The sequence below is a fragment of the Facklamia hominis CCUG 36813 genome, assembly GCF_000301035.1.
GTDB lineage: Bacteria > Bacillota > Bacilli > Lactobacillales > Aerococcaceae > Facklamia > Facklamia hominis.
Genome location: NZ_JH932292.1, coordinates 962,024 through 1,019,694, shown reverse-complemented (window position 1 = coordinate 1,019,694; position 57,671 = coordinate 962,024). Strand labels below are relative to the sequence as shown.

Here is a 57,671-nt window from a genome sequence, read left to right as displayed (position 1 = left end):
AATTAGTCCACTTAATTAAAGAAGTGGGTCAAACTAAGAAAACTACCCAAGGGGAGATTGAATTTTATGTACCCAAGACTATTTATTTGGAAGTAACGGTTTTACCCTATCATGACAGTTTTCAAAGGCCTTTCATACTTGTTTTACTATATGATATTTCAAAAATTAAACGTCTGGAAGCAATACGTTCTGAGTTTGTAGCGAATGCATCCCATGAATTAAGAACGCCGATTACTGCAATTAAGGGGTTTTCAGAAACGCTAAAAGATGGAGCGCTTCGGGATCCTCTTTTTGCAAAAGAGTTTGTGGATATTATTTATAAAGAAAGTAATCGTTTGGAAACTATTGTTGAAGACATCTTAGCTCTATCTCGTATTGAAAAAAATACTGACAACCAGGAAGAGACCGTCATGGATTTGGTTGAACTAGCGACCAATATTATTCAGAGTTTAAAGGCGAAGTTGGATAAAAAAGAGATTGATCTTGTTTTAAAAGGAGACTCTGAATTAGCTTATTATGGAAGCTACCATCGTATTGAACAAGTTTTAACAAACTTAATTGATAATGCCATCAATTACTCAGATAGAGGCGGGCAAATTACGGTTTCGATTGTTTCAAAAGGGAAGTATATTCAATTAACCGTATCGGATAATGGAATAGGAATTCCAGCAGAGGATTTGGAACGGATTTTTGAGCGGTTTTATCGTGTAGATAAGGCTCGTAGCCGCAATTCTGGCGGAACAGGCTTGGGCTTATCCATTGTAAAGAATTTAGTTCACAATATGGAAGGAACAATTTCTGTCAAGAGTCAAGTGGGTAAAGGGAGTAGTTTTATTGTCTCTTTACCAGCTAAAAACTAAAATAATAAGAGTGCCTTTAAGTGATTTTTGTTTAGTGTGGATATTACTTTAAAGTATATTTTAAATAAACATAGAACAATATATATACCAATTATTCGTATAATATAATGTATTCAAATAGTTTCTTTTCAAAGATTTGTATCATACTTTTTACAAATTTTTTATTTGAATTGTACTATACGAATATATAATTATTTATAATTATCTTACATAAATAGTCAGAGCTTTTGTGCTCATAAGCATCTAAAATTCTTAAATATTCTATATCATAGTTTGTATATAGTTTTATATCAAAGGAAAATAGCCTTAATACAGTATAATTTTTTGAATTGTTAAAAATATTTTGCTAAAATCAATTAGCAAAAACTAAATGAAGTTTACCTTGAGAAATATGCACATATAAGTTATAGAATGAGGTATTATATTAAGGGTAAATTGAATAAAGTGGAAGATTGAATTGAGGTAGATTAGAGGATTTTCCTAGAGTCAATTTTACTTACCAAGCACCATAGATGTAACTCCCCATATAAATGTAAAATGCGACGAGATGAGAATGTGAGCATGGAGATACTTGGTAGGATTTTAAGTATGATATATCGGAAGTATCGGAAGTATCGGAAGTATTGGAATATAGAATATTAGATAATGAAGTGGTAAATGAGATATGGGAAACCATTAAGAGGAGATAGAATAGAAGATTATGGAAAATAAAAATAAAATAAAGAATATTTTCAAAATCATCTTAAAGATTTTTGTTTTGCTACTGGCAATCGCCATCTTCACTGGTGGGATTATGCTTGCCCTGTCACTAATTTTTTATGGAAAGACCTATTTTAACAGCGACTATAAAAATGCGAACCTAGTGATGTTAATGGGAACGACAGGTCAACTATTGGCAGCCATCTTTTTTGTAAAATTTATTTTGAAAAAGAAAAGTGACTACATCTTCTTTAAGAAAGAAAGTTTTGCCAAGACCATTGGCATTGGACTCTTCCTTGGATTCTTGCAAATTTCAATTTATGTCTTATTAGACATAGGAAGGGGAACCCTTGGATACAGTGGAAACAGTTTTAGCAATTTTAATTTGATTTTCCTTGCCTATTTTATAGCATTTTTTATCCAATCAACATCAGAAGAAGTCTTGGTAAGAGGAATCTTAACGAGAGTTCTATCTGATAGATTTGGAAGAAACGTTGCAATCCTACTTCCTTCGATTTTTTTTGGACTTTTGCACCTGGGCAATGAGGGAGTTACAATTTTATCCACCCTTAACACAATCCTAGTGGGCATATTTTTTGCAAAATTACTATTTTACAAAGAAAATATTATGTTGACGTCTGGAGTTCATGCAGGTTGGAATTTTTCCATGGCTATGATTTATGGCTTAAACGTAAGTGGCTTTAGTGGATTCAATAGCTTACTTAACTTTAAAATATTAAATTACAACTTGTACGATGAAATATATGGACCTGAGGGCAGCATAGTGGTAACATTTATTGAAATTATAAGCATCCTTACTATACTTTACTTAGAAAGAAGAAAGGAAGTAAGAAGTAGAAGATAAAAAATAGTTTGTTCAGAAATTCAGTCTTTAGATTCTCTAACTACTGGAAGTTATATTGGATCCATTAAAAATCTTATTGGACTTTGGGAGAAGTACAACTAAAGATGGATTTGGTAATTCTACTTCATGGAAACGGATATCCTCCTCAATGGAGTGAAGAAGTATTTTATATGGTTTTAGATCAGTCGGAAAAGTATAAAAATTAGAGAAAAGGCTATGAGTTTGAATACTCATGGCCTTTTCTCTTGTTACCTAAAGACTTTTCAAACTACTTTTACAAAATCCCAAATTTAATGAGTCATTTCGGGGGCTCTTTTTTGTAATCTTTTTGTAATATATAAGGGAGGATCTTTACAATGAATTTACAATGATCGAGTAGAATGGATTTGTTGAGTGATGAATCATTCAAAATTTGTGTAAGGAGTAGTGACGATGCAAGGTAAAGCTGTTGAGAAAATTATGAAATATCTTTTTATGTTTTGTGCACTTTTATCAGTAGTATCCATACTATTAATTTTTTATTTTATTTTTATTGGAGGAGTAAAAACGAATACTGGGTGGAAGTTCGATGGGGGGCTCCCCTTTTTTGCTGAACATGGTTTTATAGAAACTCTATTCGGTTTGAAATGGCAACCGAATTGGAAAGAGCCTCTCTATGGAATATTGCCCTTTGTTTTAGGGTCGATTTATGTCACTTTAGGATCAATTATTGTCGGGGTGCCGATTGGTATTTTGACGGCAATTTTTATGGCTTATTTTTGCCCTGATCCTCTTTACCGTGTATTAAAGCCAGCGATAAATTTAATGGCTGCGATTCCTTCGATTGTTTATGGTTTTTTTGCACTACAAATATTTGTTCCTTTTTTTAGGGGACTGAGCTTTTTACCAAAAAATAATGGGATGCATATCGTAACAGCCTCCATTTTATTAGGGATTATGATTTTGCCAACAGTCATTAGTTTGTCAGAAGCAGCGATTCGTGCGGTCCCAAAACATTACTACGATGCATCAATGGCCTTAGGAGCGACCCATGAACGATCAGTTATGAATGTCATGCTACCAGCGGCTCGTTCAGGAATTTTTTCAGCCGTCATTTTAGGTGTTGGACGTGCAATTGGGGAAACGATGGCGGTAGTCTTAGTCGCTGGCAATCAACCCCGCTTAGCCACGAGCATTTTTGATGGGACACGGACCTTAACCACGAATGTGGTTCTCGAAATGGGGTATGCTTCAGGGGATCATCGTCATGCTCTGATTATGACGGCTTCCGTACTTTTTGTTTTTATTTTGATGATTAACTCAACCTTTATGTGGGTCAAATCGAAAGGAGCATCAAAAAAATAATGGCGTCAAGATTAATTAAATTTTTTGTATGGTTGGCCGCGATTTTCACAATGGGCATCTTGTTTTTTATCGTTGGCTTTATTCTTTGGAAAGGAATTCCAGCGATGAATTGGGACTTGTTCGCTTGGGAATACACGACTAAGAATGTTTCAATGATGCCAGCGATCATTTCGACATTAATTATGATTGCGGCTTCCTTAGTAATCTCTGTTCCAATCGGTGTATTTACTGCTTTTTATTTGGTGGAATATGCAGATCGAGGCAATCGATTAGTATATTGGATTCGATTAGCGACAGATACACTATCAGCGGTTCCCTCGATTGTTTATGGACTGTTTGGGATGTTATTTTTTGTAAATGCGATCTTTAAAACTTATTCCCATATTGCAGGTGCTTTAACGTTGACCATCATGATTTTACCAATTATTATTTCTTCGACGGAAGAAGCTTTGCTGTCGGTAAATAATTCATTAAGGATGGGATCTTTGGCCTTGGGGGCAGGAAAATTAAGAACAATATTTACGGTAGTTCTACCTGTAGCAATGCCAGGAATTCTCTCAGGAGTTATTTTAGCCACTGGGCGGATAGTCGGGGAGTCGGCGGCTTTACTTTATACGATGGGTACGTCTTCGGGGATGATTCAGTCCATGTTAAGTTCAGGTCGAACTTTAGCGACTCACATGTACGTCTTATCTTCAGAGGGGTTGCATGTGGAAGAAGCTTATGCGACCGGTTCAGTGTTGATTGTACTTGTTTTATTGATTAATGGTCTGTCAACGCGCATTGGCAATAGATTAGGTTCAGGAGGGAAATAACCATGACCAGAAAAGTTAAGTTTGAAATAAAGGATTTAGATTTTTATTATAGTGATTTTCATGCCTTAAAGGATATTAATATGGATATCGAAGAGAATTTAGTGACAGCTTTTATTGGCCCATCGGGTTGTGGGAAATCTACTTTCTTAAAGATATTAAATCGTATGCAGGATTTAACACCAGGCACGCGTGTTGAAGGTTCTGTTAAATTGGATGGACTTGATATTTATGACCGCCGTATGGATATTAACACATTACGTAAAAAAGTCGGTATGGTATTCCAGCAACCCAATCCTTTTCCTAAATCGATTTATGACAATATAGCATATGGTCCTCGGACACATGGGATAAAAGATAAGACGAGGCTTGATCAAATTGTAGAGAATTCTTTGCGTGGCGCTGCAATCTGGGATGAGGTTAAGGATAAGCTTTATCAAGATGCGACAGCTGTTTCTGGTGGACAACAGCAGAGAATCTGTATCGCCCGAGCCATTGCTAATGAACCTGAAGTGATCTTGATGGATGAACCTACCTCTGCCTTGGACCCTATTTCGACGAATAAAATTGAAGACTTGGTTCATGAATTAAAAGAGAAGTATACCGTTATTATTGTGACACATAATATGCAGCAAGCCGCACGTATATCAGACAAAACAGCGTTCTTTTATCAAGGGGTTGTTGTAGAATATGATAATACAGAGACGATCTTTTCAAATCCAAACAAACAACAAACTCAAGACTATATTTCTGGTCGTTTTGGATAAGCCTTAATATGTAGGAGGATTATTATGAGAGAAACATATGTTCACGACTTACAAACATTTCAAAATATGTTATCCGAGCAGTCAATTCTTGTCATCGAACAGGTATACCAAGCCATGGATGCCTTCAATAAAATCGATAGTCAGATCGTTAATAAATTAAAAGAGGAAGACAGCTATGTTAATCAATTAACGAATGCGATTGAAAGAGAAGCCTATCGCTTGATAGCTCTTCAACAGCCGGTAGCCGAAGACCTACGTTTAATTTTTTCTGTAATGAATGTGAGTCTGGATTTAGAGCGGATTGGGGATCATGCAGTCTTAATTGCAAAAAATATTCTTCGTAGTGCGGAGGAAGGTACGGAAAAAATTGAACCATTAGCAGAAATTATTAATGGTATGGCGGTAATTACACAAGAGATGTTAACCAAAACGATGGATGCATTTAACGAGCGAAATACAGATCGAGCGCGCGCTATTGCTGCAGAAGATGAAAAGGTGGATGCAAAGTTAAAAGAGCTTTATCATGAGACATCGCGTATTATGGAGAAAGATCGCGACAATATTCATTTTGGAATAAATTATATTGCGATTGGCAATTCATTAGAGCGGATTGGGGACTATATTACCAATATTTGTGAGCGGATTATTTACTTAGAATCGGCAATTATTGTGGACTTAAATCGTTAATTTACACCATCTTTACATTGGATTTACCTTAAATTTACAATGGGTCGTTATACTATAAATAGATCAAGTTGATGTGTTTGAAACTTGATCAGATTTTAAAGAGATATAAAAAGGAGCGTTTTTTGTGAAAAAATCATTGAAAGTTTTACCGATGTTAGCAGCTGTTGGTTTAGGATTATCTGCTGTGGTTCCTGCTTTTGCCCAAGAAGGCCCTATTAACGTTATCACTCGTGAAGATGGTTCTGGAACTCGTGGAGCTTTTGTTGAGATTGTCGGTGTGACAGATGAAGATGGTAATGACTTAACCTCTCCAGAAGCAGTTACTCAAAATCAAACTTCAGGTGTATTAACAACGGTAGCTGGCGATCCTTCGGCAATTGGCTACATTTCCTTAGGATCATTAAATGATACCGTAAAAGCTTTGAAAGTCGATGATGTAGAAGCAACTCCAGAAAATGTAGCTAATGGTAAATACTCAATTGCTCGACCTTTCAATGTGGCTTGGTCGAATGAAAATGACTTGTCAGAAGTTGCCAAGGACTTCCTAGCTTTTATCCAATCAAAAGAAGGCCAAACAATTGCTGAAGAAGAAGGGTTTATTGCCGTAACAGATATGATGGCTGATTCGAATGAGGCTAAGGAAGAATCTGAACCTTCAGAAGAAACGGAAGAAGCGAATGAAGAAACACAAGATGAAGCTTCGACAGACGAAGAGTCTGTTGAATCGGAAGAATCTAGTGAAGAAACAGCTAAAGAAGGCGGGCTTCACGGGGCTGCTTCATTACCATCCTATGAGCCAGCAGGAGAATTAGAAGGAACCATTGAATGTATTGGTTCAACTTCTGTGTCGCCATTAATGGAAAAATTAGCCGAAGCATATAAAGAATTGCAACCAAAAGTTGAAATTAATATTACCGCGAATGGCTCATCTGCTGGTATGGAAGCAGCGATTAATGGAACTGCAGATTTAGGAATGGCATCTCGTGAATTAAAAGATGAAGAAAAAGAAGTTTTAAGTTCAACAGAAATTGCCTTAGATGGTATTGCTGTGGTAGTTAATAATGATAATCCAGCAGAAGGATTAAGCTTAGAAGCAATTCGCTCAATTTTCTTAGGAGAATTGTCTCAATGGGAAGAAGCTGTTAAATAAGTTTAGCCTATAATAAAAATTTATTTTGAAGAACCGGTTCATTTTGGTAATGAGCCGGTTTTTTGAACGACAAAGGAAACGCTATGAGCAAGAAGCTTTAACTTAAATGAACAACGTGTTATACTGAAAAGGATTACAGAAAGAGGGACTGATCATGAATTTAGAAGATGAAATGAATGAATTGATGGATGAAGTGATTGAAAGATATCGCTCAAAAGTTGAGGCTGGTGATCTTTTTGTTCTGGGGTGCTCTACGTCAGAAATTGCGGGAGGGCATATTGGTAAAGACTCAGTACCAGAATACGGGCAGATTATTATTAAAGTTTTAAGAGAACGGTTGAAAGAGTTAGAACTTAATCTAGCTGTTCAAGGATGCGAACATATAAATCGTTCGCTAGTTGTTGAAAAGGAAGTAGCTAAGAATTATGGCTTAGAGATTGTTTCAGTGGTTCCAGCAATTCATGCAGGAGGAGGTTGTGCTGTAGCGGCTTATGAGCAATTCGCTAATCCGGTAATGGTAGAACATATAGTGGCAAGCTCTGGGATTGATATTGGTGATACCAATATTGGGATGCACATCAAGCACGTTCAGATTCCGGTTCGTTTTAAGAAGAATCAGCTTGGTGGTGCACGAGTAAATGGGCTGACCTCTCGACCTAAGTTAATTGGGGGCGTGAGGGCACGTTATAGTCTTTAATCGTCTTTTAAACACCTTTGGCAGCTGACCAAAGGTGTTTTTTGTGTTCAAGTGTGTTAACTTGATAGAAATTCACATCATTTTTACTAAGTTACGGTATAATAGCCATAATGGTTGATAAAGCTTCAAGAGGGGGTTTATATGAATATATCCAATAAAAAGGTTGGTGTAATTATTACAGGCGGTATTGCTGCTTATAAAATAACTGAACTGGTTCGCTCTTTGGTTAAAAGTGGTGCTCAAGTTCGTGTGATGATGTCTCGAGCAGCATGCCAATTTATCGCGCCACTGACCCTACAAATCCTGAGTAAACAAGAGGTTCTCGTTGATTTATTTGAGGAATCAGATGCTGAGCACGTTAAGCATATTGCCTATGCTGATTGGTGTGACTATGTTGTGCTTGCTCCAGCAACTGCGAATATCCTTGGTAAACTGGCTAATGGCATTGCTGATGATCTAGTTTCAACGACTTTATTGGCTGTTCATTGTCCAGTGTTGATTGTTCCTGCTATGAATCATCATATGTACAATCATCCTGCGGTCAAACAGAATATTCACTGTTTACATTCCTATGGCTATCGGGTGATGCCGGCAGCCTATGGATATTTAGCGGAAGGTTACGAAGGTCAAGGTCGTATGCCTGAAGTGTCTGCTATTTTAGCTGAGTTAAAGTTGTTGATCGCTCAAACTGAGTGCCCTCAACTACTAAAGGGGAAAAAAGTTCTGGTTACAGCTGGAGGAACAGTGGAACGAATAGATCCTGTGCGTTTTATTTCGAATGATTCCTCTGGAAAAATGGGTTATGCTATGGCTATAATCGCTTGTTATCTAGGGGCTGAAGTTCAATTTATCACAAGCAAGGAAGGCTTTTTCATGTTGCCCGGGATGACAGAAATTCGGGTTTATTCAGCTCAAGACATGTATGAAGCGGTTGAACAAGCCTTTGAAGGGTGTGATTATTTAGTAATGGCAGCGGCGGTGAGCGACTATCGGGTGAAAGAGCCTGCATTAAATAAGATAAAAAAGACAGCTACTAATCAAGAATTAACAATCGAATTAACAACGAATCCGGATATTGTGGCGATTATGTCTGCTAAAAAAACAAGTCAGTGTGTGATTGGATTTGCCGCGGAATCCGAACATTTGATGGCTTATGCTAAGGATAAATTAGCTCGTAAAAACTTAGATTGGATCATTGCCAATGATATCTCACAGGCGAATTTAGGTTTCAATGTGGATGAGAACCAGGCTGTTTTAATTGGATCGAACGGTAGTGAGCAAGTCTTTGAACGGATGGCAAAGTCAAATTTAGCTTTTGAATTGTGGCAAGCCATCTTAACAAATCAGGTGAGAGGAGAGGGAGTCCATGGGCTTAGTGGTAAATAAAGTTAGTAGTGGTTATCGTCAAATCACAGTTATAAAAGAGGTTAGCTTTGAAATTGAGTCGGGTCAAATCGCTGGTTTGATAGGGTTAAATGGGGCAGGAAAGTCCACTCTTTTAAAGACAATTCTCGGTTTATTACCGATTCAATCGGGAAGCATTGGGATTGATGGATTGGATAGTCGTGATAACCAAGCTGCTTATGCCGCAAATATTGCTTATGTACCAGAAACACCTGTTTTATATGAAGAACTTACCTTAAAAGAACATTTAGAAATGACAGCCTTGGGTTATGGCATTGATCGGGATACGGTTATGAAGCGAGCTCAACCAATGTTAAAGGCCTTTCGATTAGACCAACACTTGAATTGGTTTCCTACGCATTTTTCTAAAGGAATGAAGCAAAAAGTTATGATCATGTGTGCTTTAGTGACCCAAGCTAAATTGTTGATTATTGATGAACCGTTTCTCGGCTTAGATCCATTGGCGATGAATTATTTTAGTCAATTATTATTGGAACATGCAAAAAGGGGCGGGATGGTTCTATTTACTACCCACGTTTTATCGATCGCTGAAGATCTTTGTCAATCCTTTGTTTTATTGAAAAGGGGTCAAGTGGTGGGCCAGGGAGACCTGCAAGAATTAAGACAACAATTTGATCGAGAAGGAGCTAATTTGATGGAGATTTATCTGACGATGACTCAAGAGGATGGGCATCAATCGGGGGAGTATCATGGATGATTTAACACATTTATTTAACCACCGTCTTAATAAAAAATTAAAAGAGATTGGAAAATATAGTCGTTTAATTGTGAATGACCATTTTTCAGTGATTATGTTGGTGATTTTAGGCTTTGTGGCACTGTCTTACCGAGAGTTTTTGAACTATCTGAGTCAACCCTTGACAGAAATAATTAAGCTGGCCATATTATCGATAATTATGCTGTTCTTTGCATTGAGCCTTTCTTTAGGAAAACCTTATTGGTTTAACCATTTGGCAGATCCGTCTTATTTATTTGCAAAGGGGGATGGTTGGCATTCTTATTGGAAGAAAGCTTTGACGGTAACTGCAGTATTGCCGCTGATAGGTCAGTTACTGGCTTTCTCGATGATCTTACCTATTTTAGTAACTGCCTTTAATTGGTCCGTTAATCAGTGTGTGGGATTCCTTGTACTTGTGCTCATCTTTAAAGTTGGTCAATTTATTAATCTCTATCTAAATTCTTTCAATAGTTTTAAAGCAAAATATGGTTTTTTAAAGTTGATAAGAGATGCCTCTTTCTTCTCAATAGTATGGATGCTAGGGACTTTAATTTCTTATCCGATCATGTTGCTAAGTATTTTTAATATTGTTTATTTATTTTTTGCTTATTTACGATTAAAAAAAGTCAGGTCATCTCCGATAGACTTAAGTTATGCGGTGGAGTCATCCGTTCGTTCAAATGAGGCCTTTTATCGCTTTGTTGGAATTTTTGCTCAGGTTCCTCAGATTAAATCGTCTGTAAAAAAGAATCCGGTTTGTGAAGTCTTTCTTCCTTTCTTAGCTGGTTCTAAGACTAATTTATATAGTTATTATTTAACTAGAGCATTATTACGCAATGAAAATTATGTTGGGATCATTATTAGAACAACGTGCTTTTTTGTGATGACGCTAATGATTTTACCATCGAATGGTTGGGTTTTGGCAATATTTGGAGCTTTAGCTTTCTGGGTAACGATAAGTCAACTCGTAGGACTTTACTCATATCCAGATTATCAAGTGCTCTTTAGTTTATACCCAGGGATAGATAATGAAGTAAAACTTCAAACTTTGATGGGGATACTCGGTCGCCTTTTGGGAGTTCAATCCTTATTTTATTTTATAATTCTTATCTTTAAAACGAATAATGTATTAGAAGGGATTATGGTAGGCATGGCCTGGGCAATTTCTCAATTAGCCCTCATTAAAATCTATATTCCTTATCGATTGAAGAAAAAGAAGGCAAAGAAAGGGGTTTCTTTTGCTAAAATTGACTGAAATTGTTAGAATGAAACTAGTAAATCATAGAAAGAAGGATCTGAATGTCAGTAAATAAAGATTTATTGATTCGTTTAACAGAAGCGAATGGGATTGCGGCTAATGAAGGTCAATTGAGACAAATTTTTCGTGAAGAGACCAAAGAAGCAGCTCAAGAATACCTTCAAGATGGCTTGGGTTCTATTTTTGCTAGACATACGGGGGATGAAGAAGGCCCACGAGTGATGTTAGCAGCCCATATGGATGAAGTTGGTTTTATGGTTAAGGAAATCACAGATGAAGGATTTATTAAATTTGTGACCATTGGTGGTTGGTGGAGTCAAGTGGTTCTTGCTCAACAAGTAACCATTACTACTAGAGAAGGAAAGACTTTCCACGGGGTTACTGGTTCTAAACCACCTCATGTTTTAACAGCAGAAGCACGTAAGAAGCCAATTGCTATGAAAGATATTTTTATTGACCTAGGAGCTTCATCAAAAGAAGAGGTATTATCATGGGGTATTCGCCCAGGAGATATGATTACCCCTTACATTAAAACTCAACGACTCAACGGAACACCATTCTTATTGGGCAAGGCTTGGGATAATCGTATTGGAATGGCTGTGGCAATTGATGTGATTAATCGCTTAGCTAAAGAAGGGCACCACACGGTTCTATTTTCTGGAGCTAATGTTCAAGAAGAAGTAGGTCTAAGAGGGGCGAAGTCCAGTGCACATCTCTTGAATCCAGACATTTCCTTTGCCTTAGATACGGGAACAGCTGGTGATACACCAGGAATGACCAAAGATGAGTCCTTGAGTACCTTAGGTAAAGGACCTCAAATAATTGTTTACGATGCCTCGATGGTTGCTCATACGGGATTAAGAAACTTTGTGATTGATATTGCTGAAAAGAATCATATTCCTTATCAATTGGAATTTATTCCAGGAGGCGGAACCGATGCAGGTTCACAACATACTAGTCTGAATGGTATTCCTTCCCTAGCAATTACAGTTCCGGTACGTTATCTACATAGTCACACTTCAGTGATTCATGAAGATGATTATCTAAATATGGTGGAACTTTTAGTTGCTGTGGTGAAAGAATTGGATAATCATAGTTTAGAAAAGATTTTAAATGCATAATCAATTTTGAGTTTGCTAACAAACTTTTATATATCTAAGAACAAAGTGGGTTAAAATAAAAGGCTACGACTTGAATGAGGGGTCACTACAGGTCCTCATTCAAGTCGTAGCCTTTTTATTAAGCTTTTAATTCAGGGAATAAGAAATAGAGGGTGTGAAGGGAAAGATCATGGCTTTTTCCCTTTCCAGGGAATAGGTGAAGGCTTGCCATTGGGTTATAATTGGCTTCGATGATTGCATAATCCCCCTCTTGTTTCGGTTGATGGTGATAATCGCGAATAATCATGTCAACTCCACAAAAGTTAGCTTCTAATGCACGACTAGCTTGAATGGCATAATCAATATAGGATTGGTGAATAGCATCTGTTCGATCAATGGCAATGCCACCAGATGAGACATTGGAGTTGCGTCTTAAATAAACTTTTTGTCCGCTTTGGGGAATGCTTGAAAAATCTAAACCTTGTTCTTTTAAGGTGATTTTTTCAAGTTTGCCTTTTTCTAAAAGAGTCATCGGAGCGCGGTGGTCTTTTCCTCTTAATGGATTTTGGTTTTCTAAATCAATCAGTTCATCGATGGTATGTATACCATCTCCATATATCTGAGCGGGTTGACGCTCACAAGCAGCTAAAAATTTGTGATTTAATAAGTAGAAACGGATTTCGGTTCCTTCAATATAATTTTCGACTAAAATTTCTTGATCATACTTAAAAGCTTCCGAAATTGCCTCGCGATAATCTGCTTCAGAATAAGCCTGATTAAAAATCGTAATACCAATACCATAGTTGGTGTTTTTAGGTTTAATAACGATCGGTTTTGATTTGACTTGTGGATAATAGGCTTTAGCTTGAGCTTGTTGATCAAAGATTTGACCTTCCGGAACAAAAATTCCCTGTTCTTTCAAAACTTTCTTAGTTGCTAATTTATTATCCATAATAAAATAAGAAACTTGGCTATCAAAACGAGTCATGTTAGCATTACGAACGAATTCGTGGTGGTCTTGATAAGTGAGACGAAGTAACTGATCCTTTGGATCGATCCAGTCTACATTTAACCCAAGTTGAATTGCCTTTTTACATAGGTCCTGAGTCGATAGTTCCAAATCTTCAAACCCATGTAATAGATATGGGCTATGGAGAAATTCTTTCTGATTAAGTTGGGCAATGTCACTCATAAACTGTTGATAAGAAGTATAATCAGGAGTCTTATTGTATAAAAATCCAGCTCGTGTTCTTTCAGGATGATTTATTTGAATGAGTTTGTCTTGAACGAGCTCAGAATAATAGCTAGTCGCATTTAATCGGTCTAATTCTAATCCAATGCTTGACAATGTTTCGAGTAGAGACTGTAATAGATCTGCATGTCGTAAATTAGATAAGGGATGATCTTCGGCGGTGGACTGATTTCTTTGATCGGCAAGTTCAAGATCTTGATCGGAAAAATCTTTATCGATCATTAAAAGAGCGATAATCCATATTTTAATAAAATCTAAATCTTCTTGACTAATTCCGCAAGGAGCAAAAGGATTTAAATCAAAATTTCTAAATTCCAAATAGGAGATACCCTCTTTTAATAGATCTCTTACTGAATGGCTACCGCGCATTCTTACATCACGATATAGTTCTTTTTCTAATAATAAACGACCAGATTTGACATGGCTTTCTAAGGATTTAATGTAAGCTTCAAGGCTTTGATAACTAATCGTTACGGCATCGTCATTCTTATAACCGTACCGACTTTGCCGAACTGAACGCATCACTGTTTGGTGTGGTTTACCATGTAATTTGGTTTGGTAACGGGAATCCACATAAGGGCTAGCAGCTAATAAGTAGGTTAATCCCCAACGATAGTAAAGATATTTGCGCATAAAGGCCATGTATAGCTCATTCTTACTTTTAATATAATCAGATTCGGAATTCGTTGTTATAGATTCCTTTAACTTTTGTTCCATTAATTGAGGATTAATTTGAAAGTTGTAATGAATTCCAGAAAGCAGTTGGACATCTTTGCCGTATTTATCAGTCAGATATTCACGGTAATGTCTTTCTTGTGAATTTAAGAGCTGAGCAGGCCTTACTTTATTTAAATGATCTAAGCTAGGTGGCATGGAGTTGGGCCATAAACGTTCTACATAATCCGATTCGTTTAAACGTAAGTAAGTGATTTGATGTAATGCTTGAAGCCAATTTAAAATATCCTTAGAATTTGATTCAGGAGGAGTAATTAATTCGATTTGGCTTTCAGAAAAATCAGTCTGTAAGTAGGGATGAAAGGAGCGGTCTCCCCAATCACGCGGATGATCTGTTAATGCAATTTGGTTGTTTTCAGTTACTCTTAGGCTTTCCTTTTCAATCCCTACGGTCGATTGCCAAAGTAAAGCCAGGTCTTTAATTGAAAAAACAAGCTTGTTCTGATTCATAAAAACACCTCAATCCAATAATACCTTCATTATATCAGAATGAAAATCTACAATAAAAAAATAAGTCTTAAAAATAATTTAAAAAAGTGTTGACAAGCAGAGTGGATCCATGCTATATTATCACTTGTCCGATAAAGGACATCCGATCGAAAGAAAAAAACATTAAAAAAGTTATAAAAAATGTTTGACAAAGAATCGATCGCGTGGTAATATATAGAAGTTGTCACTTGAGAGAGGCAACGAAAGCTCATTGAAAACTGAATAAAGACAAACACCAAAATGTGTAAGGGTTCTGATTGAGAAATCAGATCAATTCAATCGAAATAAATTCGAGACACTGCAGACAAGCAGGATAAAAAACAGTCAGCAAAAAATCAAGAGTCAAGAGACTCATGAACTTTCATGAGAGTTTGATCCTGGCTCAGGACGAACGCTGGCGGCGTGCCTAATACATGCAAGTCGAACGAACGGAGCTAGGAACTTGTTCCCGGCAAAGTTAGTGGCGCACGGGTGAGTAACACGTGGAGAACCTACCCTTTTGCGGGGGATAACCATTGGAAACGATGACTAATACCGCATAGAATCGCAGATCGCATGATCAACGAAGGAAAGACGGCTTCGGCTGTCGCAAAAGGATGGCTCCGCGGTGCATTAGCTAGATGGTGGGGTAACGGCCTACCATGGCAATGATGCATAGCCGACCTGAGAGGGTGATCGGCCACATTGGGACTGAGACACGGCCCAAACTCCTACGGGAGGCAGCAGTAGGGAATCTTCCGCAATGGGCGCAAGCCTGACGGAGCAACGCCGCGTGTGTGAAGAAGGTCTTCGGATCGTAAAGCACTGTTGTTAGAGAAGAACGACCGCTAGAGTAACTGTTAGCGGAGTGACGGTATCTAACCAGAAAGCCACGGCTAACTACGTGCCAGCAGCCGCGGTAATACGTAGGTGGCAAGCGTTGTCCGGATTTATTGGGCGTAAAGGGAGCGCAGGCGGTGACTTAAGTCTGATGTGAAAGCCCACGGCTCAACCGTGGAGGGTCATTGGAAACTGGGTCACTTGAGTGCAGAAGAGGAAAGTGGAATTCCATGTGTAGCGGTGAAATGCGTAGATATATGGAGGAACACCAGTGGCGAAGGCGACTTTCTGGTCTGTAACTGACGCTGAGGCTCGAAAGCGTGGGGAGCAAACAGGATTAGATACCCTGGTAGTCCACGCCGTAAACGATGAGTGCTAAGTGTTGGAGGGTTTCCACCCTTCAGTGCTGGAGTTAACGCAATAAGCACTCCGCCTGGGGAGTACGGCCGCAAGGCTGAAACTCAAAGGAATTGACGGGGACCCGCACAAGCGGTGGAGCATGTGGTTTAATTCGAAGCAACGCGAAGAACCTTACCAGGTCTTGACATCTCTTGCATAGCCTAGAGATAGGTGAAGCCCTTCGGGGCAAGAAGACAGGTGGTGCATGGTTGTCGTCAGCTCGTGTCGTGAGATGTTGGGTTAAGTCCCGCAACGAGCGCAACCCTTATCACTAGTTGCCAGCATTCAGATGGGGACTCTAGTGAGACTGCCGGTGACAAACCGGAGGAAGGTGGGGATGACGTCAAATCATCATGCCCCTTATGACCTGGGCTACACACGTGCTACAATGGATGGTACAACGAGCAGCGAACTCGCAAGGGCAAGCGAATCTCTTAAAGCCATTCTCAGTTCGGATTGTTCTCTGCAACTCGAGAACATGAAGCCGGAATCGCTAGTAATCGCGGATCAGCACGCCGCGGTGAATACGTTCCCGGGTCTTGTACACACCGCCCGTCACACCACGAGAGTTTGTAACACCCGAAGCCGGTGGCCTAACTTTATGAGGGAGCCGTCGAAGGTGGGACAGATGATTGGGGTGAAGTCGTAACAAGGTAGCCGTATCGGAAGGTGCGGCTGGATCACCTCCTTTCTAAGGAGTAATGGAAGATAAGGAAGAGGCAACTCTGACCTTATCGGGAAAAATCCCAAAAGAACTTACACGGATTTGTCTTTATTTAGTTTTGAGTGAGCTTTCACTCAGGGTTTGAGTAAGAAGCCTGGGCCTGTAGCTCAGCTGGTTAGAGCGCACCCCTGATAAGGGTGAGGTCGGTGGTTCGAGTCCACTCAGGCCCATACAAAATCTTGCCTAAATAAGTAAAATTTTGTATAATAACGATAATTGCTAGTTGGGGGATTAGCTCAGCTGGGAGAGCGCCTGCTTTGCACGCAGGAGGTCAGCGGTTCGATCCCGCTATTCTCCATTGTTGGCAAAAGCCAGCAACTTGATCATTGAAAACTGAATAACACCAAACAAGATTGATCATTGACTCGGATGCGAGCAATGACAATCCATTATTTCTAAAAAGATATAATGAACCGAGAAATTGACCGAGTCTATAACGAAAGTTATAGAGTAAAAAATAAGCGAAAATATTGTGGTTAAGCAATGAAGGGCGCACGGTGAATGCCTTGGCACTAGGAGCCGATGAAGGACGCGACGAACAGCGATATGCTTCGGGGAGCGGTAAGTACGCTAAGAACCGGAGATTTCCGAATGGGGGAACCCGATACGGATAGACCCGTATCACTCGAAAGAGAGGTAGACGCAGAGAACTGAAACATCTAAGTACCTGCAGGAAAAGAAAATAAGAATGATTCCCTAAGTAGCGGCGAGCGAACGGGGAAGAGCCCAAACCAGCGTGCATGCACGTTGGGGTTGAAGGACTCCAGGAAAGACTGAAACACTTAGTCGAAGCCCATGGGAAGGGGCGGCGAAGCGGGTGAGACCCCCTTAGACGAAAAGTGAGACAGCTTAGGAGTATCCTGAGTACGGCGGGACACGAGAAATCCCGTCGGAATCCACCAGGACCATCTGGTAAGGCTAAATACTCCCTAGTGACCGATAGTGAACCAGTACCGTGAGGGAAAGGTGAAAAGCACCCCGGGAGGGGAGTGAAAGAGTACCTGAAACCGTGTGCTTACAAGTAGTCAGAGCCCGTTAAGGGGTGATGGCGTGCCTTTTGTAGAATGAACCGGCGAGTGACGATTTGTGGCGAGGTTAAGTTGAAGAAACGGAGCCGAAGCGAAAGCGAGTCTGAATAGGGCGAGAGTCAAAGGTCGTCGACCCGAAACCAGGTGACCTACCCATGTGCAGGTTGAAGGTGTGGTAAGACACACTGGAGGACCGAACTAGGACATGTTGAAAAATGTTTAGATGACGTGTGGGTAGCGGAGAAATTCCAATCGAACTTGGAGATAGCTGGTTCTCTCCGAAATATATTTAGGTATAGCCTCAGAGGATGAGAGATGGAGGTAGAGCACTGTTTGGACTAGGGGCCCACACGGGTTACTGAATCTAGATAAACTCCGAATGCCAACTTGTTAACTCTGGGAGTCAGACGGCGAGTGATAAGATCCGTCGTCGAAAGGGAAACAGCCCAGCCCACCAGCTAAGGTCCCAAAGTACTTGTTAAGTGGAAAAGGATGTGGGGTTGCATAGACAGCTAGGATGTTGGCTTAGAAGCAGCCATCATTGAAAGAGTGCGTAATAGCTCACTAGTCGAGTGACCCTGCGCCGAAAATGTACCGGGGCTAAACAAGACACCGAAGCTGTGGATTTACTTTAGAGTAAGTGGTAGGAGAGCGTTCTATGTGCGGCGAAGGGGTACCGTAAGGAGCCTTGGAGCGCATAGAAGTGAGAATGCCGGTATGAGTAGCGAAAGATGGGTGAGAATCCCATCCACCGATAGACTAAGGTTTCCAGGGGAAGGCTCGTCCGTCCTGGGTTAGTCGGGACCTAAGCAAAAGCCGAACGGCGTATGCGATGGATAACAGGTAGAGATTCCTGTACTTGGGAAGACGTTTGAGCAATGGAGGGACACAGGAGGTAAGTCCACGCAGGCGGATGGAAGAGCCTGTAGAAGCAGTGAGTGTGCGAGTGAGTCAAATGCTTAGTCGCAGAAAGCATGAGCTGTGACCTGGAGCGAAGTAAAAGTAGCGAAGGTGGATCATCAAACTGTCGAGAAAAGCTTCTAGCGAGTCGAACCAACCCGTACCGCAAACCGACACAGGTAGTCAAGTAGAGAATACTGAGGTGAGCGAGAGAACTCTCGTTAAGGAACTCGGCAAAATGACCCCGTAACTTCGGGAGAAGGGGTGCACACGCAAGTGTGCCGCAGTGAATAGGCCCAGGCGACTGTTTATCAAAAACACAGGTTTCTGCTAAATCGAAAGATGATGTATAGGAGCTGACGCCTGCCCGGTGCTGGAAGGTTAAGAGGAGTGCTTAGCTTCGGCGAAGGTACGAATTGAAGCCCCAGTAAACGGCGGCCGTAACTATAACGGTCCTAAGGTAGCGAAATTCCTTGTCGGGTAAGTTCCGACCCGCACGAAAGGCGTAACGATCTGGGCACTGTCTCAACGAGAGACTCGGTGAAATTATAGTACCGGTGAAGATGCCGGTTACCCGCGACAGGACGGAAAGACCCCATGGAGCTTGACTGTAGCTTGATATTGAGTGTTTGTGTGACATGTACAGGATAGGTAGGAGCTTAAGAATTGTGTACGCCAGTATGCAAGGAGGCGTTGGTGGGATACTACCCTTGTGATATGAACCCTCTAACTCGCGTGAAGAACACGGAAGACAGTGTCAGGTGGGCAGTTTGACTGGGGCGGTCGCCTCCTAAAGAGTAACGGAGGCGCCCAAAGGTTCCCTCAGAATGGTTGGAAATCATTCAAAGAGTGCAAAGGCAGAAGGGAGCTTGACTGCGAGACCAACAAGTCGAGCAGGGACGAAAGTCGGGCTTAGTGATCCGGTGGTACCGCATGGAAGGGCCATCGCTCAACGGATAAAAGCTACCCTGGGGATAACAGGCTTATCTCCCCCAAGAGTTCACATCGACGGGGAGGTTTGGCACCTCGATGTCGGCTCATCGCATCCTGGGGCTGAAGTCGGTCCCAAGGGTTGGGCTGTTCGCCCATTAAAGCGGTACGCGAGCTGGGTTCAGAACGTCGTGAGACAGTTCGGTCCCTATCCGTCGCGGGCGTAGGAAATTTGAGAAGAGCTGTCCTTAGTACGAGAGGACCGGGATGGACACACCGCTGGTGTACCAGTTGTTCCGCCAGGAGCATCGCTGGGTAGCTATGTGTGGGATGGATAACCGCTGAAAGCATCTAAGCGGGAAGCCAGCTTCGAGATGAGATTTCCCAATCGCAAGATTTAAGACCCCTGAGAGACGATCAGGTAGATAGGCTAGGAGTGGAAGTTCAGTGATGAATGGAGCGGACTAGTACTAATCGGTCGAGGACTTAACCAAGACAATTTCAAGGGAAGTAGGGTGTTATTTAGTTTTGAGTGATGAAGAATCGCTCAAGGTGAAAGAGGGCACAGTGTGGTGATGAGGGCAAGAAGGATACACCTGTAACCATGCCGAACACAGAAGTTAAGCTTCTTAGCGCCGATGGTAGTGGGGACTTTGTTCCTGTGAGAGTAGGTCGTTGCCACGCGTGCTCGTTCATCTAATTCCGCCATAGCTCAGCTGGCAGAGCGCATGACTGTTAATCATGATGTCGTAGGTTCGAGCCCTACTGGCGGAGTTATGAATGATGGTTAGCTTAGCATGGAGAGTTGTCCGAGCTGGCCGAAGGAGCACGGTTGGAAACCGTGTAGACGGATAATATTCGTCTCAAGGGTTCGAATCCCTTACTCTCCGTTTTATATAGTTTTTAGTAATATTATTATGGCCCGTTGGTCAAGCGGTTAAGACACCGCCCTTTCACGGCGGTAACATGGGTTCGAATCCCGTACGGGTCATTAAAAATTAAATATGGGGGATTAGCTCAGCTGGGAGAGCGTCTGCCTTACAAGCAGGATGTCAGCGGTTCGAACCCGTTATCCCCCATTTTGGTCCGGTGGTGTAGGGGTTAACATGCTTGCCTGTCACGCAGGAGATCGCGGGTTCAAATCCCGTCCGGACCGTTGTTAGTTGGCTTGGTAGCTCAGTTGGTAGAGCACTTGATTGAAGCTCAAGGTGTCGGCGGTTCGATTCCGTCCCAAGCCATATGGAGGGGTAGCGAAGTGGCTAAACGCGGCGGACTGTAAATCCGCTCCTTCGGGTTCGGCAGTTCGAATCTGCCCCCCTCCATTTATATGATTGGAATTGTATCCAGAATCCTTTGATCTAATTTAGGGACTTAGTTTAACGGTAGAACAACGGTCTCCAAAACCGTTAGTGTGGGTTCGATTCCTGCAGTCCCTGTTATAATATGGTGGCGATTGTGGCGAAGTGGTTAACGCATCGGTTTGTGGATCCGACATTCGTGGGTTCGATTCCCATCAGTCGCCTTTATATTTAATATATTATTATTGGGGTATAGCCAAGTGGTAAGGCAACGGACTTTGACTCCGTCATTCGTTGGTTCGAATCCAGCTACCCCAGTCCAACGGCGGAATAGCCAAGTGGTAAGGCATGGGTCTGCAAAACCTTGATCGCCGGTTCAAATCCGACTTCCGCCTTAATATCACGGCGGTGTGGCGGAATTGGCAGACGCGCTGGACTCAAAATCCAGTGCCGGTTACACGGCGTGTCGGTTCGACCCCGACCACCGCTATTTTAAGCTTTTCTTAACTTAATGTTAGGGAAAGCTTTTTTTATAGTTTTTCATTCAGTCTATTGTATAGGAGGGTATGATAATGAAGCATATCATTGGAATAGTAGGTACGAATAGTAAACGGTCAACGAATCGACAGCTACTTCAATTTATTCAACATCATTTTAAAGATAAGGCGCATATAGAATTACTTGAGATTGACCAGTTTCCTCTTTTTAATAAACCTGCCTCAAAAAAACTTCCTAAAATTGTTGAGCAAGCAGTGAATTTGATTGAGGGAGCAGATGGTGTGATTATCTCTGCTGCAGAATACAACCATGCTATCACGGCATCACTAGCTAATGCCCTACATTGGCTATCTTACTATATTTCTCCTTTGAAGAATAAACCGGTGATGATAACGGGGGCTTCCTATGGTAAATTGGGTTCTTCAAGAGCGCAAGTACAGTTGCGACAGATCTTAGATTCAGCAGATATTAAGGCGCGTGTTTTACCCAATTCAGAATTTTTATTGGGAAATTCCTTGCAGGCCTTTGATCAAGAGGGTAAGCTAGTAGATCCTGATAGAATAAATGCCCTAGAAAGTATTTTTGAGGAATTTATTAAATTTATCGATTATACTCAAGCATTTCTGAATGAAAATCAAAAATCTTCATTGAAGATTTCAGAATCGTCAAAGGAGGAATGATTGAATGGTAAAGACTAAGTTGGTTGGGATTGCTGGATCTATCTCTGAACAATCTTATAATCGTGAATTATTATATTATATTCAGCATTCATTTAAAGACCTCTTTGATTTTGAAGTTTTGGATATAAAGGATCTTCCATTGTTTAACCAAGATCGTTTGGAAGTTCTTGAGTCTTTAGAGTTTCAACAGATTCAAAAAAAGATAGAAGCTGCTGATGGGGTAGTGATTGCTACACCTGAACACAATCGGACAGTACCTGCTCCTTTAAAATCTTTGCTAGAGTGGTTATCATTTAAAATACATCCCTTAAAAGCGAAGCCGGTCAAAATTATAGGTGCTTCTTATTTAGATCAAGGAACTTCATGTGCACAGATGCATTTACGCCAAATATTAGAGTCTCCTGGTATTGACGCTCTAGTCCTGCCTGGGCAAGAGTTTTTATTGGGAAATTGTCAATCTGCCTTCGATAAAGATGGAAATATTATTGATCAAAGGACCGCTCAGTATCTAAGACAGAGTATGGAAGTATTTGTTACTTATGTGTTCACTTTAAAACCCTTAAGTCAATCGGTCTCGCTCAATCATGAGTTTCAAATGGAAGAAATCTGGGCGAGTCAATTGCTACAGGTGTTGGATAGAACAAGTGACGATCCTACAAGAGTTTATTCTCAACTTCAAGCGATTAGACCAATCGTTGAATGGTATCAGTCGCATTCTGTAGATAATCAACAATTGTAATCCGAGAAACTCATTTTAGGGTGTTTCGATCGGATTTGAAGATTTTGCTTGAAGCTATTATTTGACATGCTGCTTTTCTCATTCCATGCTATAATAATGAGGATGGTGTTTTTAGATTAAATAAAGGAGTCTATTTATGAGAAGTCAAGTGTTAGATTATCCTTCAGTCGAAGAGATTGAGGTACCTGAGACCTATCTAAGGGTTTCTCTAGCAGATTTCGAACAAATCTTTGAAATTCAACTAGCAGATATGAAGCGTAAGTACCAACAATTAACGAATGAACCCTTAAGTAAATTTGATTCATTATCTTTATCACGTCTAGGATTAGGCGAATACGAGAATCTATCGCAAGTGAAGGAAGCTTACTATAAGATTTATCGTAAACAGGCTTTGGAGCTAGCTTTTTACCGTCAATTAATGCCATTTTTATTAGCCTTTTATCAAGAAGCGAGTCAAGTCGTTATAGATCAAGATGAGTATGACGCTTATGAAAGAAAATATTTAGATCAGATTCAACGTTTAGCAAGTGAAGAAGATATGACTTTGGAGGAGTATGCAAGTAGCCAACTGCATTTGAATCAACCAATTAGAGCCCATATCAAGGAACGGATCCTAGAGGATTTTGTATTTGAATTAATTGCCAAGGACCGATTTGCTGCTGTAGTTGATGAATGGGAGTATGAAGCTTTTATCCAGGAGCGTTCCTTGAGTCAAGGTTTGGATCCGATTGATTTAAAGGAACAAATATCTTTTAGTAACTTTTTGCTGGAATCCAGTCAATTAAAGTGGACTCAAGAATTATTTGATTATTTTAAAAATCGATTTATAGTGGTTGATTCCAGTGAAGGAGCGACAGATAGTGGAAGACAAACGAATTAAACAATGGTACAAGCTAGCATGGATTGTTGGGGTACTTGTTCTATTAGTGTATTGTTTTTTGTTAGTTAATTATTATTTTTCTTTGGGGAAGAATAGGCAAATGGCTCGTTTGCCTTATGGGCAGACAATCGATCTGTCCAATCAATCCATGTTAGTCGTTGATTCAAATCAAACCCTACTGGATTCAGCGGGTCTGTTAGCTAATGATGAAGCTATTCTGAGCGAGTCTCAGGAGTATGAGATTGATGACCAAATGCCTTGGTATTCCTTTAGTCCGAATGTCGCAAAAGAAACAGATTATTCGCTGGTGAACGACTACCGCGTGGTCTATCAGGAGCCTTTAAATGATTATTCTTGGCGTCAAACTCCTAAGGGGCTTTTGCTTTATCAATTTAATCAGCCTTATACGGGCTGGCATGATGATTTGATTAATGGTTGGCGTTATTATCAAGCAGGTAGTGAGATTAAGGAACGATTCTTAAATGAGAGTCAAGTGAATCAATGGCAGAATGAATCTCAGATTTATTTAGGATTATTTCCACGTCCAAATCGTTCCTTCTTCTTTTTAAGAGGTCCTTTAACAAATCAAGTGACATTTCATAATCAAGCAGTAGAATATAGCATTTTATATCGCAATCCAAATCAGGTAATTTATGCTTATCCTCCAGGAACTTATTTTTCAAAAGCGATTGGAAGTACCAAACATTTTGTTGATGTGCCTATGGAGGTAATGCGGGAGCTGACTAATGAATCTGGGACCTGGCTTCAGGTTTATACGGGATATGATCAATTGGGATGGGTGCGAAAAGACGCTAGTTATGAAGATTATGTTTTGACTTATTATAATGAAAAAGAATTGCTTAATCAGATTGAAGCTGTGATGGCAGAGTATATGTCTTATGTAAGTGCTACGGTTGGCGCTTCTTTTGTTAATAATGAGTCGCTGACTCAAATTACCTTGAATAATCAAGCCTTTAGGCCTGCCTCCACACAGAAGATTTATGTTCTAGGAGAGCTCTACCACCAATATCAAACTGGGGAGTTATCACCAAGCGATTATCATACACTCATTGCGGATGATGTGGTGCCTGGTGCTGGAATTTTAGCAGCGAATCCTGTGGGATCTTCTTTTAGTTTGGATTATTTGGTTGATTTGGTAGTGTCAATATCTGATAATACAGCGGCTAATTCCTTGATTACAGCAGTAGGTGGGGGTCAGAGAATGACGCCACATATGCATGAATTGGGCTTGTATAATACGTATGTGAATGGAAAGTATTATCATTCGGATACTAACGGTCGTTTTCAGACATCGCCGGGGGATGCAGCAAGATATTTTGCCTTGTTATATAATAATAAGTTAAATGGAGAACCTTGGGACAATGAATTGATTAATAAGTTCTTTTATAATCAGCATACCTATATGACGCAATTGATTCCAGGATCGACGACGGTCTGGAACAAGTCAGGGTCTGGTGTAACGGAACAAAATGATGTTGCTTCCTTTGTTACCCCGTATGGATCCTTTAGTCTAGCGGTTTATACAGAAAATCCTTGGAACTATGATGCGGTACCGATTCAAATGGCTAGCTTATGCCTAGCTGTGCATAATACGTTTGTGGATTATCGATTAAAGTTATATCAGCATGTTGATGATCCCAGTGCTTTTATGCAAGATATGATGGCAGCACATCCGATCATGAGACAAGCTGGTCAACAATCATTTATTGATTGTTATTTAATCGAAAAAGATCAAGATCAAATGGAAACAGACACAGCAGCAGTTGAATAGGAATTATAGAGATCAGAAGTCATCATTCAGAATGGCTAAATGATCTCTTTTTTTTTCTCTATTTTTGTGTGAAAAAATGCTATGATATTAAAAAAAGGAGGGTGATGAAATGTCATTACCATTAAGGAAAGACCTAGATCCAAAACTCACTTGGGATTTAAATCTTTTATTTAAGGACCAAGAAAGTTTTGAGAAGGCGATAGTAGCTTATCAAAAAGATCTTCAAACGATTAGTCAATATCAAGGAAAACTCAATCAAGAGAAGCAACTTCTATCCATGCTTCAATTATTGGAGAAAATTTTTGCTCAATTAACTTGGTTGAATGATTTTGGTTTTTTGGGCTATGAAGTCGATAAAAACAATCCGGTCTACGAAGAAAATAACTATAAACTACTGGCGATTTATGATGAAACTAAAAAAGCCTTGTCCTTTATTGAGGTAGAACTAGCAAATTTGGACCCAAATTATCTGCAAAGCTTTGTAGAGAGCCAATCTGGGGCAGCTTATCAAAGATACTTAGATAAGATATACATGAATCGTGAACATGTCTTATCGCTTGAGGTAGAAAGCGCCTTATCCAGTATTAATAGTCAGCTCTTTAATCAGTATCGCTTATCCAATGTTCTAAAGTATCAGGATTTACACTTTGAAGACTTTACTTGTCGAGGAAAGACTTATGCTAATACTTTTGCAGGTTTTGAGGGAGATTATGAGGTGGATTTAGATCCAGAGCTTCGTCATGCCGCTTGGGATTCTTTTCACCAAGGATTAGCCAAGTATCAAAATACAGCAGCTCATTTATATATTTCTCATGTACAAACTGAAAAAGCAATCTCCAAATTAAGAGGCTACGATTCTGTTATTGATTATTTATTAAGTGATCAAGAAGTTAGCCGTGAAGCTTACGACCGGCAAATTGATGTCATTATGACTCATTTGGCGCCTGTTATGCAACGGTATGCAAAATTATTGGCAACTAAACATGGATTGAGTAAGATATCCTTAGCAGACATCAAAATCCCCTATTCAACACAGGAACCTAAAAAAATATCGATTCAAGCTAGTCGGCAAATGATTCAAGATGCATTATCCATTTTTGGATCGGAGTATCGTCAAATTATTGAACGGGCCTTTGAAGAGCGATGGATTGATTACCCGATGAATCAAAGTAAAAGTACAGGTGGCTTTTGTTCAACGGTTTATCAAGGCCCCTCCTATATTCTTTTGAATTGGACAGGATTGCTGAGCGAAGTCTTGGTATTGGCTCACGAATTAGGTCATGCGGGGCATTTTCAATTGAGCTATCAGTATCAAAAGGCAACGACTCCTGAAGCTAGTTTATATTTTATTGAAGCTCCTTCGACAGCCAATGAAGTTTTTATGTGTCATTACTTATTATCGAAGGACTTGGATGATGAAGAACGAGCTAATCTAGTTGGAGAGTTTATTTCACGTACTTACTTCCATAATATGGTCACTCACTTGTTAGAAGCTGATTTCCAACGTAAGGTTTATCTAGCAGTGGACCGTGGAGAAAATTTAAACGCTCAGAAATTAAATCAATTTTTCAAGGAAACACTGGAACAATTCTGGCAAGAGGTGGTTGAAATCAATCCTGGGGCAGAATTAACTTGGATGAGACAACCTCATTATTATATGGGACTTTATTCTTATACCTATTCGGCCGGCTTAACCATTGGAACTCAAATAGGTCGAAAAATTGCTAATCATGATCATGAGACCATTCAAGCTTGGTTAGATGTTCTAAAGGCTGGTGGATCCATGAAGCCGCTTGACTTAGCTAAAGCTGCTGGGGTAGATATGTCCAATGATCAAGCTTTAAGAGATACGATTGCTTATGTGGATCATTTATTGGATTATTTAAAATAAAAAGATATAACAAGAAGATGACAGATACCGTGTTTTGTGGTATTTGTCATCTTTTTGTAATTTAGATTGCAAGTGACTATCAACTGGCTTAAAGCTAGCTAACAATCTGCTTTATACAGATACATAAATAATAAAACTTGATAGAATATAACTATCGTCAAACGGCTAAGTCCGTTTTGATCCGATGAAATAACTAGTATAGTACTAGTTTTATTAAGGAGTAGATCATGAAGAAAACTTTAACCAGCTTTTTAGTTGCGGCATGCTTATTCAATCCAATGGTTCATTCAATGGAGGTATCCGCACAAGGCCTTTTGGGTCATACCGTACAAATTTTAGCTCAGTGGAATCAACGGTCTTTGAATGATGTTTTTCAATCCATTCAAGAAGCCCTAGCTAGCAAAGAACAAGTTTATACCATTCAATGGGGAGATACCCTATCTACAATTTCACAAGCAACAGGGATTGCAATTGATGATTTGATGCAAATTAATCATATATCGGACCCACATTATATCCTTGCCGGTGATCAAATTCGTTTTAATCAAGTGACGGATACGATAACTTATATTTCAAAAGACTCTGAAAAAGAAACGGTGGAACTTGATTCGGTTGAAGGCAAGGATCAAGGGCGTTTTCTATTAGCACAAGCCCAAGATTTCGACCAGACTTCGATAATTACGGAATCGGTGGATACCAGTTCAGAGATCAAGCCTATAGAAGCAGTGGAAACGACCCTTTACCAGCAAGAAACCAGCTTAGAAATTGTTCCGACGGCTCCTAAGACCGATCAGACAACGAATCAGCCGGCTCAGAATATGGAGAATGTGACGACTACACACTACCAAGCGGTCACAGCCATCGAGCCGATCACTACGACGGAAGAATCACAAACTTCGATGACAGAGACTTCTCAAGAGACGACTCTTCAGGAAACAACGATTCAAGAAACAAGTCTTGAAGAAATTACGACAACCACTGCGTCAGCAAGTATGGATCCTTATGCGGCTTTTGAACAAATCACTGCTGAAAAAGGGGTATCCGCTGAAGAAAAACAGCTATGGTCTCAGTTGATTAACAAAGAATCAGGATGGAATCCAACGGCTTCCAATGCTTATAGTGGAGCTTATGGATTACCTCAGGCTTTACCAGGTAGCAAGATGGCTAGCCATGGGGCTGATTGGCAGACAAACCCTTATACTCAATTAGCTTGGATGTATGACTATATGATTGGACGTTATGGTTCGATTACGGGTGCTTGGCAACAGTCTCAAGCTTATCAGTGGTATTAATGGAACTATTATCTTATGAAATTGAATAAGTAAGTATTATATGGACCTTGTTGTGGATTTTCATGACAAGGTTTTTTAGTATTAATTTGAAGTTTTGTTTTGAGTGTCTATTGGAACTTTGACATACCTTCTTTATAATAGAATAGGAATAATTATTGAAACCACAATTTGTGAACCGGTGCTAGCTTTCAAATTGTGTTATAGGAGAATAGAATGAAGACAATTAGATTTTTAATGACAAGTGATACACATGCACAATGGTTAGAACACCCAGACCATCCGGATCATTCTCTTTTGAATACTGCTTATTTGATGAAGCAACTTCAATCAGACCCGTCGGTTGATTTAACCTTGACAATTGATTTAGGAGATTTTATCCAAGGCTCTTCCATGGCGACTTATACTAGTACCATCACGCATGATGCTAGACCCTATGCTCGGGCACTGAATGCCATGAATTATGATTACCATTTATTTGGCAACCATGAATTTAATTTTGGACCAGATTATTATCGACCAGCCTATGAAAATCTTAAGGGAAAAATTTTATGTGCCAATATCCTTGATCAAGCGACACAATCCAGCTTAATGGGGTGTCCCTATGAAATCATTGATTTTGAAGGCATTAAAATCGGGATTATCGGCGTGACAACTCATTACATCCCAAACTGGGAGTTGCCGGAACATTATCAAGGCGTTGACTTTCTGGATGCTTTTGAGACCGTTAAGCACTATGTGAGTCTATTAAGACCTCAAGTTGATCTATTAGTAGTCGCTTATCATGGAGGATTTGAATCGGATTTAGAGACTGGTCAGGCAACAGAAGAAGATACCGGGGAGAATCAAGGCTATCATATGTTAAGCCAAATTCCAGGGATTGATCTTTTCTTATCAGGCCATCAACACCGTCAAATATGTCAAAAAGTGAATGGTGTCTTGACCCTACAACCTGGTTATGGTGGTGAAAAGATCGCCAGTGCGAAGATTGTTTATGACGACGGTCAAATAAAGCAACTTGATGGTGAACTAATTGATTTTAGGTCAGTTTCGCAAGAGTCTGCAGCCGTTAAATCAGCCCTAGAGCCAGAATATGAGGATAGTCAAGCGTGGTTGAATCAAGTATTAGGGCATTCCTTAATGCAAAATTCGACTCAAGATATTTTAAAAGCACGCTCTCAAGGACATCCATTTGCTGAAATGATCAATCAGTTACTGCTAAAAGAAACGGATGCTGATTTTTCAGGGGTGTCCTTACTGAATGAACACTTCTTTGAATTTCAAGGGCCAATTACTAGAAAGCAGCTACTTGCAATCTACCCTTTTTATAATTTAATTGCGGTAGTTGAAGTGTCGGGGGCGGATCTTTATAAAATAATGGAACAAAATCTTAATTACTTTATGTTGGATGAAGCTGGGAACTTAATTGTCAATCCAGCCTATATTGAACCGAAAGCTCAGCATTTTAATTATGATCTCTATTCTGGCTTTACATGTCAGGTTAATTTAAGTCAACCAGTTGGCCAACGCGTTCAAAAAATCATCGATGAAAGAACAAATGAAGCGATTGATCTAGATAAAGTTTATCGTTTAGCAGTCACCCAATATCGAGCTGTGGGTGGCGGAAATTATCCACAATATCGAGAGGCACCCATTATAACGATTTCGAGTGTAGATATTCAAAGCTTAATACAAGATGCTTTGGCTAATCCTGAAAAACAGGATTGGGACCAAATTAATCAACATTATGGTCATTTGATTTATATCAATTAGCCCATTTTACGATAAAAAATGAGAAAGCACGATTCACCTTATGGTATAATGTAACCACGTGTTTTAAAGGGGGTGGGGGTATGAAATTAAATAGCGATAAGGGTGTCTTTGTGATCGGAGACATTCATGGTATGTATGATGAATTTGAGGAGATGCTAAGTTATTGGAATCGATCTAAGGAACAACTTGTCTTAATTGGGGATTTAATGGATCGAGGTTATGATAGTCGACAGGTATTAGAAAAGGTATGGTTTCTTGAAAAAGAATATCAAGCAATTGTTATACGAGGAAACCATGAATCCATGCTCTTAAATTTTTTGAGAAGCCCTTATAATTTTTTTAATCATTATGTGATTAATGGAGGGGTGACCACCCTCAGCCAATTATTGACTATTAATGAGGAAGAAATTAGGCGTTCAGATAGTCGACGCTATGCTCGACTCATTAAGCAACGCTATCCAAAATTAGAATCTTGGCTACGGTCACTTCCATATTATATAGAATATGGTAATTTTATTATTGTTCATGCTGGGATTGATTTGAGTCTGAATGATTGGCGGGACACCTCTGATCATGATTTTATGTGGTTGAGAGATCGGTTCCACCATGCGGAAAATACAACTGGAAAGCAAATTATTTTTGGGCATACCCCGACCATGGTTTTGAATCAGAATTTTAATAATTCAAAGGTATGGCGTTATGATCGAAAATGGGGAATTGATGGGGGTTTGGTTTTTGGCGGTCAGTTACATGGCCTGAGTCTATCTCCAAACGCTGTCCGAGATATCCATTCAGTTAAAATTATGGAAGGAAGATAAGATGCAAGAACAGATGATGCAATTGGAAATCGCAAAAAGTTTAAAGATTAAAGAACCCCAAGTTAAGGCGGTTCTTTCTTTGTTAGCTGAAGGGAATACCATTCCCTTTATCGCCCGTTACCGTAAAGAGAGAACGGGCTCTTTAGATGAAGTACAAATTCATGAAATTGATAAGGCCTATCAGTATGCCTTAAGTCTAAACAAACGTCGTGAGGAAGTGCTTAAGAGTATTCAAGATCAAGGGAAGCTTGATCCAAGCTTGGAAGATCAAATCCAACGAGCAGGAAGTTTGCAGGAGCTAGAGGATCTATATCGTCCCTACAAACAAAAAAAGCAAACCAAGGCACAAAAAGCCATTGATCAAGGGTTAGAACCTCTCGCAGATTGGATGAGCCAAGTTCAAGATCATGAGGCCAAGTGGGAGTCCCTATGGCCAGATTATCTGCAAGAAGCGCTGGAAGATGAGCAAGCCATTCTTGACGGGGTGCATGAGATTCTCGCGCAGAGGATTTCTGACCGAGCTGATTTTAGGGATTTTATCCGTAAATACAGTCGTTATAATGGTTATTGGCAGTGTCAATTAAAGAATGAAGCGAAGGATCCGCAAGGTCTTTATTCAATTTATTATCAATTTACAGAAAAACTGGTTAATTTAGCCCCTCATCAGGTGCTGGCTAGTTTGCGTGCTGAAAAAGAAGAAGTAATAAGCATTAAAATTGATCTTGATGAGCAGCCACCCCTTCAATATATGGAACGTCATGTCTTGGAAGAAGGTCTCCAACCCCTTCAGAAAGAAGCACTTGAGAGGGCTATTAAAGATGCTTATCAACGCTTTATCAAACCCTCGATTGAACGAGAGTTGCGTAGTGAGCAAGAAGAAAAAGCTCAGGCCCATGCGATCGATGTCTTTGGGGATAACGTCAGACATCTCTTAATTCAACCTCCTCTAAAGGGGAAGACGGTCTTGGGATTGGATCCAGCTTATCGAACTGGTTGTAAATTGGCGGTCATTTCAGCGACGGGTCAAGTGCTTGATAAGGGGGTTATTTATCCTCATAAGCCTGCCAGTCAAAAGCAACGCCTTCAGGCCAAGCCAGAGTTTATTCAACTAATTGAACGCCATCAAGTTGATGTGGTGGCAATCGGCAACGGAACAGCCAGTCGGGAATCCGAACAATTCGTTGCGGAAAGTTTGAGTGAATTATCAAGACCTGTTCATTATGTAATCGTGTCGGAAGCAGGAGCATCTGTGTATTCAGCCAGTGCCATCGCTCGTGAAGAATTTCCAGATTATCAAGTGGAGGAGCGCTCAGCGGTATCGATTGCTCGACGCTTGCAAGATCCTTTGGCAGAGTTGATTAAGATTGATCCTCAGTCAATGGGTGTGGGTCAGTATCAACATGATCTCAATCAAAAGAGCTTAACCCAAGAACTTGATTTTGTGGTCAATATGACGGTGAATCAAGTGGGGGTGGATGTTAATACGGCCTCAATTCAATTGTTAGAGCATGTGTCTGGAATGACCAAGGCGACGGCTAAGAATGTGATTGAGCTTCGAAATGAACTGGGGCATTTTTCTAATCGTGAACAAATTAAGACCGTTAAGCGCATGGGACCTAAAACCTTTGAGCAGGCAGCCGGATTTTTACGGATCATGCAAGGTGATAATCCTTTGGATCAAACTTCTATTCATCCGGAATCGTATGACTTAGCATTGACGATTTTACAAGAGTATCAGCTCGATTTGGCAGAATTAGGTTCAGAAGAAGCCCAGCATATTCTTGGTCAAGCGGATGTTAATTCTATTGCGGAAAGATTACAAGTAGGTCAGGAAACCATTGAAGATATTCTACATGGATTAATGAATCCTACGATGGATATTCGTGATCATCAAGCGGGTCCTATCCTAAGATCAGATGTTCTTCAACTAGAAGACTTGAATGAGGGGATGGTTCTAGAAGGTACGGTGAGAAATGTCGTGGACTTTGGAGCCTTTGTGGATATTGGAGTTAAGCAGGATGGCTTGATCCATATTTCTAAGTTATTGCGCAAAAAGGGTCAGTTTATTAAGCATCCTTCACAAGTTCTTTCCGTTGGAGATTTAGTGAAGGTGGAAGTAGTATCTTTAGACCGAGAGCGTCAACGAATTGGCTTGAAGCAGCTACAAACAGACTAGTTGAAGTGTATCCTTAACTCGCTTGACAAAAAGATGTCCTTTCGCTAAAATGAGACCGTTAAGTATCTTGCGGTCATGGCGGAATGGCAGACGCGCTAGCTTGAGGTGCTAGTGTCCTTGGGACGTGGAAGTTCGAGTCTTCTTGGCCGCAGTAATCAAAAATGAGGCTGTGACACAAGTCTCAAAAATACCCAGAAATTTTATCCAATAGGAGTAAAATTTCTGGGTTCTTTCTTTTTCTGTCTTTCTTAATCGCAATTTTCTTAGGTTAGCTGCCATTAGAGCTAATCCCATCTCATTATTCACGGCCTGTTTCCCTCGAACATGAAATCGAGTGAATCCCAAACAAGCCTTCAGATGACCAAATGTTGGTTCAACATCGATCTTCCGCTGGCTATAAATTGGACGATATTTCGGATCTTTTAAGAGCCCCCTTTGCTTGGCTTTGAAGTAGTCATACGAAGGATTAACCGTAATTTTTCGGACATATCCTTTCTGAGTAAGGGCTGCTTCAATTTCTTGTTGATTCTCATCGATCCGTTCTGCTTGATACTCTTTAAAATTTCTTTCAAAACCATACTTATCCGTTCGGGTGCGATAAGCGACGAAATTAAATCGTACCCCTTGAGGATCGACGTAACAGTCTTCTTTTTCATCATAGTCCCAATTCATGACTTTTGAGTCGTCACTTCGCCATTTTCGACTCTGTTCTTTAAGATACGTGCCATAAGGAATTAATGCGGTGATTTCGGGAAAGCTTTCTTCAAGATAAGTATAGTTACTTTCAGAGCCATATCCTGCATCCATACTCACCACTGAAAAGGAGCGAAACAGTGCTTGATGACTCTCAAAGAAAGGTCTTAATGTCCGCGTATCTGTCGGGTTTGAAAAAAGTTCATAAGCTAAAACAAACTGATGAGAGGTGGCAATTTGTAAATTATAGCCCGGTTTCAACTGACCATTCTTCATGGGATCTTCTTTCATTCGCATAAAGGTCGCATCGGGGTCCGTTTTTGAATACGAATGACGTTCACCTAAGATGGCTCGTTGCGTTTGATAGTGTTGATGCTTGGAATGACAATGTTTCATGCGCCTCAATTGACTCTTGACTTTTCGCCGCTCCTTTTTGTGAGGATTCGGTGACAACCGAGGAGACTCTTCGATGGTTTCCTCTAAGTCTTCTAAGCGAACTTCAAGCTGGGTAATGGTTTCTTCAAGCCCTTCAAGCGTTAGTGGGGTCTCTTCTGGAATCAACCCCATTTGATAATACTGACGCATTTCATTGACGAGTTCGGTCATCTTTTGTCGATTCATTGCTTCAAAGCGGATCGTGTTCTTTTTCCAGACAAAGCTGTACTTATTGGCATCCGTTAAGATTTTTGTCCCATCAATAAAGAGATGATCATCGATAAGTCGTTGTTGTCTTAAATACCGCACAAATTCATCATAACTTTGTTTAAGAATGTCAGCTAATTCATCGGACTGTCTAAATCGACAAATTGTACGGTAAGAAGGTACTTCATTTTGACACAACCAGATAGCGGGCAGATTTTCGCGAGCCAATTGTTCCATCGAGCGACTGGTGAAGACACCGCGAGAATAAGCATATAATAATAACTTGAGTAACATCGAGAAGTCATATTTACGAGGACGACCAAAGAGATAGGGATAATGAATCTCTAGAGAGTCCACAAATCGATGAATATAGTAGCTGATGTGATCTTCTTGAGGGCGGTATTGATAAGAGACTTCCAAATAAAGTTGATTTAGGTTATAATGAGTATGCATTTTTTGGTCCTTTCTAGGATTGAAATGGAAACAGAGGGGTGAGGTCCTCTGTTTTTTTATTGATTAACTTAATTATAACATAAAAACCGGCTGAATCGTTGATATTACAACGATTCAGCCGGTTTTTTGGTGGACTTATGTCACAGCCTCATTTTTTTGTGTATTTTAAAAGTTACAGATTATGAGAGACGAAAGAACACTTTTAATTTTTAGGTAAGGTATGGATGCTGCTTTAGAGACAGTTATGATTTAAGCTTAGAGCTGAATAATAATGATGTTGTATTTTATGAATACTGTTTTCATCAACCCCTAGGTTATCGATAATTCTAGGATAGTAATTTACTATTTAATTGTTTTCTAGTGGTTAAGTTGATTATAAAAACTGCCAATATATCAGAGGACTGATATTAGAATATTTTAGTAATAATCTTAAAGCGGTTTAATGTTGATAGGAAAGTAAAGGGTTACAATGACTGTGTAAGAGCATACAATATTTAGGTGCTTAATAAAGAAAGGATGAAGGCTATGCCAGAAAAGTTGATAGACCGTTTTGTTAAGTATTGCAAGATTGAGACGCGTTCTGATGAGAATAGTCATACAATTCCATCGACAGCCAGTCAGACAGAGTTTTTGAAGATGTTGGAACAAGAACTTATTGAGTTAGGTTTTCAAGAAGTGTATTTAAATCCTAAAGACAGCTATCTAACAGCAAGTATTCCCTCTACGACAGACAAGGAGCTGCCAGTCTTTGGCTTTATGGCTCATGTTGATACAGCTGATTTTGAAGCTAGAAATGTCCAACCTCAATTTCATGAAAATTATGATGGTTCTGACATTGTTTTGAACGCAGACAAGGATATCGTTCTTTCAGTTAAAGAATTTCCAAATTTAGCAAATTATATCGGTAAAACACTGATTACAACGGATGGTAATACATTACTTGGTGCAGATGATAAAGCGGGTGTCGCAGAAATTGTAACAGCAGGAGCCTATTTATTAGCACATCCCGAAATTAAGCATGGTAAGATTCGAGTGGCTTTTGGTCCGGATGAAGAGATTGGTACAGGCGCAGAACATTTTGATGTCCCTGCTTTTGGCTGTCAATTTGCATATACCATGGATGGTGGACCGGTAGGTGAATTACAGTATGAAAGTTTTAATGCGGCGTCTGCTAAGGTGACAGCTCAAGGTAAGAATGTGCACCCAGGAACAGCCAAGGATATTATGGTTAATTCTCTCGATTTATTAATGGATTATCATCAACAACTTCCTAAATTAGAACAGCCGCAGTTTACCAGTCAACGAGAAGGATTCTACCATTTAGTTAAATTTGAAGGTAGCGTTGAAGAAGGATGCCTATCTTATATTATTCGGGGCTTTGATCACGATCATTTCGAACATCGAAAGGCATATATGGTAAAAATTGCTGAAGAGATGAATACAAAACTTGATCGCCAACGTATTACAGTTGATATCAAGGATGAATATGCCAATATGGCGGATGTGATTGCTCAAGACCCTCGTCCAGTAGAATTAGCTAAACAGGCGATGGAATCTTTATCTATTCAACCAGTAATTGAACCTATTCGAGGAGGAACGGATGGTTCAGTATTATCTTTTAGGGGATTACCTATGCCTAATATATTTGCTGGTGGTGAGAATTTCCATGGACCTTATGAATTTGTTGCAGTAGAGTCCATGGAGTTGGCACGGGATGTCATTATTGCCATTGCCAAACAGTCAGTCGAAGTATATGGTCGTTAAGATAATTATAACTAAGAATTTTAAAGAAAAGGATGAATAGTATGTCAGAAAGTTCTAAACGCCGCCATTTTAAAATGCCTTCGTCATTTACTGTCTTGTACATATTAATTGTCTTGTTAGCTATTCTAACTTGGATTATTCCAGCTGGACAATATCAAGTTAATGATGCGGGTCAATATATTGCTGGAACATATGAAGTAGTAAACTCTAATGCTCAAGGCTTGTATGATATTCTAATGGCTCCTATCCATGGTTTAATCGGTAATGATTTGACGGATGGAGCGATTCAGGTTGCCTTCTTTATTTTGATGGTTGGTGGATTCCTTGGAGTTGTCAATAAAACAGGTGCTTTAGATCAAGGAATTGCTAGTGTTATCAAGAAGAATAAGGGCAACGAGCGGATTTTAATTCCAATCTTAATGATCTTGTTTGGATTAGGTGGATCAACTTATGGTATGGCGGAAGAAACGGTAGCCTTTTATCCATTAATTATTCCAGTAATGGTTAGTGTTGGTTTTGATAAATTAACTGCTGTTGCGATTGTATTAGTAGGTTCGCAAGTTGGCTGTTTAGCTTCAACGGTAAATCCATTTGCTACTGGAGTTGCTTCAGATACGGCAGGGATTTCTATAGCAGATGGAATAGTCTGGCGCTTAATCTTCTTTGTAGTTATGATGGCCATATCTATTGTTTATGTATATCGTTATGCAAGAAAAATTGAAAAAGATCCAAGCCAATCCTTAGTTTATCAAGACTATGCTAGTGATATGGAAGAATTTAAAGTTAAAGAACAACCATCAACGATGACTTCCAAGCAAAAAGCTGTACTCTCTCTGTTTATGTTAACCTTCATTATCATGATTGTGTCCTTGATTCCTTGGCCAGACTTTGGTGTTACTATATTCGAGGATATTAATAATTTCTTACTGGGTCTTCCAGTGATTGGTGGTCTTTTCCAACATGCCGATCCATTAGGAACCTGGTATTTTAAAGAAATTACAATGCTATTTATGGCTATGTCAATTCTCATTGCTTTTGTCTATGGTATGAGTGAAGACGAATTTCTGAAAGAGTTTATGGCTGGCTCATGCGATATGATTACAGTTGCCCTTGTTTGTGGGGTGTCTCGTGGTATTCAAGTAATTATGAATGATGGTATGATTACGGCTACTGTTTTACATTGGGGGGAAGTAGGCTTACAAGGTTTGTCGGAACAACTCTTTATTCTATTAACCTATATTTTCTACTTACCAATGTCATTCTTGATTCCTGGTACTTCTAGTTTGGCTGGGGCAACCATGGGCTTATTAGCTCCTCTAGGTGAGTTTGTTGGAGTGGCCTCACATCTGGTGATTACTGCTTTTCAAGCTGCTTCAGGAGTATTGAACTTAATTACCCCAACTTCAGCCATTATCATGGGTGCTTTATCCATTGCCAAGATTGACTTAGCAACTTGGTGGAAATTCATGGCTAAACTTGTTGCTGCAATTATTGTTTTATCAGCAGCTATACTAGTAATTGCAACATATTTCTAAGATAAAATAGAATCTATTAAAAATAGGAAAAGTCTTTTATCTGTACTTAATAAGATAGATATATTAATTTTTAGTTTATAATTATGGACGCTAAGCTACACAAAGTAGATGGCGTCCATTTTGTTTTTTCTTAAACTTCTTATTGTAGTAATTACCCATATATTTATTACTTTAGAAAACTTTTAGTATGACTGATATTTTTTTCCAAATTTATAATATATCCCTGTTGTTAGTCTTCTAATAATTATTTTCATAATAAAGTTATCGTAACGAGCTGAATCTTTCTAGTCTTGTTCTGAGCGCATGATTAGCACTTCTACTCATTGGAACTATCCCAATGCTCTATTATGCATTCTTGATATTTGTTTTTACTTACGATGCAGAGATATGTTGAATGAGTTGAAGACGTTTGTATGCATATTTAATTTTGAAGGTAAATAGCTTTAACTGATGTAAAGGTATTGGAAAATATCGGGTGTTCACTTAGTATATAGCTTTGATGCTGTGAAGGATCAATGTATGATGTTGTTCGTTACTTTACAGATATTGCCTATATTTGAATGAAGCTTTTCTTATGTTTACTTTTATAGAAGATGATTATTATGTGTAAGTTTTTGGCCTAATAGATGATTAACTATTTATTCAATGATTAAAAGTGCTGGGTACATTCTTTTCTTTATCGCTTAAAAATACTCTCCTTACTGGTTTATCCAGTGAAGAGGGTACATATAACTTGAGTTTATCTTTTTTATATAGTTAGATTTGTAAATTCAAAAGAACCCAAACGTTTGTGAGGTGACCCTCAAAAGTTGGACTTTTATCCAGAACACATTTTTTCGTGTTCTGGATATTTTTTATTCTTTTATGCTGTATATTTCATGCGATATTCTACCGGGCTCATAAAGTCTAGTTTTTTCTTGATGCGTTCGTTATTGTAGTATTCAATATAGTCTTCGATCGTTTGTTTCAATTCATCATAAGAGTTAAACGTGTGACCATAATAAATTTCTTGCTTTAAGATGCCAAAGAAGTTTTCCATGATGGCATTATCTAAACAATTTCCTTTACGTGACATACTCTGAAATATTTTTTGGTCTTTCAAGGTGTTGACATAAGGTTTCATTTGATAAGCCCAACCTTGATCAGAATGAAAGGTTCTTCGAAATGGACAATCTTTTGTCTGTTCGATGGCTTGTGCTAAAGCCTCCATAATCGGTCTAAATGTTGGTTGCTTACTGATGGAATAACTAATAATCTCTGAATTATACCTATCTAAAAAGGGATTTAAATATAACTTTTTAATCCGTGGAATCCCTGCGGAATCATATTCATAATACTTAAATTCCGTAGTATCTGTGGTGATTTTTTGATGGGGAATCGATGTCTTAAATCGACGACGAATCAGGTTAGATGCGATTTTCCCGATTTCTCCCTTATAAGATTTATATTTCCGATTCCGATGGCCAAAACAAGTGACCTGGATACCCAGTTTTTGACACAGTTTTTGAGTTTTGTTTTCTGAGATAACATAGTCTAACTTACATAACTCAGCCCAGAGTCTACGATAGCCATAGTTAGGATGTTGTTCCCGAAGTTCTAATAATTGTGTTTCAATGGCTTGATCTGGGTTAGGACGGTCAAATTTCTTGACCCAATTATAATAGGTTTGTTTGATTAAGCCGACATACTGTAATAAATCTTTCAACTTATATTGATGACGGAGGCGATAGACTAATTTCGAGCGTTCTTCGTTTGTTGCTTCCTCTTTTCTAATCTGAGCCTCCAAAATTTTTTTAAAATATCATTTTCCATTCTTAATCGATAATTTTCTTCTTCGAGTTCTTTTAAACGTTGCGCCGAATCAGCGGATGGAGATAGCGATGTCTTTGTTTTCTTTTTTCGACATTTTCGATGGCCTCCCTTGTTGTTTTGGTAAGAGTCCATCAATCACATATTTGCGAAAGTCGATTACCCAACGCGTCAATAAATAGGGATGATTAATACCATATTGATTCGTTAGAGATTGATAGCTTTTCTCACTTGTCAAGTAAGGTTGTACTACTTCTAACTTGAATTCAACAGGATAAACTTTCTTTTGTCGACAACGCAATAGTTCTTCCTCACTTAGGATTTGGTAAGCATTAACCCATTTATGTAGAGTACTATTACTTTTAACCTGATATTTTTTCGCTAAATATTTGTAACTACCTGCTCCTTCTAAATATTCTTCGACAATTTTTCGTTTAAATTCATAACTATATTTTGCCAATATAAATACCCCCAAAAAGTTAGATTTTGGTCCAACTTTTTGGGGGCACTACATTAAAGTCCTGTCCCTTTTTTCATGTAGAGGAGGGATGAGATGAATTTACTTGAAATCGGTGTTTATGTTGGGGCAATCATTGTGGTAGTGACTTTGTCGCAAAAATTGATCAGTCTGATTACTGCCATTCAAAGAGTCATTCTACGCATCAAAAGATCGTCACCAAGTTGACTGAGGGGGGCAACCAGCAGGATGACCCCCTCAGTAAGGTCGATGCCCAAAACCATTAAATATCCAATAGCTTAAAGGAGTTGAGTCATTATGTACTTAGATAACAAGACCTACGACTTAGGGAAGTGGTTAGTCTAATCTTTCTCCCTGCCCTAGCAGTTCTAACCAAGGGAATCGGGGATATTTATCACTTATCGAATATCGATCAGCCGGTAATGACCATTAATGTTATTACGTCCTTTTTAGGAACTATTCTTCAAATTTCCAGCCAGAATTTTAACGATAAAGACCCAAAGTTACCAGCCCATTAGAAAGGAGCATTATTATGCAAGAAAAATTAAAAAACTTAGCATCCTTATTCTAAAAGTATTCCTCGTCCATTTCTGTTGCTACACGGATGGCTTAATCCGTGGTGGAATCCCAGGCAGGGGAGTCTGAATTATATAAGAAGTCATATAATGGCTTTGGCATCAAGGCCTCTGCCCCCCTGGCAGGGGCCGAAGGTTAGTCATCAATCCCTCGAAGCGGACGGCAAGCTATATGAGTCGTATTTCCGAAAATACGGCTCATTAGAAGAGTCAATTGCGGATCACGCCTCCCCTTTCTTCACCTCAACGCCTTACCGCCGTCAAACAGCCTATAAAAAGCGATTTTGGCTAAGACTTATCAAGAGGAAGCCCAGGCTTTAGCGGGGATTTACGTAGGGGATCCGAACTATGGTCACAAGTTGATTAAGGTGATTGAAGACTATGATTTAACCCAGTATGATGTAGAATTAGCCACCCAAGCTTGGCAGCCTGAAATGATTGACAGAAGATATCAGGCCTTGGGCGGCCAATCTTACGATCGCCCGCCTAGCGATATTACGACGATTGTCTGGCATTATACAGCTGTGCCTCGTCAATATAACCGCAAGATTTGGGACCACAAACGTTACTGGCGTAACGATCGTGGTTGGGGCAGAGGTGGCTATCACTGTTACATCGATAGCGATGGAGTCTTGTATTGGAACAATAACCCTGAACGCATTACCTGAGGAGTGGGCGATAATAATGGTTTACTATTCATATCTCTGTTGAGGCCAATTCTAGAGATGATTATTCAGAGGCTCAGATTAGGATCCGGGATTGGACCACGCGTAAGCTGATAGATGAGTTGGGTATTGATGTGAAGAATGTTAAAGGGCATTGGGAGGTCAATAATAATAATACCGCCTGTCCTAGATATACAAAGGCGGAGATGGATGCCTTTAGGGAATGGCTAAGCCCTTAGTGATAGAGCCGATTAAAGAAGTTCCCCAAAAGAAAAAAGAGGAAGCAGTCGAAAACTACCTCTTATTTGATGGGGTGAAGTATAAGTTAGTTAAATCCTAGCCCCTCCCTGCTCCTTTTTTTAATATAGATTTCAATGAGATTGAGTTTCGTACGCAGTCCGCCTTCCAGCCTTTCAAGATTCCAGAGCTAGATAAGGTGAACCTCAATTCTTTTTATCTAGCCTCCTGATTCCAGTGGGGGGGAGGGGGAAGTTGGGTTTATATTCGCTGTTACTTAAGTTGAGAATTTTATTTCATAAAATTTACAATAATTTTACTTTATTTTTACATTAGTTTGCTACTATAAGAATTGTTACATGATGAAATTGAAAAGAGGTGAGAAAATAAAAAGTGAAAATTCTGATTTCTAATGATGATGGTATAAATTCTAAGGGTGTTCATATTCTTGTAAAGTTATTAAATGATTTAGGCCATGAGATTGTAGTCGCTTGTCCAAGTAAACAATGTAGTGGCTATGGTCAATCAATTACAACCAGGAATTTAATCACTTATAAACAAACCGATCAATTCGTTGGTGCCATCAAAGCATATGCCATTGATGGAAGTCCTACCGATTGCATTCTGGTTGCGTTAAATCACTTACTCGATCAAAAACCCGATCTTATTATGACAGGAATTAATCACGGAGCAAATGTTGGAAAGGATTATTTTTATTCTGGAACAATAGGAGCTGCTAGAGAAGGAAGTTGCAATGGTATTGCATCAATTGCATTATCACTTTCTAGAGATAGTGATTATTCTTTGAACTTTGAGCAGTCGATTCCTGTGATGAAGGAAGTTTTGAAGAAAGTATTAAGTCGTCCTTTATCAAATGGAAGTCTTACTAACATTAACTTCCCGAGCCGATCCTATGATAATTATTTAGGAATTAAGGTTGTTCCAATGGAATTGAGACAAGAGCGATTTAAATTGATTCCAGTTGACATTAAAGATGTTAGAGCAACTAGAGGTTTTTGGTTATCAAATCGAATTAATGAAATGGACGAAGTTCAGCACGCTGATTATAGCCTGGTTAGTAAAGGCTATGTGACAGTATCACCTATTGATATATTTAAAAATGATCATGAATTACTTAAAGAAGTTGAAGAAGTTTTTAAGGAGCAATAAATATGAAAAAAATTGTGAAATTGCTGATTGCTACTATTTTTCTAGGATGTTTATCTAGTTTAAATACCATTTATGCTCAAGGTAACAATAATTTATCTGGTGAGATAGAATTTTATACTTCTCAACCAGATGAAGATGCGGCTAAATTAGTTGAAGCATTTAACCAAAAATATCCGGACATAAAAGTTAATATTTTTAGATCAGGAACGGAGGAAGTTGTCAGCAAGATTAATGCTGAAGAACAAGCTGGTCAAGTCTTAGCGGATGTTGTACTGCTAGCAGATGCTGTAACATTTGAAGGATTTAAATCAAGAGACTTACTTTTGAACTATGTGTCTCCTGAAGCTTCAGAAATTGATTCTCAGTATGTAGACGATTATTATACTGGAACTAAAATTTTAGCTACTGGTATTGTTTATAACACAGATCTTGTATCTGAAGCTCCTGAATCATGGGAAACATTCACAAACGAAGCGAATAAAGATTTATTAGCTATGCCAAGTCCTTTATATTCTGGTGCAGCGGCATATAATTTAGGTGTTTTAACTCGTAATGATGAGTTTGGTTGGGATTTTTATAAAGCTCTTCAAGCAAATAATCCTTTAGTGACTAAGGGAAATGGTGGAGTATTGGAAAACGTGGCATCTGGTGAAAAACAATATGGAATGATTGTCGATTATCTAGTTCAAAGAGCTGTTAATGATGGTTCCCCAGTGGCATTCGTTTATCCAAAAAATGGTGTTCCTGTAATTACTGAACCAATCGGAATTATGCAATCAACTGAAGAAGAAGAAATTGCTAAAGCATTTGTTGACTTTGTTCTTTCCCAAGAAGGTCAAGAATTGCAAGCTGAATTGGGTTATGTTCCTATACGTAAAGGTATTCAGGCTCCTGAGGGATTAAAGGCTGTTGATGAAATTGAAAATGTATTGACTGCTGACATGAAAGAGCTCTTTGAAAACCGTGAGTCAGATAAGGAAGAATTTGATCAATTATTTGCTCAATAGAAGAGGGGACTTGTCTTGAAAAATCAATTTCAGAAAAATGAAAAGGGGACAACGGCAACGTTGTTTCCTTTTCTTCAATTAACAACAAAATTTAGTCGCTTGGGCATTATTTTATTAATCTTTATTTTCTTCGCTTTACCAGTTATTAGGTTAATGTGGATGAGCTTTTCGGGAGAAAATGGATTAAGTTTCGAATTTTATAATGAAATATTGAGTGATTCTAGAACTTGGGAAGTGTTAGGGAACACACTAATTGTTGTATTGGGATCCATGACTATCGCAACGATTCTTGGTGTAACGATTGCATGGCTAATTGCCTACACTAATCTACATTTAAAAGGGATTATTCAACTATTAATCTTTTTACCTTTTGTTATACCTTCCTATGTATCCTCATTAGCTTGGGTTCAATTTTTTCGTTCAAAAGGGTTATTTTCTAAAATAGTTGGTCTACTCGGAATCAATATTGGAAAGATTGACTTATATAATTTTGGGGGAATTATATTTGTTATGGGAATCACCATGTACCCACTTGTTTATATGTTTACAGTTAATGCTTTTAGGCAGATTCCTAGAGATGCTGAAATAGCTGCTAAAGCTTCAGGAGCTTCTTCTTGGACTGCCTTCTCTAGGATAACGGTCCCTATGGCGTTACCAGGTATCGCTGGAGGAATGTTTATAGCCTTTTTGGGGTGTTTGGATAACTTTGGGATTCCAGCATTCTTAGGGACTCCCGCAAACATCGATGTCTTAACTACTTATATTTATCAACAAATTATTGGGTTTGGTCCAACTGCTTTTAATAGGGCTTCGGTTTTATCCATGTTGTTAACTCTAATTGCCTTGATTGTTATGGCTTTTCAATGGATGGTTACACGAAAATCAAGAGCATTGGAAACGGGTAAAATTGATTTAAAACCAAGATATATCCTGGGACGTTCAGGTTGGCTAATTGAAATGTTGTTGTGGTTATTTTTAATTACAACTTCAATATTACCGTTAATTTCCTTAGTAGTTGCACCATTAATTAAGGCTGTTGGATTAGATTTTTCTTTAGAAAATTTAAGTCTAAAAAATTATGAGTTTGTTTTAAACAATCCTCAAACACAGTCTGCTATTTTTACTTCATTGAAGCTAGCAGGTATTTCTTCAGTAGTTATCTTATGCTTTGCCAGTGTTTTTGCTTACTTTAGGGTTCGTTTTAATAATGGTTTTTTGAGAGTCATTGAGGCATTCATTACAATTCCATATGCCTTACCTGGGACAGTTTTCGCTCTATCAATGATCTTTGCTTGGATGCAGCCTTTTCCCGGTTGGAATCCAGGAATTTATGGATCGATATGGATTTTATATATTGCTTATATAACTCGTTTTATGATTGTTCAAGTTAGAAGTGCGATAACAGCCTTTGGTCAAGTTGATGAATCGATAGAAGAAGCTTCTGAGATTTCGGGTAGTCGAGGAAGAGGGAAATGGTTGAAGGTGATGCTCCCTTTGATATTACCAAGTATTCTTAGTGGAACCGTCTTAGTCTTTTTACAAGCCCTGACCGAACTCACTGTATCCTCCTTGCTATATTCATCAAGTTCAAAAACGATTGGAGTCCAAGTTTTAAGCTACCAACAAGCAGGATATACATTAAACGCTACTGCTTTTTCAAGCGTTATTGTTGGTTTAATTATATTGACATATCTGGTCATCTTGATTATTCAAAAGTTTGTCGAAAGAAAGAGGTAAGCTATGAGTATTGAAATAAAACATCTAACGAAAAGGTTTAATAAGTTTACTGCATTAAATGATATTAATTTAGAAATTAAGGAAGGAGAATTTGTTGCGATACTTGGACCATCTGGGTGCGGTAAAACAACACTATTGAGGTTATTAGCTGGATTTGATAGTCCAAGTGACGGTCAAATATTAATGAATAATAAAATAGTTTCTAGTCCTAATAATACTTTGAAAGCAAATCAAAGAGATGTAGCTATGGTGTTTCAGAATTTTGCCTTATGGCCTCATATGACAGTAGCAGAACATATTCAATTTCCTTTAAGGTACGACCGGTTTGCTCGGAATGATTATGTTAAAGATCCCAAAAAAAGAGTTGATGAAGTGATTTCAATTATTAATTTGGAAGAAAAAAAGGATCGCTTTCCTTCTGAGTTATCCGGTGGTCAAAAACAAAGAGTTGCTCTAGGTAGAGCAATTGCACCAGAACCAAAATTATTGTTGATGGATGAGCCTTTAAGTGCATTAGATGCAGAATTAAGAATTGAAATGCGTAGAGAAATTCAAAAAATTCATCATCATACCAATGCAGCGATTGTCTATGTGACTCATGACCAAAGCGAAGCCCTAGCTATGGCAGATCGTATTATTGTAATGAATATGGGAAGAGTTGAGCAGGTTGGTACCCCAGAAGAAATATACTACAATCCTGAAACAGTATTTGTATCAGAATTTGTAAGTAAGGCAAACCTAGTCAGGGGTTCTTGGTCAAATGAAGGATTTCGATTGGAAAACTCAAAAATATTATGGCCTTTTAATTCTACACCGATGAATATACGTCAGAAAAACTTTTATTTATTAAGACCAGAAGAAATAACTTTAGATTATATCGATGATAGATCAACAGAGTCTAACTTAGTTGGTCGGATTGAGACTTGTCAGTTTCAAGGTCAAGAGTACCGATATACTCTTGAAACAAGAGATCAAATATTGACGGTTGTTCTGCCGATTAAAGATAAGATTTCAATAGGTGAGGAAGTAGTGATTATTCCCAGAATTAATGAGGTGAAATAAATGCTTCAAGTAAAGATTCTTGGATATTGGGGCGGGTTTCCTGTAAATGGTGGAGGAAGTTCAAGCTATCTCATAGAAACGGACCATAGTAAGATATTATTTGATATGGGATCTGCTAGTGCTCATGAATTAAGCCAACAAATAAGATATCAAGACCTAGATGCAATATTTTTAAGTCATTGGCATCATGATCATTCTACAGATATATTTACATATGAGCATGCATGGAAGGTATTATTGAACAACCATCATGTGGACCATAAGCTAAAAGTCTTTGTTCCATCACTTAATGATTTTACAAAGCATTTAAAATTAAATTCACTAAGCTTAGAAGTTATAGAACCAAATAAGATATACTATCATAAGGGGATAAGTATTCAAGCGGTAGCAGTAATGCATACTATTCAATGCTTTGGTTTTAAAGTGAATTATGAGTCTAAATTATTTTTTTATACTGCTGATACAAGTTATTTTAGTGGATTAATCGATTCTTGTAATCAAGCAGACTTGTTAATCTGTGATGCAACAAACTTTAAAGGAAGTAATCATTCTTCTGGTAGAGGACATATGTCTCCCCAAGAAGCGATTTGTTTAGCAGAACAAGCGCAAGTTAAGAGGGTGATACTAAGTCATCTTCCTTCAGATATTAAACTGACTCAGGAAGAAAGAAAGATGAGCAGTCGCTATCCCGATGAATGGGTTAGATTAGCATCACAGATTGATGCGTATGAAATTACTTAGTTAAATAAAAGGGTTAAGTTCTTGTTATCTTTACCCTAGCTCCTCCTTGCCCCTTTTGAATATAGATTGCATTGAGATTGAGTTTCGTACGCAGTCCGCTTTCCAACCTTTCAGGCTTCCAGAGCGTTGCTACCGAACCTCAATCTTTTTTGTTTGCTTAACTTTTAGGTGCAGGGAGGGGCTAGAGTGAATCTTACATTTATCCGGTATAACAATATATAATGGCTCTATGTCAAACATACTAAAATTAGTAGTGTAGTATCCACGACGGTGGTATTACACTACTATTTTTTTATAGTAGATGTGAAGTATTTGAGACCGACAACCCTAGAGGATTTTAAAATTCGTATGTCAAACAGGTCCACTTCACTATTTTTGTTTAATTTGTTTGGCTATCGTAGACTCTGGGCTGAGTTATGTAAGTTAGACTATGTTATCTCAGAAAACAAAACTCAAAAACTGTGTCAAAAACTGGGTATCCAGGTCACTTGTTTTGGCCATCGGAATCGGAAATATAAATCTTATAAGGGAGAAATCGGGAAAATCGCATCTAACCTGATTCGTCGTCGATTTAAGACATCGATTCCCCATCAAAAAATCACCACAGATACTACGGAATTTAAGTATTATGAATATGATTCCGCAGGGATTCCACGGATTAAAAAGTTATATTTAAATCCCTTTTTAGATAGGTATAATTCAGAGATTATTAGTTATTCCATCAGTAAGCAACCAACATTTAGACCGATTATGGAGGCTTTAGCACAAGCCATCGAACAGACAAAAGATTGTCCATTTCGAAGAACCTTTCATTCTGATCAAGGTTGGGCTTATCAAATGAAACCTTATGTCAACACCTTGAAAGACCAAAAAATATTTCAGAGTATGTCACGTAAAGGAAATTGTTTAGATAATGCCATCATGGAAAACTTCTTTGGCATCTTAAAGCAAGAAATTTATTATGGTCACACGTTTAACTCTTATGATGAATTGAAACAAACGATCGAAGACTATATTGAATACTACAATAACGAACGCATCAAGAAAAAACTGGACTTTATGAGCCCGGTAGAATATCGCATGAAATATACAGCATAAAAGAATAAAAAATATCCAGAACACGAAAAAATGTGTTCTGGATAAAAGTCCAACTTTTGAGGGTCACCTCATTGCTTGGGTTCTTTATATGAGTGTCCTATTTTACGTGTCGATTGATCGATTCGTATTTGTAATCATAGTGAAGAGGTTCACCTACGTGGATTTGGTGATTGTAATCTTCTAAGATGGTACGTGCTTCACTGAGTAAGAAGACGAGACCGATAATATTTGGAATAACCATTAATCCGTTAAACATATCCGCTAATTCCCAAACGACGTTGATCTTAAAGAGTGTCCCCATAATGATAAAGCCTAAAACGAGGACTTGATAGATACGAACCGCTAATTGGGAATCAAATAGATACTTGACATTTGCTTCACCAAAGTAATACCAACCGATGATGGTAGTAAAGGCGAAGAATAGAAGGGCGATGGCTAAGAATTGGGCTCCGAAGGATGGGAAAGCCGTACTAAAGGCGTTCATGGTAACTTGTGCTCCTTCATAACCTAATTCAGGGTCAGCAGACCCTGTTACAATAATAATCATAGCAGTTGCTGTACAGACAACGATGGTATCAATAAATACCCCGACCATTGCGACAGCCCCTTGGATAGCTGGGTGTTTTACGTCAGCAACCCCGTGAGAGTTTGGAGTGGAACCCATACCAGCTTCGTTAGAGAAGAGTCCACGAGCAACCCCATAACGGATGGCCGATTTAATAGTATAACCTAGTACCCCACCTGCTACTGCTTCACGTCTAAAGGCATTTGAAAGAATAAGTCCTAATGTTGGAATGATCTTATCAGCAAAAACAATTAAAATGGCAATAGAACCAATAATATAGAATACAGCCATGATTGGAACGGTTAATTCAGCGAATTTACCAATCCGTTGCATACCGCCAATAAAGATTAAACCAGCTAAAATAGCTAAAACAATTCCGATAAAGATAGGTTGAATTGGGAAGGCTTCACTCATAACAGAGGCAATCGAATTCGATTGAACCATATTACCAATAAAACCAAGTGCCAAAACAATTAATACAGCGAAAACACTAGCTAAGAATTTACCTAAACCGGCTAATTTCCGTTCTTTTAGACCTTGACTAATATAGTAAGCAGGTCCTGAAACTAAGTCACCATTACGTGTTTGACGATACTTTTGAGCTAAGACGGCTTCGACAAAGATGGTTGCCATCCCTACAATGGCGGTTACCCACATCCAGAATACAGCACCAGGTCCCCCAGTTAGGATTGCCCCAGCAACCCCACCAATATTACCGGTACCTACTTGAGCGGCGATCGCTGTTGCAAGCGATTGGAAAGAAGATAGAGACCCTTCTTTATTGGAGCTATCCTTATGAAGGAATTTACCAAAGCTTTCTCGCCAACCTAATTTTAGTTTTGAGAATTGAGGGAATCCAAGATAACCTGTGGCAAAAAGACCAAATCCAATTAAAATAATCATCATTGGTGGCCCCCAAAGGAGACTGTTGATTGATTGAACAAGTGATACTAATGCGTCCATGTTATTTACCTCCTATTTATTATAATGGCTAAACATAAACAATATTAATTTTATGGGTATCGCCTCCCTCGATTCTGTTATTTTGTTTTCGCTTTCACTTATTATACCTCCAAATTAAAACGCTTGCAATATCTAAAAGTAAAATCCTGTGATTATTTATTAAGATTTGTTTTAATAAATGATTTGAAAGGCTATACAAAAAGTGCTTGTGAAAAGGATTTCTTTATGGTAAAGTATTACCTATCAGTAACAATAATAAATGAATGGAGGGTGGTTTATAAGGGAGTTACTAAGTATCTCATTAAAATACCGTACTATTAATGAGACGTATAGCCTTATTTTCGAAAGCGTTATATATATAAAGAGAGGATTTTTAAATGTTAAATGATATCGTTGTAACCATTCGAGACTTTTTGTGGGATTATGTGCTATTATTTGGATTTATTGGAATGGGATTATATTTGACCGTTGTTTTAAAATTCCCACAATTCTCGAGAGTTTTTCCAGCTTTAAAGAAGATGATTATGGGTATTATCAATAAAGAGCCTGCTTTACCAGGTGGAATGACTCCTTTTCAATCACTAGCAACGGCTGTTGCTGCTCAGGTTGGAACGGGGAACATTGTTGGGGTAGCAACCGCCATCGCTTCTGGAGGTCCTGGAGCTGCGTTTTGGATGCTAGTATCAGGATTCTTAGGGATGGCGACTATCTTTACCGAAGCTTCGATGGCTCAAGTCTTCCGTGAGCGGGATGAAAATGGTGAACTAGTAGGTGGACCGGCTTATTACATTAAGAATGGTGCTAAGCAAAAATGGTTGGCTTACATCTTTGCGATTCTATGTATTATTGGTTTAGGAATAGTTGGGATTATGGTTCAATCGAACTCGATTATCACTTCTATTAATACCGCTTTTGGTGTTAATCAAAAACTCATTGCTGTGGTATTAATGATCGTCGTTGGATGGATTCTTTTAGGTGGAATGAGCCGGATCGCTAAATTCTCTGAAACAGTGGTGCCGGTAATGGCTTTTGCCTATGTAGCATCTGCTGTGGTTATCTTGATCTTAAATCTAAATCAAGTGATTCCAGTCTTGAAACTAATTATTACAGGAGCCTTTAACCCTCAAGCTATCGCAGGGGGAGCACTTGGAATAAGTATGCAACAAGCGATCCGTTTCGGGCTCGCTCGGGGTCTTTTCTCTAACGAAGCCGGTATGGGTTCAACCCCTCATTCACATGCGGTAGCCTTAAACAACCACCCGGCAGAACAAGGTTTCGTAGCTATGATCGGGGTCTTTATCTGTACCTTTGTTATCTGTGTGGCAACGGTTATGATTAATATGTTAACAGGTGCTTATTCAGCAGATGTGATGAGCACATTTACTGAAGCTATCCAAATGGAAGATTATGCACAAGTGATGACTCAAACAGCCTTTAACTTGCAATTTGGTCAAGTAGGTGAAGCTTTCTTATCCATTTCTCTATCTGCTTTTGCCTTGACGACGATCGTTGGTTGGTTCTTCTTTGCAGAATCTAATGTGAAATTCATCTTTAAGAAGGCGAGTATTGTACGTTGGTTTAAGCTAGTCGGACTGACTGCGATTGCTTTGGGTTATTTTGCAGGAACAGGTATTATCTGGGATCTGGCAGACTTGGCTATGGGACTCATGGCTTTACCTAATATTATTGCTTTACTTATTCTATCAAGAACTGCTGCTAAAATTCTTAAGGATTATGACCAACAAATGGCCTTGGGCGAGGAGCACTTATCTTGGGATTACAAATATGAATAATAACTTAAATGAAGGTCAGCTGAAGCTGGCCTTTTTTTATGGAAAAAAGTATCCGCAGGGACGGATTTTGTTTATAATAGACCTAAGATAGAAAGGGGGAAGGTTATGAAGAACCTAGCTAAGAAGATATTCTTTGGATTCGTGTTGATTTTGTTCTTCGCATTATCAACCATGGCCCAAACGATAATCGCAGTGACTCCGTCGAATGCTAGTCAAGAACCAGTCATTAACTCAAGCAAAGATGAATCACCCGTCTCTGTGGAGGCTTTTAATCGTGCCATTGATCGAATGCTGGAGATAGACCAGTATCAAGTCAGTATGAAGTGGACTGACTTAACGGATAATCATCTAATGGGGCAGGCTTTTTTATTAGCTGATGAAAGCCAGGGTGATCTTTTAGGTCGGTTACTTTTTTTCTCGGATGAATTCACACCCATGACCACCCATTTTAATTTTGTAGCCTACCGTCATTTTGAGTTAGCTTATGTGCAAAGCTTTAAGTACTGGGAATCGCTCGGTTTTTTTAAGCAGGCCTTTTTTCCATATTTAACGGATTTGAGGTTAGCACCCTTTGTAAATTATTATTTACAGGTAGATAATGATTACCTACAAGCCAAGCCTTTATCGAGTAATATGCTTCAATCTCTTCTTTTGTTACCCAATCGAGATAAGTTGAATCAAGTGGCAAAAGACTATCTTGTGAAAGATCAAGGGAATTATCGTTTGTCGGTAGAACGCTTAGAGATACCTGCTCAATTCTTTGAGGGGGAGAGCCTATTAAATTTTACTTATCGTCAAGATTATGAACTGAATCCGACTAGTAAAGATCAACACTTAAACCAGTCGATTAAGCAAGAAATGAATTTTGTAAAAGATAAGTCTTATTTAGCTTTTAATGTTGATTTAAACACCACTATTAGTCAAGATTTAGCCAAAGCTAACCCCTCTAAGGCACGTTTACCCCTTTTACCACCCTTAAGTCGCAAAGAATCATTATCGACGGCTGGAATTATGGATAAGTTAACGAAATTTAGTCTTGATTTTGATGTTAAAGACCGTGTTTATCGTGTGGTCTTAGAAGGTATGACCGAGTATGTTGATTTCAATCTACTTTCTACGAATACCGCTAATTTGCAAACCCGGCCAGTGCGTTTTGAATATATCTTACGACCTGTTAAACGATCAATTCCGAGTCTAGGTGATTTACCAACGATGAATCAAGCGGAAGCAAATTATTATATGGAACGCCTCTTGGAAAGTGAGGATTAGTTTGTGAAAAAGTTTAAATTAAAAGCTCAAGCCGTGAAGGCTTTGGAATTAGGCAAACGATTAATTAGCTTGAAGGACCTGGAAGCGCCTGAGGCGATTGAACAAGCTCCGGAAGGATGGGTCTTTGGTTTAGCTGATCAATCGGGCCAACAAATTGGTCAAGCAATTGTCGGTAGACAAAATAAAGGCTTTGCTTGGTTATTAGATCCGGATATTTTATTGGAATGGTCTAGCGACTTTGTCACTGTTTTATTTGAAGAGGCGGTTATGAAGCGTGAGAACCTTTTGGCCTCTGAAGACACGACTGCCTTTCGTTTATTTAATGGTGAAGGGGATGGCTGTGGAGGCTTAACAATTGATTATTATGATCATTACGCTGTCATCAATTGGTATTCCAGGGGAGCATACCAATACCGTCAGTGGTGGATCCAAGTGTTAGAAGCTTGGGATCATGGCATTAAAGGAATTTATCAAGTAAAACGTTTTGAATTAGATGATCAAGAATCTGCTTTGGATCCAGTCCTTGGCCAAGCAGCTGACCAACCCCTAGTGATCCGAGAAAATGGGGTTTCCTATGCGGTATATTTAGGTCAGTCTTGGATGACTGGCATCTTTTTAGACCAGCGATCAGTCCGGCAATTTGTTAAAGAGCAGGCTCAGGGATTAAAGGTTTTGAATCTATTTTCTTATACTGGCGCCTTTTCGGTAGCGGCGGCCGTAGGCCAGGCTGAAAAGACAGTTTCAGTAGATATTGCTAATCGCTCTTTGGAGTGGACTAGGGAGAATTTTTGCTTGAATCAACTTGAAGCATCGAATGACACTAATGAGATTCGAGTGATGGATGTTTTTGATTACATTGCTTATGCTAAAAAACACAAATATTTATATGATTTTGTGATCTGCGACCCGCCAAGTTTTGCTCGAAGCAAAAAACGGCATTTTTCAGTGGATAAGGATTACTTCGCCTTGGCTCAGGATCTATTTGAAATCACGCGACCTGGGGGAATTTGTTTGTTATCAACAAATAATGCATCATTAATGTTAGAGACATTTCGGCAACAAATGACCCTAGCGGGGGCAAATAAGAAAGCACAATTAATTCAACAATTTGAATTACCTGAAGACTTCCCAACAAGTTCAGATCCTGAGAGTGCTTATTTGAAAGTTTTGGTTTTTTATGTTCCCTAAAATCATCTCAAAATATGGTAGGAAGTATGCTACAATAATAAAGAGAAAAACCCTTTTAAATGTATGAGGAGGAAGATTTATGCAATGCCCTAATTGTGGACGGCATGTTAGAAGTAAAACCCAATGCGCTTATTGTGGGTATCAGTTTAATTCAAGCGATAAAAAAGAGTTTAATCGAGAACCAGCTAGTGAAAGACCTGATGTGAAGCGGGATGAGATCAAAGAAGATAAGGATATTATTTCGAGAACTAAGAAAGATCAGTCCTCTCGAAGTCAAGAAGTTTCTTCAAACACGTTGGAAGCAGACGCACCAGTAGCTAGTTCAAAAGAGGAGAAACCAGCCCGGCGCGCACGGATTTCGGTAGCAAGAAGGTCTTTAGAAGCAGAAATGGCCCAAGCCGAAGAAGAGGCCAAAAAAGCCTATCAAAGCGGTAAGGGTGGAGAGGATCAGGCCCCATTATCTGAAGAGGAAGCCTTTAGACGGCGAGCAGATGAGGTTTTTTCTTATCCTTATGCTAGCGATGACGAGGAAATTGATTCTGACATTGATATTGATGAAGAAATCCTACCAAGTAGTCGTGCCGGAAAAGGTTCTTGCCTAGGCAAGGTGTTTAAATGGTTGCTTGCCGTAGCGGTAATCTTTGCTTTGTTTATGTTAGCACCAAAGCTTTATACCAAAGTGAAGACGATGTGGAGCAATCATCAAACGGGTCAAGTTAAAGATTCATCTTCAACTTCTGAAGAGACGTCGAGTCAAGTCGAAGATCAATCGACGACCCAAGTTAAAAATGCTGCCTTCACTTTAGCGGATCATAAGGTAGACTTGACGAATTATCCAACAATCCAAGTAACGCTTGATTTTGATGAAGATTTAGATCAAGTGGACCAAGATACTTTTAAGTTTAAGGTAACTTATAATAATACAGATTTGGATCTTGGAGAAGACTATTCTCTTTTCAAGGATGGTAAGCAACTCAAATTGAGTTACGTTGATCCAGGCTTATCCTTGGTGGATGAAGTGGGTGATAAACAATCTCTGGAGATTACAGCTAAAGATTTCCAAGAAACAGTGAATTATGACCTGCCAGCTAATCGTTTGGATCAGCAAAGCAAGGATCAATTAAATGAATTAATCACCCAGGCCTTTGATCAAGAAGGAAAGGTATCTTTCTTGGCTCAATCAGACGCTAAAAAAGCACCTTATGTCTATGATAATCAGACGGTTGCAGCGGACCAAATGATTTCTTGGTTCATCTTGCAACGGACTTATGAATTGATTGCTAGTGGAGAGCTTCAAACGGACCAAGTGGTTGAGATGAATCAACAATTGATGGCTTCTGGGGATGCAGGAACGGTGGCGAGTCAAGGAGTTGAGGCTTATACGGTTCAGGATCTAATCAATTTAGTGATCATGGAGTCAGATCCGAGTGCCATGAATCATCTAGTGCAACTAGCCGGTGGTGTGAATGACTTTAACTATTGGTTGAAAGAGGCAGGTTATTTCGCGACTCGAATGGATGCTCCATTAGGTGTTGAGGAAGAGTCTTATATTACAGGAGCCTTAACTAATGTTACTGACATTGCCAAGTTATTAACCAAGTTAGCCCATAAAGAACTGGTGGATGAAGAGACGGACCAAGCTTTGATAGAAGCCTTGGGACATGCTAATCAGGCTAATCGTTTTACGTCTTCGATCGAAACAGATGCGCCTAAAATCCAATTAGCTAGCTGGGACTATAATCCTAAGAATCAACATTATGCGGGGATTATTCAGACAGAAGACCAACCTATTATCGTGGTGATTTTAACGACAGACTTTAAACAAACGGAAACAATTAATCAGCGGATTCAATCGAGTCTGGGACAAGCTGTTTCGCTTTTATTAACGGGTGAAGTGAAAGAAACGACTGCTGAAGTTGAGACGACCCAAGCTGAAACCACTGTTACAAGCTATGAGGCGGTACAAACAACGAGCAGCGATCAAGTCCGAATGACGAGTGAAACCAGTCAGAATCCGGAACCTACCGATAATCTCTATGAAGGTAAGCAAACCGTTAACCAATATTGGTTTGGGGATGTTTATCGCCGAGGAACTTGGTATCAAGGCGCTGATGGTGGTTGGTACTATCGTTAGGCAAGGTCTTACTTTACCGATCCTTTTAAAGAGCGTTTAAATTTAGAGAGGCTGCAACTTATGAGTTGCAGTCTCTTATTTATTGACGGATAATTAGCTTCCCTTAAGTTGGTTTCTTCCTCTTTAAAAATACACCTATTAGGTGTATGATTAAGAAAAGGGGGAATTACAATGAGTCCAGTACTTGTCGATATCGTAGTGTATACTGTCAGAGAAAAATATCAAACAGAAAAGGCTTTTTATAGTGAGAAATTGGGTATCAGCCCTCAGTCTTGGGATCGATGGAAGAAGGGTGAGCAAGGACTAAAATTTGAAAATATTCAGATTATTTCAACCTTATTTACGGATTATGAATGGATGTTAGTTCAAAAAGTGGTTCGTAACGCAGAGATTATTTCAGAGATTAAGTTAAATCCGGTGGGTGAATACCTCTATTTGAAATATCAAATCGCTAAAACATGGGTAAACCATGGTATGGTACGAATGGAATGGCATCAAAGTGAATCTAAAAGTCATCAAGCTAACACAATGATTTTGCAATTAATTGCGGACTATAATTTTTGGGGGTACAATGATATTATTGAAATTAGACTTCCCGGAG

General features: G+C 39.0%; 41 protein-coding genes, 15 tRNA genes, 3 rRNA genes and 1 pseudogene (2 of these 60 running past the window's edge). 55 read left to right on the top strand and 5 right to left on the bottom strand.

What is annotated here, in order from left to right:
• The 12 genes from pnpS to HMPREF9706_RS04625 form a co-directional block, all read left to right on the top strand.
• A protein-coding gene (gene pnpS, locus HMPREF9706_RS04680; RefSeq protein ID WP_006908222.1) for a two-component system histidine kinase PnpS crosses the window boundary here: on the top strand, nt 1-860 show its final stretch. 886 nt of this gene lie to the left of the window's left edge; the window shows 860 of its 1,746 coding nt (coding positions 887-1,746); its start codon lies off the left edge, out of view; the stop codon is at nt 858-860.
• 700 nt (nt 861-1,560) lie between these two features.
• Complete coding sequence (locus HMPREF9706_RS04675; protein ID WP_006908221.1) at nt 1,561-2,424, top strand: CPBP family intramembrane glutamic endopeptidase; 864 nt, start codon at nt 1,561-1,563, stop codon at nt 2,422-2,424.
• A 432-nt stretch (nt 2,425-2,856) separates the two neighbouring features.
• On the top strand, nt 2,857-3,768 hold the full coding sequence (pstC, locus tag HMPREF9706_RS04670) for a phosphate ABC transporter permease subunit PstC (protein ID WP_006908220.1): 912 nt from the start codon (nt 2,857-2,859) through the stop codon (nt 3,766-3,768).
• Nucleotides 3,768-4,583: a phosphate ABC transporter permease PstA gene (gene pstA / locus HMPREF9706_RS04665; protein ID WP_006908219.1), complete on the top strand. Its 816-nt coding sequence runs from the start codon at nt 3,768-3,770 to the stop codon at nt 4,581-4,583. The genes pstC and pstA overlap by 1 nt, the downstream gene beginning before the upstream one ends.
• A gap of 2 nt (nt 4,584-4,585) precedes the next feature.
• Entirely contained in the window at nt 4,586-5,347 is a 762-nt protein-coding gene (gene pstB / locus HMPREF9706_RS04660; protein WP_006908218.1) for a phosphate ABC transporter ATP-binding protein PstB, read from the top strand.
• 24 nt (nt 5,348-5,371) lie between these two features.
• A complete protein-coding gene (gene phoU, locus HMPREF9706_RS04655) occupies nt 5,372-6,034 on the top strand; it encodes a phosphate signaling complex protein PhoU (protein ID WP_006908217.1) in 663 nt (220 codons plus the stop codon).
• A 124-nt stretch (nt 6,035-6,158) separates the two neighbouring features.
• A complete protein-coding gene (locus HMPREF9706_RS04650; RefSeq protein WP_006908216.1) occupies nt 6,159-7,184 on the top strand; it encodes a substrate-binding domain-containing protein in 1,026 nt (341 codons plus the stop codon).
• Nucleotides 7,185-7,338: 154 nt separating this feature from the next.
• On the top strand, nt 7,339-7,881 hold the full coding sequence (locus HMPREF9706_RS04645; protein WP_006908215.1) for a TIGR01440 family protein: 543 nt from the start codon (nt 7,339-7,341) through the stop codon (nt 7,879-7,881).
• Between the two features lie 141 nt (nt 7,882-8,022).
• The gene (coaBC, locus tag HMPREF9706_RS04640) at nt 8,023-9,267 is read left to right on the top strand and encodes a bifunctional phosphopantothenoylcysteine decarboxylase/phosphopantothenate--cysteine ligase CoaBC (RefSeq protein WP_006908214.1); all 1,245 of its coding nucleotides are present in this window, start codon (nt 8,023-8,025) and stop codon (nt 9,265-9,267) included.
• Nucleotides 9,248-10,003, top strand: coding sequence for an ABC transporter ATP-binding protein (locus tag HMPREF9706_RS04635; RefSeq protein ID WP_006908213.1), 756 nt, complete (start codon nt 9,248-9,250; stop codon nt 10,001-10,003). Before coaBC ends, HMPREF9706_RS04635 begins: the two co-directional genes overlap by 20 nt.
• Nucleotides 9,996-11,279 carry an ABC transporter permease gene (locus tag HMPREF9706_RS04630; RefSeq protein WP_006908212.1) on the top strand — a complete coding sequence of 428 codons (1,284 nt, stop codon included), beginning with the start codon at nt 9,996-9,998 and terminating at the stop codon, nt 11,277-11,279. Before HMPREF9706_RS04635 ends, HMPREF9706_RS04630 begins: the two co-directional genes overlap by 8 nt.
• A gap of 44 nt (nt 11,280-11,323) precedes the next feature.
• Nucleotides 11,324-12,403 carry a M42 family metallopeptidase gene (locus HMPREF9706_RS04625; RefSeq protein ID WP_006908211.1) on the top strand — a complete coding sequence of 360 codons (1,080 nt, stop codon included), beginning with the start codon at nt 11,324-11,326 and terminating at the stop codon, nt 12,401-12,403.
• Between the two features lie 118 nt (nt 12,404-12,521).
• Here HMPREF9706_RS04625 and gshAB read toward each other — a convergent pair whose 3' ends face one another.
• A complete protein-coding gene (gene gshAB / locus HMPREF9706_RS04620) occupies nt 12,522-14,819 on the bottom strand; it encodes a bifunctional glutamate--cysteine ligase GshA/glutathione synthetase GshB (protein ID WP_006908210.1) in 2,298 nt (765 codons plus the stop codon).
• Nucleotides 14,820-15,217: 398 nt separating this feature from the next.
• Between gshAB and HMPREF9706_RS04615 the strand changes: the two genes are divergently transcribed.
• From HMPREF9706_RS04615 to HMPREF9706_RS04485, 27 genes are all read left to right on the top strand, one after another.
• Nucleotides 15,218-16,767 (top strand): 16S ribosomal RNA (locus HMPREF9706_RS04615).
• Nucleotides 16,768-16,896: 129 nt separating this feature from the next.
• Nucleotides 16,897-16,970 (top strand) — tRNA-Ile (locus HMPREF9706_RS04610).
• Between the two features lie 55 nt (nt 16,971-17,025).
• A tRNA-Ala gene (locus tag HMPREF9706_RS04605) sits at nt 17,026-17,098 on the top strand.
• A 176-nt stretch (nt 17,099-17,274) separates the two neighbouring features.
• Nucleotides 17,275-20,152, top strand: a 23S ribosomal RNA gene (locus HMPREF9706_RS04600).
• Nucleotides 20,153-20,226: 74 nt separating this feature from the next.
• Nucleotides 20,227-20,342: ribosomal RNA gene (gene rrf / locus HMPREF9706_RS04595) — 5S ribosomal RNA — on the top strand.
• The 16S, 23S and 5S rRNA genes sit together here with 14 tRNA genes alongside, the layout of an rRNA operon.
• 17 nt (nt 20,343-20,359) lie before the next feature.
• Nucleotides 20,360-20,432, top strand: a tRNA-Asn gene (locus HMPREF9706_RS04590).
• A 25-nt stretch (nt 20,433-20,457) separates the two neighbouring features.
• Nucleotides 20,458-20,548, top strand: a tRNA-Ser gene (locus tag HMPREF9706_RS04585).
• A 29-nt stretch (nt 20,549-20,577) separates the two neighbouring features.
• A tRNA-Glu gene (locus HMPREF9706_RS04580) sits at nt 20,578-20,649 on the top strand.
• A gap of 15 nt (nt 20,650-20,664) precedes the next feature.
• Nucleotides 20,665-20,737 (top strand) — tRNA-Val (locus HMPREF9706_RS04575).
• Between the two features lie 4 nt (nt 20,738-20,741).
• Nucleotides 20,742-20,814 (top strand) — tRNA-Asp (locus HMPREF9706_RS04570).
• 9 nt (nt 20,815-20,823) lie between these two features.
• A tRNA-Phe gene (locus tag HMPREF9706_RS04565) sits at nt 20,824-20,896 on the top strand.
• A gap of 3 nt (nt 20,897-20,899) precedes the next feature.
• A tRNA-Tyr gene (locus HMPREF9706_RS04560) sits at nt 20,900-20,980 on the top strand.
• Nucleotides 20,981-21,023: 43 nt separating this feature from the next.
• Nucleotides 21,024-21,094 (top strand) — tRNA-Trp (locus HMPREF9706_RS04555).
• 13 nt (nt 21,095-21,107) lie between these two features.
• A tRNA-His gene (locus tag HMPREF9706_RS04550) sits at nt 21,108-21,180 on the top strand.
• A 22-nt stretch (nt 21,181-21,202) separates the two neighbouring features.
• Nucleotides 21,203-21,274: transfer RNA gene (locus HMPREF9706_RS04545), tRNA-Gln, on the top strand.
• A 6-nt stretch (nt 21,275-21,280) separates the two neighbouring features.
• Nucleotides 21,281-21,351 (top strand) — tRNA-Cys (locus HMPREF9706_RS04540).
• Nucleotides 21,352-21,360: 9 nt separating this feature from the next.
• Nucleotides 21,361-21,446 (top strand) — tRNA-Leu (locus tag HMPREF9706_RS04535).
• 82 nt (nt 21,447-21,528) lie between these two features.
• Nucleotides 21,529-22,134, top strand: a complete 606-nt coding sequence (locus HMPREF9706_RS04530; RefSeq protein ID WP_006908209.1) for an NADPH-dependent FMN reductase — start codon at nt 21,529-21,531, stop codon at nt 22,132-22,134.
• Nucleotides 22,135-22,138: 4 nt separating this feature from the next.
• Complete coding sequence (locus HMPREF9706_RS04525; RefSeq protein WP_006908208.1) at nt 22,139-22,873, top strand: NADPH-dependent FMN reductase; 735 nt, start codon at nt 22,139-22,141, stop codon at nt 22,871-22,873.
• Nucleotides 22,874-23,009: 136 nt separating this feature from the next.
• Nucleotides 23,010-23,753 carry a hypothetical protein gene (locus tag HMPREF9706_RS04520; protein WP_006908207.1) on the top strand — a complete coding sequence of 248 codons (744 nt, stop codon included), beginning with the start codon at nt 23,010-23,012 and terminating at the stop codon, nt 23,751-23,753.
• Nucleotides 23,734-25,545, top strand: coding sequence for a serine hydrolase (locus HMPREF9706_RS04515; RefSeq protein ID WP_006908206.1), 1,812 nt, complete (start codon nt 23,734-23,736; stop codon nt 25,543-25,545). The genes HMPREF9706_RS04520 and HMPREF9706_RS04515 overlap by 20 nt, the downstream gene beginning before the upstream one ends.
• Before the next feature lie 109 nt (nt 25,546-25,654).
• The gene (pepF, locus tag HMPREF9706_RS04510; protein WP_006908205.1) at nt 25,655-27,436 is read left to right on the top strand and encodes an oligoendopeptidase F; all 1,782 of its coding nucleotides are present in this window, start codon (nt 25,655-25,657) and stop codon (nt 27,434-27,436) included.
• Nucleotides 27,437-27,663: 227 nt separating this feature from the next.
• Nucleotides 27,664-28,728 (top strand): aggregation-promoting factor C-terminal-like domain-containing protein, encoded by a 1,065-nt coding sequence (locus HMPREF9706_RS08850; protein ID WP_006908204.1) that lies wholly within the window; start codon nt 27,664-27,666, stop codon nt 28,726-28,728.
• 213 nt (nt 28,729-28,941) lie between these two features.
• Nucleotides 28,942-30,498, top strand: coding sequence for a bifunctional metallophosphatase/5'-nucleotidase (locus HMPREF9706_RS04500; RefSeq protein WP_006908203.1), 1,557 nt, complete (start codon nt 28,942-28,944; stop codon nt 30,496-30,498).
• An 80-nt stretch (nt 30,499-30,578) separates the two neighbouring features.
• The gene (locus tag HMPREF9706_RS04495) at nt 30,579-31,316 is read left to right on the top strand and encodes a metallophosphoesterase family protein (RefSeq protein WP_006908202.1); all 738 of its coding nucleotides are present in this window, start codon (nt 30,579-30,581) and stop codon (nt 31,314-31,316) included.
• A gap of 1 nt (nt 31,317) precedes the next feature.
• The gene (locus HMPREF9706_RS04490) at nt 31,318-33,492 is read left to right on the top strand and encodes a Tex-like N-terminal domain-containing protein (protein WP_006908201.1); all 2,175 of its coding nucleotides are present in this window, start codon (nt 31,318-31,320) and stop codon (nt 33,490-33,492) included.
• A gap of 69 nt (nt 33,493-33,561) precedes the next feature.
• Nucleotides 33,562-33,643, top strand: a tRNA-Leu gene (locus HMPREF9706_RS04485).
• On the opposite strand, the gene HMPREF9706_RS08930 is transcribed toward HMPREF9706_RS04485, so the two are convergent.
• The gene (locus HMPREF9706_RS08930) at nt 33,601-35,280 is read right to left on the bottom strand and encodes an IS1182 family transposase (RefSeq protein WP_006908200.1); all 1,680 of its coding nucleotides are present in this window, start codon (nt 35,278-35,280) and stop codon (nt 33,601-33,603) included. The genes HMPREF9706_RS04485 and HMPREF9706_RS08930 overlap by 43 nt on opposite strands.
• 525 nt (nt 35,281-35,805) lie before the next feature.
• Here HMPREF9706_RS08930 and pepT point away from each other — a divergent pair.
• Together pepT and HMPREF9706_RS04470 are read left to right on the top strand one after the other, a co-directional pair.
• On the top strand, nt 35,806-37,044 hold the full coding sequence (gene pepT, locus HMPREF9706_RS04475) for a peptidase T (protein WP_006908199.1): 1,239 nt from the start codon (nt 35,806-35,808) through the stop codon (nt 37,042-37,044).
• Nucleotides 37,045-37,085: 41 nt separating this feature from the next.
• Nucleotides 37,086-38,579, top strand: a complete 1,494-nt coding sequence (locus tag HMPREF9706_RS04470; protein WP_006908198.1) for a YfcC family protein — start codon at nt 37,086-37,088, stop codon at nt 38,577-38,579.
• Between the two features lie 862 nt (nt 38,580-39,441).
• Here HMPREF9706_RS04470 and HMPREF9706_RS08925 read toward each other — a convergent pair.
• Both HMPREF9706_RS08925 and HMPREF9706_RS09250 read right to left on the bottom strand, forming a co-directional pair.
• Nucleotides 39,442-40,365: an IS3 family transposase gene (locus tag HMPREF9706_RS08925; protein WP_006908197.1), complete on the bottom strand. Its 924-nt coding sequence runs from the start codon at nt 40,363-40,365 to the stop codon at nt 39,442-39,444.
• Nucleotides 40,366-40,440: 75 nt separating this feature from the next.
• Entirely contained in the window at nt 40,441-40,848 is a 408-nt protein-coding gene (locus tag HMPREF9706_RS09250; RefSeq protein WP_006908196.1) for a helix-turn-helix domain-containing protein, read from the bottom strand.
• Nucleotides 40,849-40,941: 93 nt separating this feature from the next.
• On the opposite strand from HMPREF9706_RS09250, the gene HMPREF9706_RS09355 reads away from it, so the two are divergent.
• The 9 genes and pseudogenes from HMPREF9706_RS09355 to HMPREF9706_RS04420 all read left to right on the top strand — a co-directional run.
• Nucleotides 40,942-41,073, top strand: a complete 132-nt coding sequence (locus HMPREF9706_RS09355; protein ID WP_006908195.1) for a hypothetical protein — start codon at nt 40,942-40,944, stop codon at nt 41,071-41,073.
• A gap of 125 nt (nt 41,074-41,198) precedes the next feature.
• Nucleotides 41,199-41,384, top strand: a complete 186-nt coding sequence (locus tag HMPREF9706_RS04455; RefSeq protein ID WP_231285850.1) for a phage holin — start codon at nt 41,199-41,201, stop codon at nt 41,382-41,384.
• 341 nt (nt 41,385-41,725) lie between these two features.
• Nucleotides 41,726-42,109, top strand: coding sequence for a peptidoglycan recognition protein family protein (locus HMPREF9706_RS04450; protein WP_006908194.1), 384 nt, complete (start codon nt 41,726-41,728; stop codon nt 42,107-42,109).
• Between the two features lie 627 nt (nt 42,110-42,736).
• Entirely contained in the window at nt 42,737-43,513 is a 777-nt protein-coding gene (gene surE / locus HMPREF9706_RS04445; protein WP_006908193.1) for a 5'/3'-nucleotidase SurE, read from the top strand.
• A 2-nt stretch (nt 43,514-43,515) separates the two neighbouring features.
• Nucleotides 43,516-44,520, top strand: coding sequence for an ABC transporter substrate-binding protein (locus HMPREF9706_RS04440; protein WP_006908192.1), 1,005 nt, complete (start codon nt 43,516-43,518; stop codon nt 44,518-44,520).
• Between the two features lie 15 nt (nt 44,521-44,535).
• On the top strand, nt 44,536-46,257 hold the full coding sequence (locus tag HMPREF9706_RS04435; RefSeq protein WP_006908191.1) for an ABC transporter permease: 1,722 nt from the start codon (nt 44,536-44,538) through the stop codon (nt 46,255-46,257).
• A gap of 3 nt (nt 46,258-46,260) precedes the next feature.
• Nucleotides 46,261-47,319 carry an ABC transporter ATP-binding protein gene (locus HMPREF9706_RS04430; protein WP_006908190.1) on the top strand — a complete coding sequence of 353 codons (1,059 nt, stop codon included), beginning with the start codon at nt 46,261-46,263 and terminating at the stop codon, nt 47,317-47,319.
• A complete protein-coding gene (locus HMPREF9706_RS04425; RefSeq protein ID WP_006908189.1) occupies nt 47,320-48,060 on the top strand; it encodes an MBL fold metallo-hydrolase in 741 nt (246 codons plus the stop codon).
• Between the two features lie 390 nt (nt 48,061-48,450).
• Nucleotides 48,451-49,158, top strand: a pseudogene (locus tag HMPREF9706_RS04420) (IS3 family transposase); the annotation flags it as partial.
• A gap of 97 nt (nt 49,159-49,255) precedes the next feature.
• Here the strand turns inward: HMPREF9706_RS04420 and HMPREF9706_RS04415 are convergent.
• Nucleotides 49,256-50,686, bottom strand: a complete 1,431-nt coding sequence (locus HMPREF9706_RS04415; protein WP_006908187.1) for an alanine/glycine:cation symporter family protein — start codon at nt 50,684-50,686, stop codon at nt 49,256-49,258.
• A 377-nt stretch (nt 50,687-51,063) separates the two neighbouring features.
• On the opposite strand from HMPREF9706_RS04415, the gene HMPREF9706_RS04410 reads away from it, so the two are divergent.
• The 5 genes from HMPREF9706_RS04410 to HMPREF9706_RS04390 all read left to right on the top strand — a co-directional run.
• A complete protein-coding gene (locus HMPREF9706_RS04410) occupies nt 51,064-52,479 on the top strand; it encodes an alanine/glycine:cation symporter family protein (RefSeq protein ID WP_006908186.1) in 1,416 nt (471 codons plus the stop codon).
• Between the two features lie 105 nt (nt 52,480-52,584).
• The gene (locus HMPREF9706_RS04405) at nt 52,585-53,748 is read left to right on the top strand and encodes a hypothetical protein (RefSeq protein WP_006908185.1); all 1,164 of its coding nucleotides are present in this window, start codon (nt 52,585-52,587) and stop codon (nt 53,746-53,748) included.
• Between the two features lie 3 nt (nt 53,749-53,751).
• The gene (locus HMPREF9706_RS04400) at nt 53,752-54,936 is read left to right on the top strand and encodes a class I SAM-dependent rRNA methyltransferase (RefSeq protein WP_006908184.1); all 1,185 of its coding nucleotides are present in this window, start codon (nt 53,752-53,754) and stop codon (nt 54,934-54,936) included.
• Nucleotides 54,937-55,015: 79 nt separating this feature from the next.
• On the top strand, nt 55,016-57,070 hold the full coding sequence (locus HMPREF9706_RS04395; RefSeq protein WP_006908183.1) for a serine hydrolase: 2,055 nt from the start codon (nt 55,016-55,018) through the stop codon (nt 57,068-57,070).
• Nucleotides 57,071-57,241: 171 nt separating this feature from the next.
• A protein-coding gene (locus HMPREF9706_RS04390) for a hypothetical protein (RefSeq protein WP_006908182.1) crosses the window boundary here: on the top strand, nt 57,242-57,671 show its 5' portion. The gene runs 86 nt beyond the window's last position; the window shows 430 of its 516 coding nt (coding positions 1-430); it begins with the start codon at nt 57,242-57,244; its stop codon lies off the right edge, out of view.

Bases quoted from the DNA above. Each gene is read 5' to 3' on its own strand.
- HMPREF9706_RS04675 (WP_006908221.1), top strand. From the start codon at position 1,561: ATGGAAAATAAAAATAAAATAAAGAATATTTTCAAAATCATCTTAAAG.
- pstC (WP_006908220.1), top strand. From the start codon at position 2,857: ATGCAAGGTAAAGCTGTTGAGAAAATTATGAAATATCTTTTTATGTTT.
- pstA (WP_006908219.1), top strand. From the start codon at position 3,768: ATGGCGTCAAGATTAATTAAATTTTTTGTATGGTTGGCCGCGATTTTC.
- pstB (WP_006908218.1), top strand. From the start codon at position 4,586: ATGACCAGAAAAGTTAAGTTTGAAATAAAGGATTTAGATTTTTATTAT.
- phoU (WP_006908217.1), top strand. From the start codon at position 5,372: ATGAGAGAAACATATGTTCACGACTTACAAACATTTCAAAATATGTTA.
- HMPREF9706_RS04645 (WP_006908215.1), top strand. From the start codon at position 7,339: ATGAATTTAGAAGATGAAATGAATGAATTGATGGATGAAGTGATTGAA.
- coaBC (WP_006908214.1), top strand. From the start codon at position 8,023: ATGAATATATCCAATAAAAAGGTTGGTGTAATTATTACAGGCGGTATT.
- HMPREF9706_RS04635 (WP_006908213.1), top strand. From the start codon at position 9,248: ATGGGCTTAGTGGTAAATAAAGTTAGTAGTGGTTATCGTCAAATCACA.
- HMPREF9706_RS04630 (WP_006908212.1), top strand. From the start codon at position 9,996: ATGGATGATTTAACACATTTATTTAACCACCGTCTTAATAAAAAATTA.
- HMPREF9706_RS04625 (WP_006908211.1), top strand. From the start codon at position 11,324: ATGTCAGTAAATAAAGATTTATTGATTCGTTTAACAGAAGCGAATGGG.
- gshAB (WP_006908210.1), bottom strand. From the start codon at position 14,819: ATGAATCAGAACAAGCTTGTTTTTTCAATTAAAGACCTGGCTTTACTT.
- HMPREF9706_RS04530 (WP_006908209.1), top strand. From the start codon at position 21,529: ATGAAGCATATCATTGGAATAGTAGGTACGAATAGTAAACGGTCAACG.
- HMPREF9706_RS04525 (WP_006908208.1), top strand. From the start codon at position 22,139: ATGGTAAAGACTAAGTTGGTTGGGATTGCTGGATCTATCTCTGAACAA.
- HMPREF9706_RS04520 (WP_006908207.1), top strand. From the start codon at position 23,010: ATGAGAAGTCAAGTGTTAGATTATCCTTCAGTCGAAGAGATTGAGGTA.
- pepF (WP_006908205.1), top strand. From the start codon at position 25,655: ATGTCATTACCATTAAGGAAAGACCTAGATCCAAAACTCACTTGGGAT.
- HMPREF9706_RS08850 (WP_006908204.1), top strand. From the start codon at position 27,664: ATGAAGAAAACTTTAACCAGCTTTTTAGTTGCGGCATGCTTATTCAAT.
- HMPREF9706_RS04500 (WP_006908203.1), top strand. From the start codon at position 28,942: ATGAAGACAATTAGATTTTTAATGACAAGTGATACACATGCACAATGG.
- HMPREF9706_RS04495 (WP_006908202.1), top strand. From the start codon at position 30,579: ATGAAATTAAATAGCGATAAGGGTGTCTTTGTGATCGGAGACATTCAT.
- HMPREF9706_RS04490 (WP_006908201.1), top strand. From the start codon at position 31,318: ATGCAAGAACAGATGATGCAATTGGAAATCGCAAAAAGTTTAAAGATT.
- HMPREF9706_RS08930 (WP_006908200.1), bottom strand. From the start codon at position 35,280: ATGCATACTCATTATAACCTAAATCAACTTTATTTGGAAGTCTCTTAT.
- pepT (WP_006908199.1), top strand. From the start codon at position 35,806: ATGCCAGAAAAGTTGATAGACCGTTTTGTTAAGTATTGCAAGATTGAG.
- HMPREF9706_RS04470 (WP_006908198.1), top strand. From the start codon at position 37,086: ATGTCAGAAAGTTCTAAACGCCGCCATTTTAAAATGCCTTCGTCATTT.
- HMPREF9706_RS09355 (WP_006908195.1), top strand. From the start codon at position 40,942: ATGAATTTACTTGAAATCGGTGTTTATGTTGGGGCAATCATTGTGGTA.
- HMPREF9706_RS04440 (WP_006908192.1), top strand. From the start codon at position 43,516: ATGAAAAAAATTGTGAAATTGCTGATTGCTACTATTTTTCTAGGATGT.
- HMPREF9706_RS04430 (WP_006908190.1), top strand. From the start codon at position 46,261: ATGAGTATTGAAATAAAACATCTAACGAAAAGGTTTAATAAGTTTACT.
- HMPREF9706_RS04425 (WP_006908189.1), top strand. From the start codon at position 47,320: ATGCTTCAAGTAAAGATTCTTGGATATTGGGGCGGGTTTCCTGTAAAT.
- HMPREF9706_RS04415 (WP_006908187.1), bottom strand. From the start codon at position 50,686: ATGGACGCATTAGTATCACTTGTTCAATCAATCAACAGTCTCCTTTGG.
- HMPREF9706_RS04410 (WP_006908186.1), top strand. From the start codon at position 51,064: ATGTTAAATGATATCGTTGTAACCATTCGAGACTTTTTGTGGGATTAT.
- HMPREF9706_RS04405 (WP_006908185.1), top strand. From the start codon at position 52,585: ATGAAGAACCTAGCTAAGAAGATATTCTTTGGATTCGTGTTGATTTTG.
- HMPREF9706_RS04395 (WP_006908183.1), top strand. From the start codon at position 55,016: ATGCAATGCCCTAATTGTGGACGGCATGTTAGAAGTAAAACCCAATGC.